This is a genomic window from Stenotrophomonas sp. Steno-C15 (assembly GCF_056393265.1).
On sequence record NZ_JBWJPF010000028.1, the window covers coordinates 1 to 45,537 of the forward strand.

Genomic DNA, 45,537 nt, shown 5'->3' on the forward strand with positions numbered 1-45,537 from the left:
ACCACACGATCCAGCGCGGCAACGGGACGCCGTCCGGCGGATCATCAGGCCGGTCCCGCCGGGATGGCCCGGCGCTACCCGCAGCGGATCAATCAATCAGCGCGCCGGCCAGGTCGGCACGATCCAGCGCGGCAACGGGACGCCGTTCGGCGGATCATCAGGCCGGTAGCGCCGGGCCATGCCCGGCGGGATCCGTGAACCGGATCAATCAATCAGCCAGCCGGCCAGGTCGGCACGATCCAGCTTGCCGCGGCGCTTGCTGTCCAGCGCGGTGAACTCATCGGCCAGTGCAGGATTGGCCTGGGCCTCCGCACGGCTGATGAAGCCATCACCGTCGGTATCCAGCGCGGCAAAGTGGATGCGGTACTGGCCGGTCACGCTGCTGGGTTCAACCGAGCGCACCGTGACCTGGGCCTCCCCTGCGGGCATCGGAATATCGACGCTGCCGGTGACCCGTCCGGCATTCAAGGGCTGCTGGCGGATGGCTCCGCCGGTCGGACCCAGCGGTTGGCTCTGCGCGGGTGTGGGCGGCAGCTGCTGCGCCAGCACGGGTGACGTGGCCAGCAGGACAGCCAGCAGCACGGGCAAACGCGGACGGTACATGACGGACTCCTGGCAGGCGTTGACGGAAGCGTACCCGGGGCATCCTGTGCGGGCGATGACCCTGCCGCGCATCACCGCATCGGCGATGCCAGCACGGTGATCTCTTCGCGGTCGTGATAGAGCTGCTTGGCACGCACTTCCAGCGACGTGCCAGCCTGCTCCTGGAACAGGTCCAGGCACAGCCGGGTCTCGTCCCAGCGCTTCTTCATCGGCAGTTTCAGATTGAAGATGGCATGCCTGCACCAGCCTTCGCGGAACCAGGTGGCCATGCGTTCGGCAACGCGACGCGGTTGCTCGACCATGTCGCACACCATCCAGTCCAGCGGCTGCTCCGGGTGCCAATGGAAGCCATCCGCGCGCAGGTGCTCGACCAGGCCGGTATCCAGTACGTGCTGGCGCAGGGGGCCGTTGTCGATGCTCAGCACCTGCATGTGCTGGCGGGTCAACACCCAGGTCCAGCCGCCCGGTGCCGCCCCCAGATCGGCCGCGCGCATGCCGGGTTTCACCAGTGCCTCGCGTTCTTCCGGCGCCAGCAGCGTCAGCAGGGCTTCGTCCAGCTTCAGCGCCGAACGCGAGGGGGCCTCCGGCAGCAGTTTCAGGCGCGGAATGCCCAGTGCCCACGGTGCGCTGTCGGCGGGGTCGGCCACGCAGATGAAGGCGTGGGTGCCGTCCACGAACACCACGTGCAGGCGTGGCAGCCGTGCATTGGGCTTGTCGCTGAGCTTGCCGGCCTTGCGCAGCGCCGGGCGCAACGCGTTGCCGAACGCACGGGCGAGCCCGGACAGTGGCTTGCCGGCATCCGAATCCGGATGTTCGACCCACAGATCACCAAAGCGTGGCGCATCGGCCAGCACCTCCAGCATCGGCGTGATGCGATCGGCCGGATCCAGCTGCGGCAGTTCAGCCAGCACCACCAGCTTCTGCCGCGCGAAGATCAGGCCGCGCCACGGCAACCGCGGTGCCAACGCGGCCGCTTCGTCGCACATGAACAACACATAGCCGTCGTTGCGCTGGGTACGTGCGTAGCCGGCGAAGCCTGCCTCACCGGCGCGGAACTGCAGTTCGCCGGCCAGCTCCGGCTCGAAGCCCTGCCGGCACAGGCACAGCAGGCCGATGCCGGTTTCAGTAACGGGCGCCATCGCTTTCCCCATAGGCGCGCAGCACGCTGCGTGCGGCGTCGCGGTTCAGGCCCTGCACCACCTCGATGCCACGCTTGTTGAGCTCGCCCACCCAGTCGGCCGGCAGCGGGCCTTCGTCGAACGGGGTCAGTTCCTCTACATCGGCGGCACTGGCGCCGATCAGCAGGCGGTCGATGCCGGCCCACACCGTAGCGCCGTAACACTGGCAGCACGGCTGCGAGCTGGTGGCCAGGGTGACCGGCGACAGCACGGCATTCAGGCGCGGCGTCTGCAGGCGCTGCTGGGCCAGCATGTAGGCCATGTTCTCGGCATGTGCCAACGAGGTGGCATGCGGCATCACCCGGTTCACGCCGGCGGCGATCACCTTGTCGTCCGGACCGAACACCACGGCGCCGAACGGACCGCCGCTGGCGTGCTCGACGTTCTGGCGCGACAGCTCGATGGCCAGCGCGACCTTGGCCTCATCGCCCGGATATCGACGATCCAGGTCGATCTGGTCGTGGATCCAGGCGGGAAGGGTCAGGTGGACTTGCGCATACAGCATCGCAGGGGTGCCTCGTGTGGGATGGGAAAAGTGCGGTTGCTTGGGAAACCGGCGCGCAGTGTAGCCGCACCGGCCTGTACCGGGTGTAGGCGCGTCAGCCGGGTGAGCCGGTGCGGATCACCACGTACTGCTTGCGGAACTCCAGCCCGGCCTGCGGCCAACTGGCGGCATACGCGCGCAGCAATGGCAGGGCAGGGGCGAAGTCGTGGCCATTGACCCGACAATCGGCCTCGCACAGGCCTTCGGCATCGCGCGAGGCGAACAGGCGGATGGCAAGGAACTGGCGCGCTTTCAGCAGCTCATCGAAGGCGTCCATGCTCCTGGTGAACAGGCAGCAGGGGCAGGAACCGTGGTCGTCCTCACTGCACGTGGCGACCTCCACCTCCTGCGCGCGGTAGTGGGCCAGCGGCCCCAGCACGACGGTGCGCTCGTGTTCCTTGCCGTCATCACCTGCTGGATAGGTCAGGCCCATCATCGGCAGGCCCTGCGCGTCGTCGGCGCCCACTGCGGTCTGCAGGGTGGCCAGGTCCACCCGCACCCAGGCCTGGAAGCCGGACAGCAGCGAGGCCGGCTCATCGGCGCCGTTGGCGTGCTGGTACTCGAACAGGCCATCGGCGAACAGGGTGGGGTGCTGCGCCTCGATGACCGTGGAGGTCTGCCAGCCACCGTTGTCGCGCGCGTGTGCTGCCATCGCATGCGGGGTCAGGCGCAGGCCGCTGTCCAGCACCAGCGCGCCGCCGTCGACGCGGCTGGCGATGCCAGCGTCCTGCAGGACCTGCTGCAGCAGCGGGAGGAGGGCGGTGGACGTCGTGGTCATGTCAGGCCTGTGGATGGATCGGGTGGAGCATCCAGGCCGGGCCGGGTGCTAGTGATCGAGTGCTTCGCGTTCTGCGCGATATCGCCGTGCGTCGGATTGCTGCTGCGGATCGTTGCCATGATCACGCAGCCAGGTATCCAGTTCGCGGCGATAGTCCGCGCGGAAATCGGCGTTGTCCGGGCTGAAGTGCAGCTTGCGTGCGGCCACCTCCACCCGCTCGCGCGCGCTGGCACGGGCCTGGGCGATGCCGTGTGGTGATTCGGTGGTGAGGATGACGAAGTTGCGCGGAAAGCCCGGCGTGTACTTCACCACGAACGGCTGGTCCTGAGCCGGGATGCGGATCGCGTTCTCCAGCGGCCACAGCGAAGCGGTGTTGGTGTGGAACACCACCTCCACGTCGCGACCTTCGGCGGTGCGCAACACCGCTTCGTAGCGCCAGATGTACTGTTCGTTGAGCGTGGAATTGGTTTCCTCGGCCTTCACGATCACCGCTTCACCGCGCTCGCCCACCGCATTGAGGAAAGTGGCGTTGAGGAAGCTGCCGAGGAAGATGTTGAGCATCGCCAGCGGAAACACCACGATGGCGTAGACCGGTGAACGCCGCCACCACGAGACCAGCGCGGCCAGCCCCATTGCTGCAAAGAAGGTCAGCAGCGGATGCTGCGAGATGAACCAGAGCAGGGCGGACAGGGCGGTGATCATCGTCGCGGGCGTGCGGGCGCCGTGTCGGCGCCCGCGCAGGTCTTCAGGCCGACCAGGTATCGCGCAGCGTCACGCTGCGGTTGAACACCGGCTTGGCTTCGGTGTGGTCGCGGCGGTCGGCAACGAAGTAGCCGGTGCGCTCGAACTGGAACGACTGCTCCGGCGCGGCGCTGGCCGCGGCCGGCTCGACATAGCCGGTGACGGTGCGGCGCGATTCCGGATTGAGGTAGTCGCGGTAGGTCCTGCCTTCCGACTCGTCGTCCGGGTTCGGCACCGAGAACAGCCGGTCGTACAGGCGGATCTCGGCCGGAACGCCGTGCACGGCGCTGACCCAGTGAATGGTGCCCTTGACCTTGCGGTTGGCCCCTTCCATGCCGGGGCGCGACTCCGGATCCAGCCAGCCGCGCAGCTCGGTGATGGTGCCGTCGGCATCCTTGATCACCTCATCGCAGCGGATGATGCCGGCACCACGCAGGCGCACTTCGCCGCCCGGCACCAAGCGCTTCCAGCCCTTCGGCGGTACTTCGGCGAAGTCCTCGCGGTCGATCCAGACCTCGCGCGCGAACGGCACCTGACGGCTGCCGAAGCTCTCGTCCTTCGGATGGTTGGTGAAGGTGAGCTGTTCTTCATGGCCTTCGGGCAGGTTGGTCAGCACCAGCTTGAGCGGGTCGACCACGGCCATGCGGCGCGGTGCGGCGCCATCGAGGTCTTCGCGCAGCGCGCCTTCCAGCACGCTGAAGTCGATCAGCGAGTTCTGCTTGCTGATGCCCACGCGTTCGGCGAACAGGCGCATTGCCGCCGGGGTGTAGCCGCGGCGACGCAGTCCCTGCAGGGTCGGCATGCGCGGGTCCTCCCAGCCGTCCACCAGCTGCTCGGTGACCAGCGCCATCAGCTTGCGCTTGCTCATCACCGTGTAGTTGATGTTCAGGCGCGAGAATTCGATCTGGCGCGGCTTGGCGGCTTCGCGCGGCAGGCCGGCATCGACCAGCGGCTGGGTCAGTGCGTCGTCATGGGCGAAATCGACGTTGTCCACGCACCAGTCGTAGAGCGGGCGATGGTCCTCGAATTCCAGGGTGCACAGCGAGTGGGTGATGCCCTCGATCGAATCGCCCAGTGCATGCGCGAAGTCGTACATCGGGTAGATCGGCCACGCGTTGCCCGTGTTCTGGTGCTCGACATGCTTGATGCGGTACAGCGCCGGATCGCGCAGGTTGATGTTGCCGCTGGCCATGTCGATCTTCGCGCGCAGGGTGCGCGCACCGTCCGGGAATTCACCGGCACGCATGCGGCGGAACAGGTCGAGGTTCTCCTCGACACTGCGGTCGCGCCACGGCGAGGGACGGCCCGGCTCGGTCAGGGTGCCACGGTAGGCACGCACTTCCTCGGCCGACAGGTCACACACATAGGCCTTGCCCTGCTCGATCAGCTTCTCGGCGGCGAGATAGTAGGCCTGGAAGTAATCGGAGGCGTGGCGCAGTTCGTTCCACTCGAACCCCAGCCAACGGACATCATCCTGGATGGCGGCCACGTACTCCGGGTCTTCCTTGGCCGGATTGGTGTCGTCGAAGCGCAGGTTGCATACGCCGCTGAACTCGCCGGCAATGCCGAAGTTCAGGCAGATCGACTTGGCATGGCCGATGTGCAGGTAGCCGTTCGGCTCCGGCGGAAACCGGGTCTTGATCGCCTGGTGCTTTCCGCTGGCCAGGTCCTCGCGCACGATCTGGCGGATGAAATCGCGCTTTTCGTGGCTGTCGGCGGGGGTCTCGGGGCTGGCGGGGGTGTGCTCGGACATGAGGCTGGGCGAAAAAGGGCAGAAAGACCAACAGTCTAGCGCGTAAGGGGAAGGGCTGCCGGGGTTGCGCCCGCGCTACCGGGCGCAGGGGGCCCGGCCGGCAAGTGCAGCGGGCGCAAGGGGGTAGCGCCGGGCCATGCCCGGCGAGCGCAGCGGCGGCATTCAGCCCCCGGGCGTATGCTGGAGGCCTCTCCCGTGGAGCCGCCCCATGCACATCGTGTACAAGGCCGACAATCTGTTCGACGCCCACCTGGTGAAGCACGCATTGGAAGATGCCGGCATTCCTGCCTTCGTGTTCGGCGAGCAGCTGCTGGGGGGCATGGGCGAGCTGCCGCTGTTTGGTGTACTGAGGGTCGGCATCCCCGACGCCGCGCGGGCCGAGGCTGAAGGCATCGTTGCCGGCCTGGACTTGGGCCACGCCGCCGACGCCCCCATTTCCGATGCAGACGACATTGCCGGCCTTCCGGCGTAGGAGCGCATCATGTTGGGAATCGGACAGGGCATCCTGGGCATCGGCGCCTTCAAGCAGCGCCTGCCGCGCCCGGAAGAGGCGCTGCCAGGGCGTGATCAGCCACTGCCGCTGCACAGCAACCAGCACTTCGTGAACAGTCACCCGCTGAAGGACCGCTTTGCCGGCCTGCAGCAGATCCGTTTCGCGCTTGGCTGCTTCTGGGGAGCCGAGCGCAAATTCTGGTCGGAGCCGGGCGTGTACAGCACGTCGGTCGGCTATGCCGGCGGCGTCACGCCGAATCCCACCTATGAAGAAGTCTGCTCCGGCCTGACCGGCCACACCGAAGTGGTGCAGGTGGTGTTCGATCCGAAGGTGGTGAGCCTGGAACGGTTGCTGCAGCTGTTCTGGGAAAGCCACGACCCGACCCAGGGCATGCGCCAGGGCAACGACACCGGCACCCAGTACCGTTCGGCGATCCATGCCACCGACGAAACGCAGTACGCCGCTGCGCTGGCCAGCCGCGAGGCCTACCAGGCGCAGCTGGACGCGGCCGGCTATGGCCCGATCACCACCGAGATCGTGTTCCCGGCGCCGGAGTACTACTATGGCGAGGACTATCACCAGCAGTACCTGGCGAAGAACCCGAACGGTTACTGCGGGATCGGCGGCACCGGGGTGAGCTGCCCGATCGGGCTGGATGTGGAGGCGCCGCGCTGACGCGCGGTGGTCCGCCTGCGGCGGGCAGAAGCGGAAAGCAACTGCCGAAGCAAAAGCCAGAGCCAAAGCCAAAGCCAAAGCGGCTCTGGGTTGCTGTGAGTAGGGCGGGGCGGTGTGGGTCGGCAGGACACGCCGTGAACCCATCCATGGGGGCTCGATGGCGCCATCCATGGCGCCAACGGTCCTGCCAACCCACACCACCCCACCTCCGACAGTTTCCCGGTGACGGTGGGCAAGAGCGTGGGTTACTGACGAACTGAAGGAAAACAAGAAGGACGCGGCCTTCGCCGCGTCCTTTTTGTTTGATCCTGCGGTGTCTTTTGTAGAGCGGAGCCATGCTCCGCTCCGAGCAAGCGAAGCGCGCGACCGGCTGTTGCTCTTCCTTCTTCCTTCCGTGGCGGGCAGCCACAGGAAACTGTCAGAGGGCGGGCGGGTCGGGTTCGCGGGAGTGTCCGCGGCATGGATGCCGCGGCCAAGCCTCCAGGGACGGATTCACGGCGTCTCCCGCGAACCCGACCCGCCCGACCCAGCGCGGCGGTTGCTTCATGCCTTTCGCGACCGAGCCCCCGCCACGAGGGGCTCAGCCGTTGGCTGGAACCCTTACAGCGCCGCGCGGATCCGCTCGCGCAGCGCTTCCAGATCCTTGGCGAACGCCTCGATACCGGTCGTCAGCTTCTCGGTCGCCATCGGATCGGCCGCCAGATCCGCCGCAAACGTCGCCGCATCGATCGGGGTCACCGCCACGCCGTTACCCTCACCGGGCACCAGCTTGCGCGGCAGCTCGCCGTGATCGGCGTCGAGCTTCTCCAGCAGATCCGGCGAAATGGTCAGGCGGTCGCAGCCGGCCAGCGCCTCGATCTGTGCGGTGGAACGGAACGAGGCGCCCATCACCACGGTCGGCGAACCTCGGCGCTTGAACTCCGCATACACGCTGCGCACGAACTTCACGCCCGGGTCCTCATCGATGTTGGCCGGGGTCTGGCCGTTGGCCACGTACCAGTCAAGGATGCGGCCGACGAACGGCGAGATCAGGAACGCGCCCGCTTCGCTGCAGGCCAGCGCCTGGGTCGGGTTGAAGATCAACGTCAGGTTGCAGTCGATGCCCTCGGCCTGCAGGATCCGCGCCGCTTCCACGCCTTCCCAGGTCGCCGCGATCTTGATCAGGATCTTCTCGCGCGGTACGCCGGCATCGGCGTACATCTGGATGAACTGGCGGGCCTTGGCCACGGTGGCGGCGGTGTCGTACGCCTGGTCAGCATCCACCTCGGTGGACACGCGGCCCGGCACCAGCGTGCTGAGCAGCGCGCCGACGCCGATGGTCAGCCGATCGGCCACCGCATGCACCACGGCCTCGCGGTCGCCGCTCTGCTGACGGCCCCAGGCCAGTTCGCGCTCGATCAGATCGGCATAGACCGGCAGGTCCAGTGCCTTCTTCACCAGGGTCGGGTTGGTGGTGCAGTCCACCGGCTGCAGGCGCTTGATCGCCTCGTAGTCACCGGTATCGGCAACGACCACGGACAGTTCGCGCAGCTGGGACAGTTTGGACGAGGTACTCATTACGGCTCCTGGTACGGGGAATCGGATCGCGCGCAGTGCGCAGCGGAGATCAGGGACGGTCGTTGTGCACTGCGGTCACGCGCAGGCGCAGCTTGCGACCGCCGGGTGCAGTCCAGTCGATGCTCTGGCCGACCGACAGGCCGAGCAGGGCACTGCCGACCGGGGCTAGCACGGAAACCTTGCCTTCATCGACGTTGGCTTCGCGGGGGAAGACCAGGGTCAGGACGTGCTTCTCGCCTGAGACCCCATCTTCGCACTCCACGCGGGAATGCATCATGACGATGCCTTCGGGAATCTGGTCCGGCGCCAGCACGGTGGCCCGGTTGAGTTCTTCGGCAAGCGCGAGCGCGGCAGGCGTCTGGCTCAGCGCAGGGGCTTCGAGCATGGCCTCCAGGCGGTCCATGTCGAAGGTTGAGACAGTGATCGACGGCGGCAGGCCGCTGGCGGTGTTCATGTAAAACTCCTTGGTTGAAAACCATGCAAAAGGCGGCGCCTGCTGGCGCCGCCTGTCTGTATTGTGGGGACAAATGCGACCGGAATCGACTCCCGCCGCTCGGGGGCGGGGACGCGGGGCCGTCAGCCGTTCAGCGCGGGGCCGGAAAGGCTGGCCGGATCGGCGGCCGTGCCATTGGCGGCTTCCAGCGTGAACAGCGCATGCGGCAGGCGCTTGAACTGGCTGGCCAGCTCCATCAGGAAGTCGTTCATCGCCGAGCTGCGGCGCCAGACCATCGCAATACGGCGGCTGGGCCGGCCCTCACCGATGAAATCGAGCAGGCGGATGTTGTTCGAGCGCGGGACGGGGGGCTGCACCGACAGGCTTGGCAGCAATGTGATGCCGACATCGGCGGCGACCATCTGCCGCAATGTTTCCAGGCTGGTGGCGCGGAACTCGGATTTCTCGTTGGCGCCGAACAGCCGGCACACTTCCAGCGCCTGGTCGCGCAGGCAATGGCCGTCTTCCAGCAGCAGCAGCTTCTGCGTGGCCAGTTCCTGCACATCCAGATGGGCGCGCTGCGCGAGCGGATGGCGACCGGAAACGGCCAACAGGAACGGCTCCTCGAACAGGAACTCGGCGTGCAGCTGGTCGTCGATCACCGGCAGTGCCAGCAGCGCGGCATCGAGCTTGCCTTCGCGCAGGCGCTCCAGCAGCACATCGCTCTTCTCTTCGACCAGCAGCAGTTCCAGTTCCGGGAAACGTTCGCGGATGCGCGGGATCACATGCGGCAACAGGTACGGGCCCAGGGTCGGGAAGATTCCCAGGCGCACCGTGCCGGCTTCCGGATCGCGGCTGCGCCGTGCCGCTTCCTTCAGCTGCTCCACCTCGGACACGATCACCCGCGCCCGTGCAGCGGCTTCCTGGCCGGCCGGGGTCAGCATCACCTTGCGGGGGGCCCGCTCGACCAGCGGCAGGCCCAGCTCTTCTTCCAGCTTGCGGATCTGGGTGGACAACGTGGGCTGGCTGACGAAGCACGACGCGGCAGCCCGACCGAAATGCTTGTGGTCGGCCAGGGCTACCAGGTACTTCAGATCGCGTAGATTCATCCTCACATCCCAGGGATAACGGACCGGCTGGCGGCGTGGTCACCCCGCAGCTGACAATGCTCCCGGCAACCCGGGAGCAGTGGATCAGGCAGCTTCGGCAACGGCTCCGCTGCTCTTGCTCACCGACGAGCGGATCAGATGATCGAACGCGCTCAGTGCGGCGGTCGAGCCGGCGCCCATGGCGATGATGATCTGCTTGTAGGGTACCGTCGTGCAATCACCTGCGGCGAACACGCCGGGCACACTGGTCTGGCCACGGTCGTCGATGACGATCTCGCCGCGCGGCGACAGCGCCACGGTGTCCTTCAGCCACTCGGTGTTGGGCAGCAGGCCGATCTGCACGAAGATGCCTTCCAGCTCCACGCGGTGGGCGTCGCCACCGATGCGGTCCTTGTAGACCAGCCCGGTGACCCGGCTGCCATCGCCCAGCACTTCGGTGGTCTGGGCGCTGGTCAGCACGGTGACATTGCCGAGGCTGCGAAGCTTCTTCTGCAGCACCTCATCGGCGCGCAGGCTGGAATCGAATTCCAGCAGGGTTACATGCGACACGATGCCGGCCAGATCGATGGCAGCTTCAACGCCGGAGTTGCCACCACCGATCACCGCCACGCGCTTGCCCTTGAACAGCGGGCCATCGCAGTGCGGGCAGTAGGCCACACCCTTGTTGCGGTACTGCTCTTCGCCCGGCACATTCATCTGCCGCCAGCGCGCACCGGTGGACAGGATCACCGAACGCGACTTCAGCACCGCGCCGTTTTCCAGCTGCACCTGTACCAGCCCATCGTCGCCGGCCGGCACCAGCGCGGTGGCGCGCTGCAGATCCATGATGTCCACGTCGTACTCGCGCACATGCTGCTCCAGCGCGGTGGCGAGCTTCGGGCCTTCGGTCTCCTTGACCGAGATGAAGTTCTCGATGGCCATGGTGTCCAGTACCTGGCCGCCGAAGCGCTCGGCGGCGATGCCGGTGCGGATGCCCTTGCGCGCGGCGTAGATCGCTGCGGCCGCGCCAGCCGGGCCGCCGCCCACCACCAGCACGTCGAAGGCCTGCTTGGCGGCGATCTTCTCTGCGTCGCGCTTGCTGGCGTTGGTATCCAGCTTGGCGACGATCTGTTCGAGCGTCATCCGGCCCTGGTCGAAGACTTCACCGTTGAGATACACGGTCGGCACCGACATGATCTCGCGCTTCTCCACTTCCTCCTGGAACAGCGCGCCGTCGATGGCCACGTGCTGGATGCGCGGATTGAGCACCGCGGCCAGGTTCAGCGCCTGCACCACGTCCGGGCAGTTCTGGCAGGACAGGGAGAAATAGGTCTCGAACCGGTACTCGCCTTCCAGGCTCTGCACCTGCTCGATCAGCTCGGCGGTGGCCTTGGACGGATGACCACCCACCTGCAGCAGCGCCAGCACCAGCGAGGTGAATTCATGGCCCATCGGCAGGCCGGCGAAGGTCAGGTGGATGTCCTGGCCGGGCGTGCCCAGGTCGAACGAAGGCACGCGGCCCTGGCCATCACGCAGCACCTGCAGCGAGATGCTGTCGGACAGGCTTTCCAGGGTCTGCAGCAGTTCCAGCATTTCCCGCGACTTGTCGCCGTCGTCGGCATGCGCGGTGATCTGGATGGGGCGGGTCACGCGCTCCAGATAGGTCTTCAGCTGCGACTGCAGGTTGGCGTCCAACATCGGGTCTTCTCCTGGATTCAGGCAAACAGGGGGCGTGGCACCGCTGTAGAAGGTAGCGGACCAGCAGGGGGTAGGGGTGAACCCAAGACAGCGACCGTGGAAGGGGCTGGCTGGCCGCGACGGGCCGGCGATGGCTGTCTTGGGTTCACCCCCACGCCGGCGATGCCGCCGGCATGGAGATGGGCCTGCCGTGGCGTGGGGCCACGGCGTGCCGGTGCTGCGTTAGATCTTGCCGACCAGGTCCAGCGACGGGGTCAGGGTCTTCTCGCCTTCCTTCCACTTCGCCGGGCACACCTGGTTCGGGTTGGCGGCGGTGAACTGGGCGGCCTTCAGCTTGCGCAGGGTCTCGGAGACGTCGCGGGCGATCTCGTTGGAGTGGATCTCCAGGGTCTTGATCACGCCTTCCGGATTGATGATGAAGGTGCCGCGCAGGGCCAGGCCCTCTTCCGGAATGTGCACGCCGAAGGCGTTGGTCAGCTGGTGGGTCGGGTCGCCGACCAGCGGGAACTGGGCCTTGCCGACGGCCGGCGAGGTTTCGTGCCACACCTTGTGCGAGAAGTGCGTGTCGGTGGTGACGATGTAGACCTCAGCGCCAGCCTTCTTGAACTCGGCGTAGTGGTCGGCGGCGTCTTCGATCTCGGTCGGGCAGTTGAAGGTGAATGCAGCCGGCATGAAGATCAGGACGGACCACTGGCCCTTCAGGCTGGCATCGGAAACCTTGATGAACTCGCCGTTGTGGTAGGCGTTGGCTTCAAACGGCTGGATCTGGGTATTGATGAGGGACATCATTTTTCCTCTGGGTGAAGGGAGTGGGTGAATCGACAGGAGCTAGGTTACCGGCTCAGTTGCGATAAGAACAATCCATTGATTGCATCTATTTGATAGATGGAGCCTATCAAATTGCCATGAGCCCGCACTGAACCTTGCGTCCCTCATCCTGCAACTGCCTGTGTGACAAGGAAAATCGCCAGGGACGCGTGAAGAGGGCTGATAGCCCCTCCTTATGCCCTCGGGCGAAACCTGAACGGATTCCAGCTTTTGTAGAGCCGAGCCCATGCTCGGCTGTTCCAGAAGCAGCCGAGCATGGGCTCGGCTCTACAATTGCGGAATGTCTTCCCCAACCCAACCCTCCCTGCGCCAGGTGGTGGCCGACGCCAGCGCCCGCCTGGGCGGCATCGACGCCCGCCACGAAGCCGAGCTGCTGCTGCTGCATGTGCTGGAGCGTCCACGCAGCTGGCTGTTCGCCCATGCGACCGATCCGCTGCCGGCAACGGCGCAGGCTGCCTTCGAGGCGCTGCTGGCGCGTCGCGCCGCCGGTGAGCCGGTGGCCTACCTGACCGGCCGGCGCGGGTTCTGGACGCTTGATCTGCGGGTCGATGCGGCGACCCTCATCCCGCGTCCGGAAACCGAACTGCTGGTGGAGCTGGCGCTGGAACGCCTGCCATCGGACCGCCCGCTGTCCGTGGCCGACCTCGGCACCGGCAGTGGTGCGATCGCCCTGGCCCTGGCCAGCGAGCGGCCGCTGGCACAGGTGCTGGCCACCGATGCCAGCCCCGGTGCACTGGCCATGGCTGCGCGCAATGCCGCCCACCATGAACTGCGCAACGTGCGTTTCGCTGAAGGTGGACAGGACTGGTACGCACCGCTGCAGGGCGCGCGCTTTGCACTGATTGCCAGCAATCCGCCCTACATCGCCAGCGAAGATCCGCATCTGCAGCAGGGCGACCTGAGGTTCGAGCCGGCCAGCGCGCTGGCGTCCGGCATCGACGGACTGGACGATATCCGCCGCATCGTTGCAGGCGCGCCCGAACACCTGCAGCCGGCGGGCTGGCTGCTGATCGAGCACGGCTGGGACCAGGGCGCGGCGATCCGCACGCTGTTCGATGCGGCCGGTTTCGCCGACGTGCAGACCCAGCAGGACCTTGAGCAGCGTGATCGGGTCACCCTCGGCCGGCGACCGGCCTAGAATGGGGGTTCTCCTGCCCCGGCAGGGCATCACCCTGGAGCTGCAAGCATGCGTACGCTGTACCCCGCCATCACCCCCTATGACGTCGGCACCCTGAAGGTCGACGACCGCCACACGCTGTACTTCGAGCAGTGCGGCAATCCGGATGGCAAGCCGGTGGTGATGCTGCACGGCGGTCCGGGGGGCGGTTGCAGCGACAAGATGCGCCAGTTCCATGACCCGGCGAAGTACCGCATCATCCTGTTCGACCAGCGCGGTGCCGGCCGCTCCACGCCGCATGCGGATCTGGTGGACAACACCACCTGGGACCTGGTGGCCGATATCGAGCGGCTGCGCGAACATCTGAACGTCGACCGCTGGCAGGTGTTCGGAGGCAGCTGGGGGTCAACCCTGGCGCTGGCCTACGCCGAAACCCATCCGCAGCGCGTCACCGAACTGGTTCTGCGCGGCATCTTCATGCTCCGCCGCTGGGAGCTGGAGTGGTTCTACCAGGAAGGCGCCAACCGCCTGTTCCCCGATGCATGGGAGCACTATCTGAAGCCCATTCCGGTGGTTGAACGCCATGACCTGATCTCGGCGTTCCACCGTCGCCTGACCAGTGAAGACGAGGCGACCCGCCTGGAAGCAGCCAAGGCCTGGGCCGTGTGGGAGGGTGCGACCAGCTTCCTGCATGTGGATGACGACTTCATCAACAGCCACGAAGACCCGCATTTCGCGCTGGCCTTTGCCCGTATCGAGAACCACTACTTCGTCAATGGTGGCTTCTTCGAGGTGGAAGACCAGCTGCTGCGCGACGCGCACCGCATCGCCGACATCCCGGGCGTGATCGTGCATGGCCGCTACGACGTGGTGTGCCCGCTCGCCAATGCCTGGGACCTGACCAAGGTGTGGCCGAAGGCGAAGCTGGAAATCACCCCGGCATCGGGCCACTCCGCGTTCGAAGCGGAGAATGTCGACGCGCTGGTGCGCGCCACGGACAGCTTCGCGTAACACGCCGGTAGCGCCGGGCCACGCCCGGCGGCATCGCGATCTGTTGCCGCGGTCTGACTCGCCGGGCATGGCCCGGTGCTACCAGTCCCCTGCAAGCAGCGCGTCGGCCAGCACCTGCAGCTTCGGCGAGTGCTGGCGCGAAGGTGGGTAGATCAAAGAGAGTTCGCGGCTGCGGCCTTCATACGGTTGCAGCACGCGCAGCAGACGGCCGTCGGCCAAGGCGTCGGCCACGGCGAAGTCCATTACCTGCACGATGCCGATGCCGGCGATGGCGGCTTCCACCAACGGGTCGCCGCTGTCGAACACCATCCGCGTCGGTGGCGTGAACTCGCGCAGCTGGCCGTCCTGAAGGAACTGCCAGTCCACCAGGCGGCCACTGCGCAGGTTGCGCACGGCCAGGCAGGCATGCCCCGCCAGTGCGGCCACATCACCCGGTGCACCGCGCCGGGCAAGGTAGTCCGGGCTGGCGACGGTCACCCAGCGCAGCGGTCGCAGGGGCCGGGCGACGATGCGCTGGTCGGCGATGGTGCCGGTACGCAGCGCGGCGTCGAACCCCTCATCGACCAGGTCGACCAGGCGATCGCTTAGCACGGCTTCGACCTGCAGTTGTGAATGGCGCTCCAGCAGCGGCGCCAGCAGGGGCACCAGCACCTTGCGGCCGAACATCGACGGCGCACTGATCTTCAGCGTGCCCGACGGCGTGCAGGGGCGATCGGCAAGCTGCCGTTCCGCGTCCTCCAGTCCGCACAGCAGTGGCGCGACCTGTTCCACAAACTGGCGCCCATCCGGGGTCAATGCCACGTTGCGCGTGTTCCGCTGCAGCAGCTTCACGCCCAGGTCCACCTCGAGTCGGCTGATCGCGCGCGACAGCCCGGATTGGCTCAGGCCGAGCTGGCCGGCAGCGACGGTGAAGCTGCGTGCTTCGGCCACGTGCACCAGCATGCGCACCGCGTTGAGGTCCATCGATGATCCACTCATGCAGAAAATCATGACAGATATGGCGGGTGAGGGGTTTATTGATTTCGCTGCATCAATGAGACTGCGCTCCCCCCTTCAGTCCAGACCACCGATGCCTCCCCTCAAATACCCGCGCTGGGCACTGACCCTGCTGGCCACCGCCCAGCTGATCATCGCCCTGGATGCCACCATCATCTTTGTCGCGCTGCATGACATGGGCCGCGCGCTGCAGATCAACGCGCAGCAGCTGCAATGGGTGGTCAGTGCCTACACCGTGGCCTTCGGCGGCAGCCTGCTGCTGGGCGGGCGTGCCGCCGACCTGATCGGCCGCCGCCGCTTCTACCGCCTGGGCATGCTGTTGTTCGCGGTGGCATCGCTGCTCGGCGCGCTGGCGCCGAATGCGGGCCTGTTGATCATCGCGCGCGCAGCGCAGGGCATCGGTGCCGCGCTGCTGTTCCCGGCAACGCTGGCCCTGATCAACACGCTGTATGAAGAAGGCCCGGCCCGCAACCGCGCGCTGGCGATCTGGAGCATGGCCAGTGCAGTGGGTCTTGCCTTGGGTACGCTGCTCGGTGGCGTACTCACCCAGGCCTTCGGCTGGCCGGCGGTGCTGGCGGTGATCGTGCCGCTGGCCACCGCGTGCGCGCTTGCCGCCGGTGCGTGGCTGCCGCCCGATGCTTCGCGCCCGCAGGGCCGTTCGTTCGATCTGGCCGGCTGCATCACCGTGACCCTGGGTGGCAGCCTGCTGGTGACCACGCTGGTACAGGGCCCCGAATGGGGGTGGGCGGCGCCCGTCACGCTGGGCTGCCTGGTGCTGTCGATACTGATCCTGTTCGCGTTCGTGCAGATCGAGCTGCGCAGCCGCGATCCACTGATGCAGTTCGCGCTGCTGCGCCTGCCGGGCCTTCGTGCCGCCCTCGGCCTGACCTTCGCGTTCATGAGCAGCTACGGTGTGCAGTACTACTTCATGGCGCTGTACTTCCAGGACGGCTACGGCTGGAGTCCGCTGCAGGCCGGCCTGGCATTCCTGCCGGCCACGGCGGTGTGCACCGTGGGCATCCAGCTTGCCGAGTGGACGCTGCAGCGCTGGAGCGCGCGCAGAGTGCTTGTGATCGGCAACCTGGCCGGTGCCGTCGGCATCGCCTGGGTGGCGGCGGCACTGCCGCATGCCTCGAATTTCTGGCCATTGCTGCCGGGCGTGGTGGTGTTGAGCATCGGCCAGGGAATGACCTGGACCGCGATGTGGATCGTGGCGGGTCAGGGCGTGCCGGCGGCGCAGCAGGGCGTGGCGTCGGGCATGGCGGCCACCGCGCAGCAGATCGGCGGTGCGCTGGGCCTGGCGGTACTGGTGATGGTGGCCAACGCCGACGTGGCAGCTGCCGGCTCTCCGGATGCGCTGACCGGGCTGGTGCGTGCGGAGTACGGCGCCGCAGTGTTTGCACTGCTCGGCGTGGTCATCGCGCTGGCCCTGCGCCCGGCGCCGGTCGCCCCGGCGGTCCCCGCCTGCCTGGCCAACGACGCATGATCGGCCTGCAGGATGACCCGGTAGCGCCGGGCCATCCCCGGCGAGGCGCAACGCGACGGTGAATCCTCCAGTGCCGCCGGGCATGGCCCGGCGCTACCGGGCCCGGATGGCGTTACACCGATGCCAGCAGCCGTGGCTGCAACGCGCTGAAGATCCGCGCCAGCCGCTCGGCCCACGCCTGCTGCCCGGCCGCGTCGGCGATCAGGTCCTGACGGATCTCCAGTTCCACGTGCACCAGGCCGCGCCCTTCGCCGTGCACCGGTACCGCGTAGTCGCTGGTACTGCTTACCGAATACGGTTCGTTGTCACCGACCACCAGATCGCCTTCCTCGCGCAGTGCCTGCAGCAGGGCGTGGGCAAAGCGCGTGTCCTGGTGGTAGAGCACGCCGGCATGCCATGGCCGCAGCGTGCCGTTCATGGAGGGAGTGAAGCTGTGCATCATCACCAGCAGGGTCGGGCGGCCGGCTTCGCGGCGCGCATCCAGTTCCGCTTCGATGCGGGCGTGATAGGGCGCGTGGATCGCGTCGATGCGCTGCTGCCGTTGTGCGGCCGACAGGCCGGCGTTGCCCGGTACCACGGTGTGATCGCTTGCTTCCGGAATCAGGGTCGGCGATGCCAGCGGACGGTTGCAGTCGATCAGCAGGCGCGAATAGGTCTGCTCGATGGCCCAGGCATCCAGCCGTTCGGCCAATGCACGCGTGGTGCCGGCGATGCCGATGTCCCAGCCGATATGGCGGTCAAGTTCGCGCTGCGGCAGGCCGAGGCCGGCCAGTGCGCGCGGTACCTGCTGCCCGGCGTGATCGGCCAGCAGCAGGTACGGCGAAGCGCCCTGCGGCCGGTGGATGGTGTAGATCGCCGGGTCGTCAGCGCCCAGCAATGCCGGCAAGGTGTGCAGGTCGGCGTCAGCCACGCGGGCGCCCGTCCAGGTGATGTTCGATCATCCACAGCCCGGCCCAGAGCTTGGCATCGAGCTCGTAGCCTTCGCCCATCTTCTGCACCAGCCACGCGGCAGCCTGCTTGAGCGGGACCTCGTGCACCGTGATGTCCTCGCTGTCATCGCCGCCGCCTTCGCCGATCCGGCGCAGGCCGGTGGCGCGCACGAAGGCGATCTTCTCGCTGCTGGCGCCTGAGGAGGTCGGGCCGATCATCAGCACTTCGGCGTGCTCGGCGGTCCAGCCGGTCTCTTCTTCCAGTTCGCGTACCGCCGAGACTTCGATCGACTCGCCGGCATGGATGTCACCGACCAGCCCGGCCGGCATCTCGATGGTCGATGCCTGCAGGGGCACGCGGAACTGCTCGACGAACAGCACCTTGTCCTCGGGGGTGACGGCGATGATGATCGCCGCCAGGCCACCGGCGTGGGTGCGTTCGCTGTATTCCCAGGTGCCGCGTACCAGCATGCGCTGGTACTTGCCTTCATAGACGACACGCGGGGCTTCGGTATTGCGCTGGCTCATGCGGGCTCGCCGGAATTGGAAAAGGAGGGAGTGGGAAGCGGGTCGGCCATGCCGGCGGCGTTGAACAGCCGGCGGCGGGTCATCGGGCCGAAGCGCAGGGTCTGGCACAGGCCGCCGAGCAGCTCCGGGTCGGCCGTCTGCCGCAGCAGGCCGGGCTGGCAGCCTTCCAGCGGCGCGTCCAGCGCGATGGTGGTCAGCTGTCGCCAGAGCAGGGCATGCTCGCGCTGCTCGCGCAGGCGCACTGCCATCTGCGCTGCGCCGCGCAGGCGCAGGAAGGGCACTTCGTCCAGGCGCTCGTACAGCACATCCAGGCTGCCGAAGTGGGCCAGCAGGACCGCCGCGGACTTGCTGCCGACGCCGCTGATGCCGGGGATGTTGTCCACCGCATCGCCGCACAGTGCCAGGTAGTCGGCGATCTGGTGCGCATGCACGCCATGCCGCGCTTTCACCCCGGCCACGCTCCAGCGCTGGTTGCGCGCATAGTCCCACTGCTCGTCGTGGTCCAGCAGCAGCTGCGACAGGTCCTTGTCGGCGGAAATGATGACACCGCGGTGGCTGCCGCGGTGCACATGCAGGGCGCTGCCGATCAGGTCGTCGGCCTCGTAGTCGTGATGGGCAAGCACGGCCAGACCGAGCGCCGCGCACAGTGCCTTGCAATGCACGAACTGGCGCTTCAGCGCCTCCGGAGCCGGATCGCGGTTGGCCTTGTACGCCGGATACAGGCGATGGCGGAAGCCGCTGTCCAGCGCCTCGTCAAAGGCGATGGCGATGTGCTGCGGACGCTCGCGTTCGAGCAGGTCCAGCAGGAAGCGCGCGAAGCCGTGCACGGCATTGGTCGGCCAGCCCTGCGCATCCTGGAACTGGTCGGGCAGCGAGTGCCAGGCACGGAACACGTAGATGCTGGCGTCGACCAGGTACAGCGCCGGCGCCGGTGCCGGCAAGGTCATGCCGGTGGCGTCCAGTCGCGCAGCAGGGCGGCTGGATCCGGACGCTCGCGCTCGGGCACGTCGGCGCGGGCGGTGCCGATATGGATGAAACCGGCGATGCGCTCGCCGTCGGCCAGCCCCAGATGGGCGTGTACGGCCGGGTCGAACGCCATCCACGCCGTCAGCCACTGGGCGCCGAAGCCCAGCGCCTGTGCGGCCTGCAGCAGGGCGAAGCAGACGCATCCAGCGGTCATCAGCTGCTCCTGCTCGGGCACCTTCGGGTCGGGGCGGGGGCTGGCCACCACCACGATCACCAGCGGCGCATGGCTGAAACGCTGGCGATCCTTCTCGAACACGGCCTCGCCGGCAGTGGGATCGCGCTGGCGGCTGCGCTCGGCCAGGAACGCGCCCAGAGTGTGACGCGCATCGCCGGCAATCTTCAGGAACCGGAACGGCACCCGCTTGCCGTGGTCGGGCACCCGCACCGCCGAGGAGAGCATGCGCAGCAGGGTCTGCGGGTCCGGCCCGGGCTCGCCCAGCTGCCGCGAGGGCACCGAGCGGCGGGCATCGAGGGCAAGCAGGGCGGCGGGGTCGGGCATGGCGTCTGAACCGGTCATCACGGGCATTTGATTATAGTCGCGGTGGTCGATGACGCCGTGGCTGCGGCGTCTGTCCCCTCACTATCAAACTGTGATGAACATCATGCCACTGGCGGCAATCGGACGCCGGCTTCCTCTCGCTTCGCGGGCCTTGCACGGCTTACGATATCCCTCTTGCCGGGCCGTGGGTCACGAGGTTTGAAGTGAGGACTGTTTCACTGTCCGTGAGGGGCGGGCCGGCCTACCATCGACGTATCGGTACATGGGGTGTGCCGGTCGTCGCGATGTCCATGTTGTCTGTCGCACCAGAGAAGGTGGGGAGCCTTCCCGAATGATGAGCGCGCCCACACCGTTGGGAACGTCGGGTCGTGACCCGGCCCAGTTCCAGCTTGCCCGTGACGCCGTCCTGCCCGCGCTGTGCCAGGCCTTCGGGGCGGCACTGGCGCGCTTCGACGACGCCCTGTTCGACCGTGCCGGCAATGCCGGCGCCTCGCAGCTGCTGTTCCTTGATGCGATGCGCGAGCTGCGCCGGCGGCGCGAGGAGATAGCGGCGGCCTTTGCCGGCCATCTGCAACGCGCCTGGGCGGCTCTGGTTGCCGGAGAGCCACTGTCGGCGGATGCGACCCTGTCCGGCCCGGCCGAGGATGGCCTGAGCCTGCTGGCCGAGCACGTGCTCGAATCGCGGCTGGCGGTGCGCAACTTCGCCACGGTGCTGCTGCGTGATTTCAAGCCGGTTCTGGCGCGGCTGGACCGCCGCCTGGGCTGGCTGGCCGGCGATGTGCCGCTGGATGCCGACCTGAACCCGATCAGCCCGGAACACCTGGGCGTGGCCATCCACGAGGCCTTCGCCGGCTGCGAACTGGCGCCGGAAGTCCACCTGGTGCTGATCAAGCTGTGCGAGCGCGACCTGCGCGCGCCGGTCGGCCGGATCTACGACAAGCTGGACGAGCAGCTCGCGGCGGCCGGCGTGATGTCGCAGATGGGCGCGGTGCGCCGCACCCCGGCGGCATCGGGCCCGCGTTCACCGCAGGGGCTGGACGATCTGTTCGAACAGCGCCCGGTGCCGGGGTTCGACAGCGATTTCAGCGATGACGAGCAGGCCGCACCGGCGTGGGCGCAGCGCTTCGCCGCGCGCTGGTCCGAGCGCCGAGGCCACCTTCAGCAGGCCGGTGGGGACGGTCCCGGCGCCGCCGGCAGCGAGGCCTATGGCCAGCAGGGGATGTTGCTGGAAGCGCTGCAGGAACTGCTGCAGCAGACGCGCCACGTGCGTGAGGACGCAACATCGGCCGCGCAGGTGGCCGTGGGCCAGCAGCGCCCGTTGAGCCAGCGCGAGATGATGTCGGTGCTGTCGCTGCTGCAGGCGACCCCCAGTGCCACGCTGCGTGCGGCGATCGGTGAGGATGGTGAGTCGCTCGCGCAGCGCCTGAAGAGCGAGGTGTTGTCCAGCGCCACCCGGCTGGGCGTCGACCCGGGCCAGACCCGCCTGGATCCGCAGGACGAGGACGCGATCGACCTGGTCGGCATGCTGTTCGACGTCATGCTGGATGAACGCGAACTGGAGGGTCGCTCGCGCGAACTGATCGGCCGCCTGGTGGTGCCCTTCGTCAAGGTCGCCATGCTCGACCGCCGCATGTTCGTGCAGAAGACCCATCCGGCGCGCAAGCTGCTCAATTCGTTGGCCGAGGCCTGCGAAGGCAACACCGGCGAGAGCCAGGCCGAGCGCATGCTGATGGCCAAGGTGGAGGAGATCATCGAGCGCCTGGTCGCCGAGTTCAACGAGAACCTGGCCATCTTCCTCACCCTGGAAGAGGAGTTCCGCGACTTCCTGGTGCAGCACCGTCGCCGCGTCGAGATTGCCGAGCGGCGCGCAGCGGAAACGCAGCGCGGCCAGGAAAAGCTGGAAATGGCCCGCACGCGCGCGGCCACCGAGCTGGATCGCCGCATAGGCGATGCCACCCTGCCACCGGCCATCGCCGAGTTCCTGCGCCAGCCGTGGCAGCACCACCTGACCCTGGCGCTGCTGCGCGAGGGCGAAGACGGTGCATCGGTCGCCGAAGCCCTGGCCCTGGGCGATGGCCTGCTGGAGGAAGTGGCCGAAGCGCGCCGGCAGATCATCGGCAAGCCCTGGCTGCAAGCCTGGCAGCCGGTGCTGGCCAAGGTGTTCGCCAGTGTCGGCGTACACGGCGATGCGGCAACCTCGGCCATCGATGCACTGCATGACACCCTGCAGGGCATCGCCGAGTCACGGCCGGAGCTGGAACGTGCGCTGCCGGAGCTGCCGCAGGTTGTCCTGCCCATGCCGCCGGTTGCGGACTCGCCGACGGTCGAACTGGGCAGCCAGGTGGATACCGACGATTTCGACAATGCCGATGCCGATCGCTTCCGCCGGATGGAGATCGGCAGTTGGCTGGACTTCGTCGACAAGGACGGCAAGGTGCAGGCCGGCAAGCTGTCCTGGGTGAGCCCGATTTCTTCCCGGCTGCTGTTCGTCAACCGGCGTGGCGTGCGCTTCTGCGTGGCTTCGCCGGAGGAACTGGCGGTGATGGTGCGGCTGGGCCGCCTGCGTGCGCATGTCGACGATGGCGCCTTCGACAGCGCCATGCAGGGCGTGATCGACCGCCTCGACCCGGGCAACGCCACCCTGCACTGAGCGGGAGCCGCCTGCTAGGATCGGGAAAACTCACCGATCAGCGGGGACCTGCATGGCCGTGGCGTTGCTGGGGATCAAGGAGACCGCGCCGGGCGAACGGCGCGTAGCGTTGACGCCGGAGACCGCGCGCAAGCTCGCCGCACTGGGCGTCACCGTCTGGTACGAAACCGGTGCGGGCGAGGCCGCCGGTTTTCCCGATGCCGCCTATCAGGACGCGGGCGCACGTGCATTCGATGACGGTCGCTGGGGCGAGATCGACATCCTTCTGTGCGTGCAGGCGCCGCCGGCGCAGGTGCTGGCCCGGCTCAAGCCGGGCGCAGCCGTGGTCGGCCTGCTGACGCCGGCCAGCGATCCGACACTGGCGGCGCTGGCCAGCGAGGACCGCCTGCTGCTGTTCCCGCTGCAGCTGTTGCCGCGCACCACCCGTGCGCAGGCGATGGATGTGCTCAGTTCGCAGGCCGGCATGGCGGGCTACAAGGCTGCGCTCATCGCAGCCGAGCGTGCACCGCGCTTCTTCCCGATGCTGACCACCGCGGCCGGTACCGTGCGTCCGGCCAAGGTGCTGGTGATCGGCGCCGGCGTTGCAGGATTGCAGGCGATCGCTACTGCGCGCCGCCTCGGCGCCCAGGTGGAAGGATTCGATGTGCGGCCGGAAACGCGCGAGCAGATCCAGTCGCTGGGCGCACGCTTCCTCGACCTGGGCGTCAGCGCGGCCGGCGAGGGCGGCTACGCGCGGGCGCTGACCGAGGAAGAACGGGCCGAGCAGCAGCGGCGGCTGGCCGACCATCTGCGCAGCGTCGATGTAGTGATCTGTACCGCAGCCGTGCCGGGCCGTCCGGCACCGACCATCGTCACTGCGGCGATGGTGGAAGGCATGGCGGCGGGCAGTGTGATCGTCGATCTGGCGGCCGAGAGCGGCGGCAACTGTGCGCTGACCCAGCCGGGGCAGTGCATCGAACACCAGGGCGTGACCATCGATGGACCGCTGGGCCTGGCCAGCCGGGGTGCGACCCAGGCCAGCGAGATGTATGCGCGCAACCTGCTCAACTTCGTTGCCCTGTTCGTACGCGAAGGGCAGCTGAGCTTCGACTGGGAAGACGAACTGTTGGCAAAGACGCGCTGGCAGGCGTGAATGGCATGGGGTCAGATCCCTTTGCCTCTGCCCAAGGGATCTGACCCCTGTATCCCGAAGGCTTACCGCGGCTTTGCCGGTGGCGGGTTGTCCCGCACCCAGTCGCGACGCTCCTCCGGCGTCATCCGGGACCAGCGATCGCGCAGGGCGTCGCGCTGGGCAGGGGGCAGCTGGCGCATCTGCCCGAACAGTGCGCGTGCCTGTTCACGCTGTTCCGGGCTCATGTGCTCGAACCGGCGCAGGCCACGGCGGGCCTTGTCGCGCTCTTCCGGGCTCATGGACTGCCAGCGCTGGCCATGGGCCAGCATGCGCTGGCGCTGACCGGCATCGGCGCCGTTCCAGCGATCGCGCAGCGGGGCCAGCAGCGCCTCGCGCTGGGCGGGGCTGAGCTGATCCCAGGCGGGCAATGGCGCACCGGGAGCGGGCGGCGCGGGCGCATGGGTCTGCGCCAGCGCCGGTGCTGCAGGCAGCAGCGCCAGGGCGATCAGCAGGGGCAGGGAGAGATGTCGCAGCATGATTCACTCCATCGCCAGGTCGGTGTCGCCCAGCCACAGGTACAGATCGGGATTCTCGTCGTACAGCGCGCTGTTGTCTTCCACTGCGGCAACGGTCGGTACCGGCGCTGGCCGCGCCGGCACGTCCGGACCGGTGAACTGCACGCCGATCCCCAGCGCCACCACCAGCGAGCAGGCGCTGGCCAGCCACCAGCGCCAGCGCCCACGATGGGCTGCATGGGCGCCCTGGCGGGCCTGGCGCAGGCGCGACAGCGTTGCCGGCGACAGCGCCTGCAGAGAATGCGCATGCAGGCGCCGCAAGGCGTCATCGGAGGGCAGGGAGCGGTTCACGGGGGGGTCTCCAGATAATCCTGCAGCGCCTGCCGGGCGCGTGCGAGATGGGTCTTTACCGCGCCTTCGCTGCAGCCCATGGCGCGGGCGGTGGTGGCGCCGTCCAGATCCTGCAGCACGCGCAGGGTGAACGCTTCGCGCTGGCGGGCGGGCAGCGTACGCAGTGCCTGTACCAGCTGCTGGTACTGCTGGTGCTGCTCGTGCGCCTGCGCCGGGGTAGGGCCGGGGTCGGCCCAGTCGATGTCGGCGCCGTCGGCATCTTGGTTGTCGCGCCAGAACGGCAGGCGGAAGCGGCGTCGGCGCTGCAGGTCGATCACCCGCCGGCGCAGGATGCTCCAGAACAGGGGCGCCCATTCGCTGGCGGGCTTGTCGGCATAGTCCAGCATGCGCAGCAGGGCATCCTGCACGGCGTCCAGGGCATCCTCGCGCTGGCGCAGGCCGGCCTCGGCGAAGCGGAACGCGCGCGGGCCGATGCTCGCCAGGAACGCTTCCAGCGACGCCGGCGGGGCATCGGTGTCGGCGGTCGGGGGGACGGGGCTGCTCACCAGCACAGGGTACGGTTCCTTGCTCGGGGTCACCATCGACAACGCGTGAGCGCGGCCCCGGTTGACGAGGATGCGCGCCGGGTTCAGCCCATGGTTATGATGGGCCGACGAAGACAGAGCGGGAGCGTTGCCGATGAGTGACGGGTTCGTGGCGCTGTACATCTTCATGCTGGCCGCCATCGCCGGCCACGTGATCATTTCGCGGGTGCCGGTGATCCTGCACACCCCGCTGATGTCGGGTTCCAATTTCATCCACGGCATCGTGCTGATCGGCGCGATGGTGGTGCTCGGCCACGCACAGACGCCGCTGGAAAAGGCCTTGGGCTTCATCGCCGTGGTGCTCGGTGCCGGTAACGCCGCCGGCGGCTACGTGGTCACCGCGCGCATGCTGGAGATGTTCAGGCCGAGCGCGCCGCGGGCAGGCAAGGACGAACCGAAGGAGCCGCAGGCTTGAACATCAGCACCGTCGAACTGCTCGATTGGCTGGTCAAGGCCAGCTACCTGGTGGCCGCCACGCTGTTCCTGCTCGGCCTGCAGCGGATGGCCTCGCCGCTGACCGCGCGCAGCGGCATCCGCTGGGCCGGGCTGGGCATGCTGCTGGCCACTGCGGCCACCTTCTTCCTGCCCGAGCTGCACAACGTGCCGCTTATCCTGGTCGCGCTGCTGCTGGGTGCCGGCCTGGCCTGGTGGTCGGCCGGCAAGGTCGCGGTCACCGACATGCCGCAGATGGTGGCGCTGTACAACGGCATGGGCGGTGGTTCGGCGGCGGCGATCGGTGCGGTCGAACTGCTGCGCTACGCCTTCCTGGCCCATCGCGATACCACGCACTGGAGCGAACAGGCGCTGGCCGACCTTGCCGCACGCCAGCCTTCCACCACCGTGCTGCTGCTGGCGGTGGTCGGCGCCGCGATCGGCGCGGTGTCGCTGTCCGGCTCCGTGATCGCCTGGGCCAAACTGGATGGCCGCCTCGACAAGCGGGTCACCTGGCCAGGGCAGCAGGCGTTGAACCTGGTGGTGGCGCTGGCGGCGGTGATGCTGGCCATCGTCGCGGCCAGCACGCTCAGCACCTGGGCGATCATCGCCTTCTTCGTGCTGGCACTGGCGCTGGGCGTGCTGATGACGCTGCCGATCGGTGGCGCCGACATGCCGGTGGTGATCTCGCTGTACAACGCATTCACCGGTCTGGCGGTGTCCTTCGAGGGCTACGTGCTGGGCAACGAGGCCTTGATCATCGCCGGCATGATGGTCGGCGCGGCGGGCATCCTGCTGACCCGCCTGATGGCCAAGGCGATGAACCGGCCGATCCGCAACGTGCTGTTCTCCAATTTCGGGGGGGGGGCAGGCGGAGAGGCACAGGCGATCACCGGCGCGCAGAAGCCGATCGAGGCGGCCGATGTGGCGGCAATGATGGCTTTCGCCGAGCGCGTGGTGATCGTGCCCGGTTACGGCATGGCCGTGGCCCAGGCCCAGCACAAGATCTGGGAACTGGCACAGCGGTTGGGGCAGCGCGGGGTCAAGGTGAAGTTCGCCATCCATCCGGTCGCCGGGCGCATGCCCGGGCACATGAACGTGCTGCTGGCCGAGGCCGGTGTGCCGTACGACCTGATCGCCGACATGGACGACATCAATCCCGAGTTCACCAGCACCGATGTGGTGCTGGTGATCGGCGCCAACGACGTGGTCAATCCGGTCGCACGTACCGATCCGGCCAGTCCGATCTACGGCATGCCGGTGCTGGACGTGATCAACGCTCGCAACGTGGTGGTGATCAAGCGCGGTCGCGGGACCGGCTTTGCCGGGATCGAGAATGCGCTGTTCTACGCCGACAACACGCGCATGCTGTACGGGGACGGCGCTGAGGCGGCGGCGTCGCTGGTCAGCGAGCTGAAGGCGCTCGACGGCGGGCATTGAGGCCCGGCTGCATCCGGTGGGTGCGGACCTTGGTCCGCACGCCGCTGCGCTCGCCGGGCATGGCCCGGCGCTACCCACGTCAGGTGCGATCAGCGCGCCAGCCAGGCGCCGACGGCCACGCCGATCGCCAGCCACAGCCATTCCATCGCGCCATTGGCCAGGTTGATCAGCGTCCAGGCCAGATGCGGGCCCATGCGCAGCGAGGCATCCCAGGGGTTGAGCCCCATCGAGCCGCCCATCCAGGCGCTGGCGATGGCCCAGTTCGCCACCGCCGCCACCAGCAGCGTGCCGGCCACCACCAAGGCCACGCGAAGACGGCCGGGACCGAGTGTGCCCAGACGCAGCATGAACACCAGTTCCAGAGCGGTCAGCACTGCCATCCAGCCGACCTGGCGGCCGGTCATCAGGGCCAGCAGCATCCAGGCGAGGGGAGCAACAACCAGGCCCAGCAGCAGCATGAAGGGCCAGAGCCAGGTCACGGTCCTGGCACGCGCGGCATTGGAGGACATCGAAGCTTCCTGAAAGTCACCCACAGGATACTGTGGTTTGCCGCGGTGCACCGGCGGGCGCAGGACGGCTGGGCTAGAATGCCGTCTTGCGTGGCCATGGCCACGGCCCCATATCGGTCCCCATGTATTCCCGTAGCAGCGAACCTGTCCACTTCGAACGCGATTGCGAGGCCGTGATGGTCCCGCAGGGCGACACCGTGACCCTGCCCGCCGGCAGCTATGGGTACATCACCCAGGCGCTGGGCGGCAGCTATTCGGTATTTGTCGAAGGCAACCTGTTCCGCATCGCCGGCAAGGATGGCGACGCCATCGGCAAGGAAGCACCCGCTCCGCTGGAACTGCCGGCCGACGCCACCGACGAACAGGTGGAGCAACTGGTATGGCAGCAGCTTCGCACCTGCTTCGATCCGGAAATTCCGGTGAACATCGTCGAACTGGGCCTCGTCTACGAGGTCGAGATCAAGCATCTGGACGAGGGCCAGCGCGAGATCGACGTGAAGATGACCCTGACCGCGCCCGCGTGCGGCATGGGTGACATCCTGGTCGACGACGTGCGCAGCAAGCTGGAAATGATCCCGACGGTGGCCGAGGCCGACGTCGAGCTGGTGTTCGATCCGCCATGGAACCAGCACATGATGTCCGAGGCGGCCCGTCTCGAGACCGGCATGCTTTGACCCAGGGCCCGCAGTGACGCGGGCCTGGCACTACCCGCAACCAGAACAGGAATCCTCCGGTGTCCCAGTCCATCCCCAGCTTCGCCGTCACCCGTTCGGACCACCCGCGCAGCGCTGAAGAGCGCGCCACGATCCTGGAGAAGCCGGGTTTCGGCCTGCACTTCACCGACCACATGGTGGAAGTGCGGTGGGACAAGGACACCGGCTGGCACAACGCCAACGTGCGTGCCTATGGCCCGTTGCAGCTGGACCCGGCAGCGGCCGTGCTGCATTACGGCCAGGAGATCTTCGAGGGCATCAAGGCCTACCGCCACGCCGACGGCTCGATCTGGACCTTCCGCCCGGATGCCAACGGCCGTCGCCTGCAGCGCTCGGCACAGCGCCTGGCGCTGCCGGAACTGCCGGTGGAGATCTTCGTCGAGTCGCTGAAACAGCTGATCGCCGTGGACAGCGCCTGGGTGCCGTCGGCGGATGAGTCCAGCCTGTACTTCCGCCCGTTCATGATTGGCGACGAGGCCTTCCTCGGCGTGCGTGGCGCGCACAAGGCCGGCTATTACGTCATCGCCAGCCCGGCCGGTCCGTACTTCGCCAAGGGCGTGGCACCGGTGTCGATCTGGCTGTCCACCGAATATGCGCGTGCGGCCAAGGGCGGCACCGGCGCGGCCAAGTGCGGTGGCAATTACGCCGCCTCGCTGCTGCCGCAGCAGAAGGCCCAGGCGCAGGGCTGCTCGCAGGTGCTGTTCCTCGACCCGGTCGAGGGCAAGTACCTGGAGGAACTGGGCGGCATGAACGTCTTCCTGGTCTACAAGGACGGCACCCTGGTCACGCCGCAGCTGTCGGGCAGCATCCTGGAAGGCATCACCCGCGAGAGCATCCTGCAGCTGGCCCGCGACCGCGGCATGAAGGTCGAGGAGCGCAAGGTCAGCATCGACGAGTGGAAGGACGGCGTTGCATCCGGTGCGATCAGCGAGGTGTTCGCCTGCGGCACCGCTGCGGTGGTGACCCCGATCGGCCAGCTCAAGGGCGAAGGCTTCTCGGTGGGCGACCTCAACGCGCCGGCCGGCGAAGTGACCATGTCGCTGCGCAAGGAACTGACCGACATCCAGTACGGCCGCCTCCCGGACCGTCACAACTGGCTGGTCAGGCTGGGCTGATCCTCCCGCCAGGCTGTAGCGCCGGGCCCATGCCCGGCGGCGCTGTTCCCCGAAGGCCCGTCCCCGCGACGGGCCTTCGTCGTTTACGGGGGAGGCCGGCCGCCGATGTCGGCAAAGTCATCGGTGGACAGGACATCTGCCCAGTCAGGTTCGTGCGCGTGGCGCGAAAGTTCCTTCATCTTCACAAACCCTCGACCCGGAAAGTCTCAGATCGAACATTTCATGTTCCTGAAAAGACACTGAAAATATTGTGGTGTCCGGTTTAGGCCATTAGCGTCATCGGCACGGCGGATCGTAAGGGGGATCCGCTGGCTCGCCGGACTCCGAACCTCGCCAACGCAAGCCAGCCCATGGTTCGGGCCGGTGTTTCTGCCGATTCCGGCATTCACACCACTAGAAAGGGAAATACGATGTCCCAGGTAACGCAACCGCGTGTGCGTCGAGTGTGGGTGGTCCTTGGTGCTTCCGTTCTTTCATCGCTGCTGCTGGCCACGCCTGCGCTGGCCGGTGATGTCCAGCTCAGCGGGCTGCAGTCCGCGCCGACGCACCAGCGTTTCATCGTCAAGTATCGCGACGGCAGTGCGCCGGTGGCCAACACCACCGCCCTGGCATCGTCGCTGAAGACAGCGGCTGCGGGCCTTGCCAGCAGCCAGGGCCGCGCGCTGGGCCTGCAGCAGGTCCGCAAGCTGGCCGTCGGCCCGACCCTGGTCAGGACCGATCGTCCGCTGGACCAGGCCGAATCCGAACTGCTGATGCGCAAGCTCGCCGCCGACCCCAACGTCGAATACGTGGAAGTCGACCAGATCATGCGCGCGACGCTGACGCCGAACGACACCCGCTTCAGCGAACAGTGGGGGTTCGGTACGTCCAACGCCTCGATCAACGTGCGCCCGGCCTGGGACAAGGCCACCGGCACCGGCGTGGTCGTCGCGGTGATCGACACCGGCATCACCAACCACCCCGATCTGAACGCCAACATCCTGCCCGGCTATGACTTCATCAGCGACGCGGCAATGGCACGCGACGGCGGTGGCCGCGACAGCAATCCCAACGACGAGGGTGACTGGTACGCCGCCAACGAATGTGGCGCAGGCTACCCGGCCTCCAACTCCAGCTGGCACGGCACCCACGTTGCCGGCACCGTCGCAGCGGTGACCAACAACAGCACCGGCGTGGCGGGTACTGCCTTCAATGCCAAGGTCGTGCCGGTGCGCGTGCTCGGCAAGTGCGGTGGCTACACCTCCGACATCGCCGACGCCATTGTGTGGGCCTCCGGCGGCACTGTCAGCGGCGTGCCGGCCAATGCCAATCCGGCCGAGGTCATCAACCTCTCGCTGGGCGGCGGCGGCAGCTGCTCGACCACCTACCAGAACGCGATCAACGGCGCCGTCGGCCGTGGCACCACGGTGGTGGTGGCCGCAGGCAACAGCAACACCAACGTGTCTTCATCGGTACCGGCCAACTGCCCGAACGTGATCGCGGTGGCGGCCACCACGTCGGCGGGCGCACGTGCCAGCTTCTCCAACTACGGCACGGGCATCGACATCTCCGCGCCGGGCCAGGGCATCCTGTCCACTCTCAACACCGGCACCACCACGCCGGGCAGCGCCAGCTATGCCTCGTACAACGGCACCTCGATGGCAGCACCGCACGTGGCCGGCGTGGTCGCGCTGATGCAGTCGGTCGCACCGAGCCCGCTGAGCCCGGCCCAGGTGGAAAGCATCATCAAGAGCACCGCTCGGCCGCTGCCGGGTGCCTGTTCGGGTGGCTGTGGCGCCGGCATCATCGACGCCGATGCTGCAGTGGCGGCAGCGATCAATGGCGGTGGCAACCCGAACCCGGGCGGCACCGTGCTGCAGAACAATGTACCGGTGAGCGGACTGGGTGCCGCATCGGGCGCTTCGCTGAACTACACCGTCAATGTCCCGTCCGGCAGCAGCCAGCTGCGGGTGACGATCAGCGGCGGCAGCGGTGATGCCGACCTGTACCTCCGGCAGGGCAGCGCGCCGACCGATACCGCCTACACGTGCCGTCCGTACCTGAGCGGCAACAGCGAAACCTGCACGGTCAACAGCCCCGCTGCCGGTACCTGGTACGTACGGGTGAAGGCCTACAGCACCTTCTCGGGCGTGACCCTCAACGCCCAGTACTGAGCCCAAGACCCTCTCCTAGGGCACGCCCTGGCTTCGGCCGGGGCGTTTTCGCATGGGGCCGCGCGGTGGTGCGTGCCGCCGCGTCGTGGTGGGTGCCGACCTTGGTCGGCACTCCGTTCCTCAAACCGATTCGAAGCGGTTTGCGGCAACGTTCTTGCGCACGTGCTGCGGGTCGAAAATCCGCCCGTTCATCGCGATGTAGACGCCGGCCGGCAGCGACTGTACCGCGCCGATCGCGCAGCCGATGTTGAACTCCGCGTCCGAACCGCGGAAACGTGCCGGACTGAGCGCGCCGGTCATCACGATGGTCTTGTCCGCGATCGTCGCCAGCACCTTGCCGGTCTGCACCATCGAATCGGTGCCATGGGTCACCAGCACATGCCGGGTCGGCTGCGCCGCGATGGTGGCCCGGATCAGCTCGCGGTCCTCATCGTTGATGTGCAGCGAGTCCTTGCGCAGGATCGGAATCACGTTGAAGCGGAACGTCACCCCCAGCTCGCGCAGGATCATGCCGATCTGCGGATCGCCGATCTGGTAGTCCGACTTGTCGTCGAAGTAGATCTTGTCGATCGTGCCACCGGTGGTGACGACCAGGAGCTCTTCCATCATGTGCATGCGCGAAACCAGGACAGGTGCAGCGGCGCGGGGCCGGGAACGCAGATGATACGGCCCGGGAGGCGCAGCGTCAGCGTCGCCTGCCGAAGCGTGCGCGCAGGCCCGGCAGGCTGGCGGCGAAGATCACGGTCAGTGCCAGGGCAATCTCGAGCAAGGCCAGCCAGCGCGTTTCCGGGTGGCTCCAGGCGCTCATCACGCCATGGCTGAACCAGCCCAGCGCCAGCACGGAGGCCCAGAACCCTGCCTTGCGCCAGCCCAGGCGCAGGGCGATGGCCAGTGCAAGCGGTGGGGCGGTGAACACCAGCTGGGTGGCCAGCCAGTGCTTGTCGTTGATGAACCAGCCTGCAAACAGCGCGGCCAGACCCATCAGGGCCAGCAGCAGAACCGTACGCGGCGCGGCGTTCATCGGGCCAGCCGCTGCGCGATATCGGCGACGCGACGGCCCAGCGCCCGCGCCAGCACCGCCTCATCATCGGTCGGCTGCGGGTCATCGGCCGCTCCCGCCACATGGCTGGCGCCGTAGGGCGTGCCGCCGCTGGTGGTGTGGCTCAAACCCGGTTCGGTGAACGGAATGCCGACGATCAGGCAGCCGTGATGCAGCAACGGCACCTGCATGGTCAGCAGGGTCGATTCCTGCCCGCCGTGCATTGATGCGGTCGAGGTGAACACGCCGGCGGGCTTGCCCGCAAGCGTGCCATTGACCCATTCAGCACCGAGTCCATCGAGGAAGTGCTTGACCGGCGCGGCCATGTTGCCGAACCGCGTCGGACTGCCCAGCAGCAGCCCCTGGCAGTCGGCCAGATCCTGCACGCTCACGTAGGGGGCGCCATCGTCGGGCACCGGCGGCTGTGCGGTCTGGGTCACGGCCGCCACCGGCGGCACCGTGCGCAGCCGCGCCACCATTCCCGGCACCTCGCCGATTCCCCGCGCGATCTGGCGCGCCAGCCGTGCCACCGAGCCACCGCGGCTGTAGTAAAGCACCAGGATCTCGCCCATCGTGCCCAGGTCTCCTCATCGTGTGGACGCCAGTATGGCTATCCTGCGTGCATTCCGCATCGGGTACCCTTGCGCCGATGGAACCTCTGGATACGCTCAACCTATGGATGGAACGCGCGCGCGATCGTGCGCGTGCCGCCAGCTTCGGCCGCTTCCTGTGGCACCGCTTTCTCGATGACCGCCTGTTCCAGGCGGCCGCCGCACTGGCCTACACCACGGTATTCGCCCTGGTTCCGCTGGCGATCGTGGTGTTCGGCGTGCTTTCGGCCTTCCCGGTCTTCGACCGCTGGAGCGATCAGCTCAGCGACTATGTCTTCTCCAACTTCGTGCCCAATGCCGCACGCGCCGCCGAAGGCTACCTGCGGCAGTTCTCGGCCAGCGCTGGCCAGCTCACCGCGGCCGGCTTCATCGCCCTGGTCGTCTCGCTGCTGATCACCCTCAACAGCGTGGAAGAGACGTTCAACAAGATCTGGCGGGTCGGATCGACCCGGCCCAAGCTGACCCGCTTCCTGGTCTACTGGACCGTGCTGACCCTGGGCGCGATGCTTGCCGCCGCCTCGCTGGCAGTGTCGGCACGGGTACTGGCAATGCCGCTGTTCGGGACCCAGGAGGGGCGCTGGCTGGCCGACCTGTCGCTGCGGCTGGCACCGGTGCTGATCGAATTCGTCTGCATCAGCCTGATGTTCCGGGTCGTGCCGCACCATACGGTGAAATGGCGGCACGCCGTCCCCGGCGCGATCCTGGCGGCGGTGATCCTGGAGCTGGTGAAGTGGGGCATCGGTGCCTACCTGGGCAGTTTCCAGTCCTACCAGAAGCTCTATGGCACGGTCGCGTTCGTGCCGATCCTGCTGCTGTGGATCTATCTGTGCTGGGTGGCGGTGCTGCTTGGCGCATCGCTGGCATCGTCGATGGCGGCGTTCCGCTACCAGCCGGTCGAGCTGCGCCTGCCGCAGGGCTATGAATTCTATGGGCTGCTGCGCCTGCTCGGCCGCTTCCACCAGGCGCGTGCCCGGGGCAGGGGGCTGGCCGATGACGAGATCCTGCGGCTGGAGCCGATGCTGACCGACTCGCTGCTGCAGGACCTGGCCTGCAAACTGGAGGCCATCGGCCTGCTGCGCCGCGACGAGCGGGGTGAATGGCTGCTCGCGCGCGACCTGGACCAGGTCAGTCTGGCCGATCTGTACGAATGCACCCAACTGCGCATCCCGGTGGCGGAGCAGCATCTGCCCTACCGCGAAGACAGCCTGGGCCAGGCCGCGCTGGCGGCGCTGGATGAACTGCGCCTGCCTCTGCGTGAGCGCCTCAAGCGTCGCGTCAGCGATATCTATCCCGATTCCGGAGACACCCCATGACCCGCACGACTCCGCTGCTGCTGGCAGTTCCATTGGCCGTGGCGCTTGCCCTGGCGGCCTGCAAGCCTGCGCAGGACGCGACCCCGGCCAGCAGCCAGCCACCGGCCCAGGCTCCCGCACCGGCGGCACCGCCTGCGGCCGAGGACACGCCGGCCGAGCGTGTCACGGCCGAGTTCCCCACGTTGAAGATGAAGGCCGTCGATGGCAGCGATTACGACCTGGCGGCCCATCGGGGCAAGTGGGTGGTGGTGAATTTCTGGGCCACGTGGTGCGCACCATGCCGCAAGGAGATGCCGGAGTTGTCCGCGCTGCACGCCATGCGCAGCAACATCGAAGTGGTCGGCCTGGCCTATGAGGACATCGAGGTGCCGGAGATGCAGTCGTTCCTGACCAAGCATCCGGTGACCTATCCGATCGTGATCGTCGATCCGTTCGATCCGCCGGCGGACTTCGCTACGCCGCGGGGGCTGCCGCTGACGCATCTGATCGATCCGCAGGGCCGGGTGGCGCACAGCTTCCTAGGCCCGGTTACGGCGGCCGACATCGAGAAGCAGATCGCGGCTGCGAAGTAGTGGGTGTGCCGGCAGGGCCTGCGGCCCTGCACCCGCTACGCGCAACAGCAACAGCAACAGCAGACATACCGTGGGGTGGCGGGGCGGTGTCGGAGTGCGGGGACGCCGCAAGTACGTCCCTGTAGGCTTGGCAGCCGCATCCATGCGGCTGACACCCCGCACTCCGACACCGCCCCACCTCTGACAGATATCTGCAATCTGATAGATCGACGCCATGCGTGGATCTACTGAAGCTCGCAGGAAACTGTCGAAGGCGGGGTGGGTCCGGTTGCGGGGGTGTCCGCGGCATGGATGCCGCGGCCAAGCCCCCATGGATGGGTTTACGGCGTCCCCCGCAACCGGGCCCACCCCGCCATCCCTCAGGAAACCTGCTTCTGCTTCTGCCGTTGCTCGTAGCGGGTGCAGGGCCGCAGGCCCTGCAGACAACCCCTACTCCTCGACCGGGAAGTCCTCGATCGGCTTCAGCACATCGTAGTGCTCGCGATGCAGCTTGCCCTTCAGCTTCGGCAGCTCCGGCAGAGGCGCGTCCACGCGGGTGTCGGGCAACCGGTCCAGCAGGTTGCGTACCAGGGTCAGCCTGCCCAGCCGCTGGTCGTTGAAGTCCACCAGGGTCCACGGCGCGCCTTCGCGATGGGTGGCACGCAGCATGGCCTCCCGTGCTTCGGTATAGGCGCTGTACTTGCTGCGCGATTTCAGGTCGACCGGTGACAGCTTCCAGCCCTTGAGGGGATCGATATGGCGCTCGGCGAAGCGCTTCTCCTGCTGCTCCTGGTCCACGCACAGCCAGTACTTGAACAACAGGATGCCGTCATCCACCAGCAGCTGCTCGAACACCGGGGCCTGGCGCAGGAACTGCTGGTACTCGCTCTCGCTGCAGTAGCCCATGACCCGCTCGACACCTGCGCGGTTGTACCAGCTTCGATCCATCAGCACGATCTCACCCGCCGCCGGAAGGTGCCCGACGTAGCGCTGGAAGTACCACTGTGTCGCCTCGCGGTCGGTCGGCTTGGGCAGCGCCACCACCCGGCATTGGCGCGGATTGAGGTGCTGGCTGATGGCCTGGATCGCGCCGCCCTTGCCGGCGGTGTCGCGGCCTTCGAACAGCACCAGCAGCCGCTGCCCGCTGTGCTGTACCCAGCGGGCCATCGCGGTCAGTTCCAGCTGCAACGGCAGCAGCAGTTCGTCGTAGTCCTTGCGTTTGAGCTTGCCCATCGTCATGCCGCGCGGAAAGGAGGGCCCAGCCTAGCGCAGCGGTTGCTCAGGCGCCGTCGACGCCCTGCCAGCCCTGCTCGTGCGCCAGCTGTTGCAGCAGTGCCGAAAGGTCGTGGGCGAAACCGGCCATGTCGAACACGCCGCTACGCGCGCGGGCCTGTGCCAGTTCGGCGCGCAGTGCGGCCAGCGCTGCCGGATCGTTGCCGAGCGCACGGGCGGTGGCGATGAACGCCGCATCGTCGGCAACGTTCATCCGTGCCAGGCCCAGGTGATGGTTGAGGCTGCCGGCCACGCGCGCGGCGAAGGTCTCGCCCGGGCAGGTGAGTACCGGGCAGCCCGCCCACAGTGCGTCGGAGGCCGTGGTGTGCGCGTTGTACGGGTGTGTATCCAGGAACAGATCGGCCAGTTGATAGCGGGCCAGATACTGTGGATGCGGCAGCTTGGGCATGAACACCAGCCGCGCCGGGTCCAGACCCGCTGCCTGCGCCGCTGCCCGCAGGCGCGCATCGGCCTGGCCGGGGCCGGACAACAGCCATAGAACGCTGCCAGGCACCGCCGCCAGGACGGCGAACGCCCGCCCCATGCTGCGCGGGTTGAGCTTGTAGCTGTTGTTGAAGCAGCAGAACACCACGCCGTGTCCAGGCAGGCCGCACGCGGCGCGATCCGGTGCCGGCTCGAGCGCGCGGGTGTTGTCCGAGGGCTGGAACGCGCGCGGCAGGTACACCACGCGCTCGCTGTGGTGGGGCGCCAACGCCGCTGGCAGGACGAACGCATCGGCGATCACCGCATCCAGCCACGGTGCGCCGGATGTGCCGGGATAGGCCAGCCAGTTGAGTTGCAGCGGGGCAGGGCGCAGCGCCAGCACTTCCGGCGCGCCGCCACCGCCCCAGCCACGCAGGTCGAACAGCAGGTCGATGCCCTGTGCACGGATGGCGGCAGCGATGTCGGCATGGCGGCGCCCCGCCAGATCGTGCAGCCGGGTTGCCGCCTGCAGCCGCTGGCGGATGCGGCTGCCATCGTCCCGGTTCAGTGCGAACAGATGCAGCTGCAGTTCCGGGTGGCGGCCCAGCTGCTCGAACAGGGCAACGGTCAACAACCCGGTCGGATGTGCGCCGAAGCCGTTGGAGAGGAAGCCGATCCGCAGGGCTCCCTGCGTCCGTACCTTCACAGCGGGCATCGGCCGCACCGATGCGGCCACCGCTGCGGCGCGCGTGCGGGCGCAGGCCAGCTGCTCGGCGGCGCTGGCGTCTTCGCTGAGGAAGGCAAAGGGCTCGATCGCGCCCTGCCCGGTCGCGACCGCGCCGCGCACCTGCGCGGCCAGGGCCTCCACGTCCTGCCAGTCGCACAGGCGGCGTTGCCATGCCAGTCGCTGGGCGGCGATATAGGGTTCGTCGGGCATCAGCCCATGTGCACGCCGGTACGCGGCCGCCGCGCCCTCGGGGTCGCCGGCATCTTCCAGGGCATGGCCCAGCCACAGCGCGATGCCGGGATGCTCCGGAGCGCGCGCTGAAGCCTGTCCCAGCAGCGTCGCAGCGTCGGCGTGCGCACCGGCCATCCATGCCACGCGACCCAGTCGGGCCAGTGCTTCGGGATGGTCCGGCCGCAGCTGCAGTGCACGCCGCGCGGCCTGCTCGCCTGCGCCGATGTCGCCGGCTTCCAGTTCCAGATCGGCCAGCATCACCCAGGCGACGAAGTCACCGGGCTGGCGCGCGATCGCCTGCTGCAGTTGTTGCCGCTGCTGCCAGGCCGACATCGACGTCAGCCCGCCGACAGCTGGGCCAGGGCATCCACCTGGTGCTCGTGGCTGAGGCGCTGCAGCAGCGGGTCCAGATCGCCGGCGAGGATGTTGGGCAGGTCATACAGGGTCAGGCCTTCCACACGATGATCGGTGATCCGCCCCTGCGGGAAATTGTAGGTGCGGATGCGCTGGCTGCGATCGCCACTGCCGACCTGCAGGCGACGCGATTCGGCCTGCGCGGCGTCCTGGCGCTGGCGCTCGGCGTCGAGCAGCTGCGCCTTCAGGCGTTTCATCGCCTTGTCGCGGTTCGCGTGCTGGCTGCGTTCGGTCTGGCATTCCACCACCACGCCGGTCGGCACGTGGGTGATGCGGATCGCCGACTCGGTCTTGTTGACGTGCTGGCCACCGGCACCGGATGAGCGGAAGGTGTCGACCTTCAGGTCGGCGGGGTTGATGACGATGTCATCGACTTCGTCCGCTTCCGGAATGATCGCCACGGTGGCCGCCGAGGTGTGGATGCGGCCCTGCGATTCGGTGGCGGGCACGCGCTGCACGCGATGCGTGCCGGATTCGAATTTCAGCCGCGAGAAGGCGCCACGGCCGACCACGCGCGCCACCACTTCCTTGTAGCCGCCGTGCTCGCCGGGGTTGTCGGACTCGATCTCGACTTTCCAGCCCTGGCGCTCGGCATAGCGCGCGTACATGCGGAACAGGTCGCCGGCGAAGATCGCTGCTTCGTCGCCACCGGTACCGGCGCGGACTTCCAGGAACAGATTGCCCTCGTCACGTGGGTCGCGGGGCACCAGCAGCAAGGCCAGCTCCTGCTCCAGTTCCTGCAGGCGCGCCTGGGCCGAGGCGATTTCCTCATCGGCCAGCTCGCGCAGGTCCGGATCGGCGCGCATGCCCTCGGCGGCGGCCAGGTCGGCCTTGGCGCGCGCCTCGTCGGCCAGTGCGGTGGCGACCGGTTCAAGTTGGGCGAATTCGCGCGAAAGGTCGCGGAAACGGGTGTTGTCGGCGACCACGTCGGGTTCGGCGAGCAGGCGTTCCAGTTCTTCGCGGCGCTCGGCCAGCGCTTCCAGCTTACGGCGCAGGGTCGGCGTCATCGGTTCTCACGGGTGGGTGGCGGTAACCCGGCGTGGCCGGGAACAGGCGCTCGGCGGCGCGGGTCAGGTCGGCATCGCCGCTCAGCGCGGCCGCGCGCAAGGCAGCGGTCGGGGGGTGGAGGAGCCGGTTGGTCAGGCCGTGGGCCAGCAGTTCCATGACCTCCTCGGCCGGCTTGCCGTTGGCCAGCTGCTGACGGGCACGTTCGAGCAGCTCGGCACGGGTGGCGTCGCCGAAGGCACGCAGTTGCCGCAGCGGCGCGTGGTGGGCGCCGGCCTGCAGGGTCTCGACGAAGCGCGATACCTGCAGGTCGATGATGGCTTCGGCTTCGGCGGCGGCCTCGCGGCGGCCGCGTCGATTGTCCTCCACCGCGCGTTCCAGATCGTCCACGGTGTACAGGAAGGCATCGTTGAGCGTGCCGACCTCAGCCTCGATGTCGCGTGGCACGGCCAGATCGAACAGCAGCATCGGCTTGTGCCGGCGTGCACGCAGTGCATTGGCCACGGTCTCGCGGTGGATCACCGGTTCGCGTGCGGCGGTGGCCGAGAACACGATGTCGGCCTCGGCCAGATGGCGTTCAAGCTCGGTCAGCGGCAGGGCCACGCCGCCATGACGGCTGGCCAGTTCCTGCGCATGGGCGAGCGTGCGGTTGGCGATCAACAGCCGCCGCACCTTGCCTTCGCTGAGGTGGCGTGCGGCCAGCTCGATGGTTTCCCCCGCACCGACCAGCAGCACGGTGGAATCATCCAGGCGGGCAAAGGCATTCTGCGCCAGGCGCACCGCGGCCGAGGCGACCGACACCGGGTTGGCGCCGACCTGGGTATCGGTGCGCGCACGCTTGGCCACGGAGAACGTCTGCTGGAACAGCCGGTCCAGGCGCTGGCCAAGCAGACCGTGGTCGCGCGCGGTCGACCAGGCATCCTTCACCTGGCCCAGGATCTGCGGTTCACCCAGCACCATCGAGTCCAGGCCCGTCGCGACCCGGAACAGGTGGCGCACGGCGTCGGCATCAGCATGCTGGTACAGGTAGCCCTGCAGGTCGCCGGCCTGGCCGCGCAGCCACTGGTCCAGCGCCTGCGCCGAATCGGCCACCGCGTACAGTTCCGTGCGGTTGCAGGTGGACAGCAGCACCGCCTCGGCAATCTGCGGGGTGTCGCGCAGCGAACCGAGCGCGCGCGGCAAGGCATCGCCGGCGAAGGCCGCGCGCTCGCGCAGTTCCACCGGCGCGGTCTGGTGATTCAGTCCGAGCACCCACAGGGTCATTGTTCAGTTGCTTGCGATAAGCTGCTGGCCATTGGACGACATTTTAAGGCCCCGATGCCGACGATGCCCGCATTGATTCGCATCCCCAGTGTTCTGCTGCTGTCCCTGGCATGCAGCCAGGCCCTGTCGGCGGCGCCCGCCAAGGCCCCGGCGCGGGGCGCCGCCACCGAGGAACTGGCACTGGAGCCGGTGATGGCCGGCGAGTTCGCCCTGCAGGCCGGCAAGCTGGCCGAGGCGGCGCGCTGGTACCTGCAGGCCGCCCAGCGCAGCGACGGCGATGCCGGCCTGGCCGAGCGCGCGACCCGTATTTCCATGCTGGCCAACGACGATGCCAGCGCCGCCCAGGGCCTGGCCCTGTGGCAGCAGCGCGCGCCACGGTCGCTGGCCATGCGCAGCGCGGCCGGTGCGCTGGCGATGCGCCAGGGCGACGTGAAGGCGGCCCGCAGCGAGCTGCAGAGCCTGCTGCAGGACAGCGATGACCGCGGCTGGAAGTTTGCCCTGGCCGCGCTGGTCGGCGGTGGACGCGATCCGGCCGTGCCGGCGCAGGTGCTGGGCGAGCTGGTCGATGCCAACGCCATCCCGCCGAAGATCGAGGCCTGGCAGGAATTCGGTCGCCTGGCGCTGCGGATGGAAAAGCCGGAGCTGGCACGGCGCATGATCGATGAGGTGGTCAAGCGCTTCCCGGAAGAGCCGCGCGTGGCGTTGCTGCGCGCCAGCCAGCTGCAGCAGGCGGGGCAGACCGATCGCGCGCTGGCGCTGCTGCGCGAGGTCGAACCGAAGACCCGCCAGGATCCGGAACTGCGCAACGCGGTGGCCATTGCCTACGACAGCCTGAACCAGCCGGCCGCCGCCGAGCGGGTGCTGGCGGTAGGGCCGCAGGACGTGCAGACCTGGGGAATGCGGGCGTCGCTGCTGGCCAAGCAGGGAGACAAGGCGGCCCTTTCCAACCTGTACAGCGAGCTGTCGCGGCAGGCCGCCAAACCGGACCCGGCGCAGCGCCTGCTGCTGGGCAAGATCGCGGAGTATCTGAAGCGTTATCCGGAAGCGGTGCAGTGGTATCACAGCGTGCCGGGCGGCGATGAACTGAGCGAGGCCCGCCTGCGGGCGGCGAGCGCACAGGCGCTTGCCGGGCGCCAGAGCCTGGCGCTGGACGAGGTACACGCGATCCAGTCCGATGCCGGCGTGGACGACGAGGTGCGCCGCGACGCCTATCTGCTGGAAGCGGAGCTGCGGCAGCGCGCCAGCGACGATGCAGGTGAACTGGATGCGCTGGCCCGCGGTCTGGCCGCTTACCCGGACGAGAATGCACTGCTGTACGCGCGTGCGTTGGCCTGGGAACGCCGTGATGATATTGCCCGTGCCGAGGCCGACCTGCGCAAGATCCTGATCACCGAGCCGGAGAACGTGCCGGCGCTGAATGCGCTGGGCTACACCCTGGCCGATCGCACCGGTCGCTACCAGGAGGCGCTGGAACTGATCGACCGTGCCCGCGTGGCCGAGCCGGACAATGCCGCCATCGTCGACAGTTATGGCTGGGTGCTGTATCGCCTGGGCCGCAACGAAGAGGCGCTGGTGCAGCTGCGTCGTGCGTGGACCCTGGCCAAGGATCCGGAGATCGCCGCACACGTCGGCGAAGTGCTGTGGGTGCTCGGCCGGCATGACGAGGCCCGCCACTTCTTCGAGGAAGCGGCCAGGCTCGACCCCGACAACCGCGCGCTGCAGCGTGCCCGCGAGAAATTCAATCCATGAGTGTTTCCCTGTTCCGGCCGCTGCTGTTGGCAGTGGCGACCGTCGCCATGACTGCCTGTACGTCGCTGGGCACCCAGAAGACACCGGCGCCGGCCGTGGTCGAGACCGTGTCGGCGGAAGCGGCACAGGCCGAAGCCGCGCGGGTGGCGGCGCTGCAGGCGCAGCCGGAGTGGTCCTTCCAGGGCCGGGTAGCGGTCAGCAAGGGCAAGGACGGTGGCAGTGGACGCATCGACTGGCAGCAGGCCGGGCGGCGCTACGTGATCGAGCTCAGTGCACCCGTGACCCGTCAGAGCTGGAAGCTGACCGGCGACAGCCAGCATGGAGGCGGTCGCCTGGAGGGACTGGCCGGCGGCCCGCGTGAAGGCGAGGACGCGCAGCAGCTGCTGCTGGAGGCCACGGGCTGGGAAATCCCGGTCAACTCCCTGCCCGAGTGGGTGCGTGGGCTGGCGGTTGCCGATCCCGCCGGCGCGGGCAAGGTCGAGCGTGATGGCGAAGGCCGCCCGCGCCGCATGCAGCAGATGGGCTGGCAGATCCAGTACCTGGACTGGTACCCCGCCGAGGCCGGGCGCCCGTCCCTGCCGCGCCGGATCGAAGCCAGCAGCGGAGACGCCAAGGTTCGCCTGCTGGTGGACCAGTGGGGGCAGGGCGCGCCATGAGCGCGGGTGCGGAGGATGCGGGCTGGTCCTGGTGGCCGGCCCCGGCCAAGCTGAACCTGTTCCTTCATATCACCGGCCGCCGCGCCGACGGCTATCACGAGCTGCAGACCGTGTTCCGCCTGCTGGATTGGGGGGACCGCATCGGCCTGCGCCTGCGTGAAGACGGCCAGGTACGTCGGCAGGGTGAGGGATTGCCGGGTGTGGACGAGGCCGACGATTTGGCCGTACGTGCCGCTCGCATGCTGAAAGAGGTCGCCAAAATCGACCAAGGTGTCGACATCATCGTCGAAAAGCATATTTCGGCCGGCGGTGGGTTCGGCGGTGGGTCATCCGACGCTGCCACCGTGCTGGTGGCGCTGAACCGGCTCTGGAACGCCGCTCTGGACGAGGACGCGTTGGCCGCGCTGGGCCTGCGCCTGGGCGCGGATGTGCCGGTGTTCGTGCGTGGCCGTAACGCCTGGGCCGAAGGTGTGGGAGAGCGGCTGCAGCCGATCACCCTGGCACCGGCCTGGTATGTGGTGGTCGAGCCCGGCGTTCATGTTCCGACCCCGGTCCTGTTCGCAGCCCCGGATTTGACGCGCGACAGCCCAGTGGCGAAAATAGACGACTTCGCTTCCGGGGCCTTGGTCGGGAACGCGTTCGAACCGGTGCTGCGCCGCCGCGAGCCTGCCGTCGAGGCAGCACTTGCCGCGTTGAGCGACATCGGTACCGCGCGACTGACCGGTTCTGGAAGTGGTTGTTTCGTCGAATTCGCATCGCAGACTGCCGCACAGCAGGGGCGGGCGAAGTTGCCGAAGGAGTTGCGGGCCAGGGTGGCTGCGGGCGTTGCGCGTTCGCCGCTGCTGGATGCACTCGAGCAACACTGATTTCAAATGCAGGGGCGTCGCCAAGAGGCCCAAGGCACCAGGTTTTGATCCTGGCATTCGTAGGTTCGAATCCTACCGCCCCTGCCAATGCGGCTGTGTCCGCGCCTTCAGCGCATCATCCGCGCGGGACGTGGAAACAACCGCGGTGTTGTCAGCAGCAAGGGTCCGGCGTGGTCCTTGCCGCCACCGGATCCCCGCCACTCGTCCCCGCCCGAGACAATCATGATGCAAGAGTCCCCGAACCTGCTGGTCTTTTCCGGCAACGCCAACAAACGTCTGGCGCAGAACATCTGCAAGGAACTGGGGGTTCGCCCGGGCAAGGCGCTGGTCTCGCATTTCTCCGATGGAGAAGTGCAGGTGGAGATCGAAGAGAACGTCCGCAAGCAGGACGTGTTCGTGATCCAGCCGACCTGCGCGCCGAGTGCGGAAAACCTGATGGAACTGCTGGTGCTGATCGACGCGCTCAAGCGCGCATCGGTGAACAGCGTGACCGCCGTGGTGCCATACTTCGGTTACTCGCGCCAGGATCGCCGCATGCGTTCCTCGCGTGTGCCGATCACCGCCAAGCTGGCGGCGAAGATGTTCAGCACCGCTGGCGCTGATCGCGTGCTGACGGTCGACCTGCACGCCGACCAGATCCAGGGCTTCTTTGATATTCCGGTCGACAACGTTTATGCCTCCCCGCTGCTGCTGGCCGACATCTGGCGCGCCTACGGCACGGAAAACCTGATCGTGGTGTCGCCGGACGTGGGCGGCGTGGTCCGCGCCCGTGCCGTGGCCAAGCGCCTGGATGATGCCGACCTGGCGATCATCGACAAGCGCCGTCCGCGTGCCAACGTCTCCACCGTGATGAACATCATCGGTGACGTCGAAGGCAAGACCTGCGTGATGGTCGATGACATCGTCGACACCGCCGGCACCCTGTGCGCCGCTGCCGCTGCCCTGAAGGCGCGCGGTGCGCTCAAGGTCGCCGCCTACTGCACCCACGCGGTGCTGTCGGGCCCGGCGGTGGACAACATCACCAATTCCCAGCTCGACGAGCTGGTGGTGACCGATACCATCCCGCTGAAGGACGCAGCGCGGGTGTGCAGCAAGATCCGCCAGCTGAGCGTGGCGGAGATGCTGGCCGAAACGATGCGCCGCATCGCCTTCGGCGAGTCGGTCAGCTCGCTGTACGTGGACTGAGTTTTTCGTCCGTGCCGGCAACGGCAAGGACTTCCCCGGATGCTTCTGGTCGCGGAAGCATCTTCAATCGCCAAGCCGCAGGGCAAGGCAACAACCTGAGTAGTCGAAAATGTCGAAGACCCATGAAATCAAGGTCACCAAGCGTGAACTGCAGCGTAAGGGTGCGAGCCGCCGCCTGCGTCACGCCGGTGTGATCCCGGCCATCGTGTACGGCGGCAACGCCGAGCCGGTCGCCATCAGCCTGGACCACAACGAAATCTGGCTGGCCCAGCAGAACGAGTGGTTCTATGCCTCGATCCTGGACCTGAACCTGGACGGCCAGGTGCAGAAGGTCCTGCTGCGTGACATGCAGCGCCATCCGTACAAGCAGCTGATCATGCACCTGGACTTCCAGCGCGTGAACGAGAACGAAGCCCTGACCGCTTCGGTCCCGCTGCACTTCATCAACGAAGACACCTCGCCGGCTGGCAAGGCTGCCGACGTCGTGGTCACCCACGAACTGAAGGAAGTGACCATCAGCTGCCTGCCGAAGGACCTGCCGGAGTCGATCGAAGTCGACCTGGCCGACCTGGCTGCTGGCGACGTGGTGTACCTGTCCAACATCAAGCTGCCGAAGGGCGTGGAAATCCCGGCCCTGGCGCTGGGCAAGGACCACGACGACGCGATCGTCACCGCCAAGCACGGCAAGGAAGACGCTG

46 protein-coding genes and 1 tRNA gene are annotated in these 45,537 nt (G+C 67.8%); 20 read left to right on the forward strand and 27 right to left on the reverse strand.

Annotated features, from left to right (window positions below; all coding sequences use genetic code 11):
* Window positions 1–204: 204 nt before the first annotated feature.
* The 6 genes from AC06FB_RS16655 to AC06FB_RS16680 all read right to left on the reverse strand — a co-directional run bounded on the left by AC06FB_RS16655 (window position 205) and on the right by AC06FB_RS16680 (window position 5,597).
* On the reverse strand, window positions 205–603 hold the full coding sequence (locus tag AC06FB_RS16655; protein WP_053519666.1) for an EF-hand domain-containing protein: 399 nt from the start codon (window positions 601–603) through the stop codon (window positions 205–207).
* A gap of 71 nt (window positions 604–674) precedes the next feature.
* On the reverse strand, window positions 675–1,742 hold the full coding sequence (rlmM, locus tag AC06FB_RS16660) for a 23S rRNA (cytidine(2498)-2'-O)-methyltransferase RlmM (protein WP_065176234.1): 1,068 nt from the start codon (window positions 1,740–1,742) through the stop codon (window positions 675–677).
* Entirely contained in the window at window positions 1,726–2,286 is a 561-nt protein-coding gene (locus AC06FB_RS16665) for a nucleoside deaminase (RefSeq protein ID WP_065176235.1), read from the reverse strand. Before AC06FB_RS16665 ends, rlmM begins: the two co-directional genes overlap by 17 nt.
* A gap of 94 nt (window positions 2,287–2,380) precedes the next feature.
* A complete protein-coding gene (locus AC06FB_RS16670; protein WP_478053907.1) occupies window positions 2,381–3,103 on the reverse strand; it encodes a DUF6348 family protein in 723 nt (240 codons plus the stop codon).
* A gap of 48 nt (window positions 3,104–3,151) precedes the next feature.
* A complete protein-coding gene (locus AC06FB_RS16675) occupies window positions 3,152–3,805 on the reverse strand; it encodes a hypothetical protein (RefSeq protein ID WP_346480689.1) in 654 nt (217 codons plus the stop codon).
* A gap of 43 nt (window positions 3,806–3,848) precedes the next feature.
* A complete protein-coding gene (locus AC06FB_RS16680) occupies window positions 3,849–5,597 on the reverse strand; it encodes a glutamine--tRNA ligase/YqeY domain fusion protein (RefSeq protein ID WP_478053908.1) in 1,749 nt (582 codons plus the stop codon).
* Between the two features lie 208 nt (window positions 5,598–5,805).
* On the opposite strand from AC06FB_RS16680, the gene AC06FB_RS16685 reads away from it, so the two are divergent.
* Complete coding sequence (locus tag AC06FB_RS16685) at window positions 5,806–6,069, forward strand: putative signal transducing protein (protein ID WP_053519109.1); 264 nt, start codon at window positions 5,806–5,808, stop codon at window positions 6,067–6,069.
* Between the two features lie 30 nt (window positions 6,070–6,099).
* Window positions 6,100–6,765, forward strand: a complete 666-nt coding sequence (gene msrA / locus AC06FB_RS16690) for a peptide-methionine (S)-S-oxide reductase MsrA (protein ID WP_478053917.1) — start codon at window positions 6,100–6,102, stop codon at window positions 6,763–6,765.
* A gap of 600 nt (window positions 6,766–7,365) precedes the next feature.
* Here msrA and AC06FB_RS16695 read toward each other — a convergent pair.
* The 5 genes from AC06FB_RS16695 to ahpC all read right to left on the reverse strand — a co-directional run bounded on the left by AC06FB_RS16695 (window position 7,366) and on the right by ahpC (window position 12,327).
* Window positions 7,366–8,322 (reverse strand): transaldolase, encoded by a 957-nt coding sequence (locus AC06FB_RS16695; RefSeq protein ID WP_065175981.1) that lies wholly within the window; start codon window positions 8,320–8,322, stop codon window positions 7,366–7,368.
* Between the two features lie 49 nt (window positions 8,323–8,371).
* Entirely contained in the window at window positions 8,372–8,776 is a 405-nt protein-coding gene (rnk, locus tag AC06FB_RS16700) for a nucleoside diphosphate kinase regulator (RefSeq protein ID WP_053519113.1), read from the reverse strand.
* 122 nt (window positions 8,777–8,898) lie between these two features.
* Complete coding sequence (locus AC06FB_RS16705; RefSeq protein WP_065175982.1) at window positions 8,899–9,864, reverse strand: LysR substrate-binding domain-containing protein; 966 nt, start codon at window positions 9,862–9,864, stop codon at window positions 8,899–8,901.
* Window positions 9,865–9,948: 84 nt separating this feature from the next.
* Complete coding sequence (gene ahpF / locus AC06FB_RS16710; protein ID WP_053519116.1) at window positions 9,949–11,541, reverse strand: alkyl hydroperoxide reductase subunit F; 1,593 nt, start codon at window positions 11,539–11,541, stop codon at window positions 9,949–9,951.
* 222 nt (window positions 11,542–11,763) lie between these two features.
* Window positions 11,764–12,327 carry an alkyl hydroperoxide reductase subunit C gene (gene ahpC, locus AC06FB_RS16715; protein WP_005408159.1) on the reverse strand — a complete coding sequence of 188 codons (564 nt, stop codon included), beginning with the start codon at window positions 12,325–12,327 and terminating at the stop codon, window positions 11,764–11,766.
* 322 nt (window positions 12,328–12,649) lie between these two features.
* Between ahpC and prmC the strand changes: the two genes are divergently transcribed.
* Window positions 12,650–13,507 carry a peptide chain release factor N(5)-glutamine methyltransferase gene (prmC, locus tag AC06FB_RS16720; protein ID WP_065182850.1) on the forward strand — a complete coding sequence of 286 codons (858 nt, stop codon included), beginning with the start codon at window positions 12,650–12,652 and terminating at the stop codon, window positions 13,505–13,507.
* 48 nt (window positions 13,508–13,555) lie between these two features.
* The gene (gene pip, locus AC06FB_RS16725) at window positions 13,556–14,497 is read left to right on the forward strand and encodes a prolyl aminopeptidase (RefSeq protein ID WP_065175985.1); all 942 of its coding nucleotides are present in this window, start codon (window positions 13,556–13,558) and stop codon (window positions 14,495–14,497) included.
* Window positions 14,498–14,575: 78 nt separating this feature from the next.
* Here pip and AC06FB_RS16730 read toward each other — a convergent pair whose 3' ends face one another.
* The gene (locus AC06FB_RS16730; protein ID WP_346475615.1) at window positions 14,576–15,460 is read right to left on the reverse strand and encodes a LysR family transcriptional regulator; all 885 of its coding nucleotides are present in this window, start codon (window positions 15,458–15,460) and stop codon (window positions 14,576–14,578) included.
* A 106-nt stretch (window positions 15,461–15,566) separates the two neighbouring features.
* On the opposite strand from AC06FB_RS16730, the gene AC06FB_RS16735 reads away from it, so the two are divergent.
* On the forward strand, window positions 15,567–16,979 hold the full coding sequence (locus AC06FB_RS16735; protein ID WP_193396236.1) for an MFS transporter: 1,413 nt from the start codon (window positions 15,567–15,569) through the stop codon (window positions 16,977–16,979).
* Window positions 16,980–17,091: 112 nt separating this feature from the next.
* On the opposite strand, the gene AC06FB_RS16740 is transcribed toward AC06FB_RS16735, so the two are convergent.
* Genes AC06FB_RS16740 through AC06FB_RS16755 form a run of 4 tightly spaced genes read right to left on the reverse strand, consistent with a single transcriptional unit; the run spans window position 17,092 to window position 19,961 of the window.
* Window positions 17,092–17,889 carry an N-formylglutamate amidohydrolase gene (locus AC06FB_RS16740; protein WP_065182853.1) on the reverse strand — a complete coding sequence of 266 codons (798 nt, stop codon included), beginning with the start codon at window positions 17,887–17,889 and terminating at the stop codon, window positions 17,092–17,094.
* The gene (locus AC06FB_RS16745) at window positions 17,882–18,436 is read right to left on the reverse strand and encodes an NUDIX hydrolase (RefSeq protein WP_053519128.1); all 555 of its coding nucleotides are present in this window, start codon (window positions 18,434–18,436) and stop codon (window positions 17,882–17,884) included. Before AC06FB_RS16745 ends, AC06FB_RS16740 begins: the two co-directional genes overlap by 8 nt.
* Window positions 18,433–19,383, reverse strand: a complete 951-nt coding sequence (locus AC06FB_RS16750; protein ID WP_065175990.1) for a 5'-3' exonuclease — start codon at window positions 19,381–19,383, stop codon at window positions 18,433–18,435. Before AC06FB_RS16750 ends, AC06FB_RS16745 begins: the two co-directional genes overlap by 4 nt.
* Window positions 19,380–19,961: a nitroreductase family protein gene (locus AC06FB_RS16755; protein WP_065176012.1), complete on the reverse strand. Its 582-nt coding sequence runs from the start codon at window positions 19,959–19,961 to the stop codon at window positions 19,380–19,382. Before AC06FB_RS16755 ends, AC06FB_RS16750 begins: the two co-directional genes overlap by 4 nt.
* A 331-nt stretch (window positions 19,962–20,292) precedes the next feature.
* Here AC06FB_RS16755 and AC06FB_RS16760 point away from each other — a divergent pair, with 331 nt between their 5' ends.
* Both AC06FB_RS16760 and AC06FB_RS16765 read left to right on the forward strand, forming a co-directional pair.
* Window positions 20,293–22,611 carry a DUF1631 domain-containing protein gene (locus tag AC06FB_RS16760; protein WP_478053909.1) on the forward strand — a complete coding sequence of 773 codons (2,319 nt, stop codon included), beginning with the start codon at window positions 20,293–20,295 and terminating at the stop codon, window positions 22,609–22,611.
* A gap of 52 nt (window positions 22,612–22,663) precedes the next feature.
* Complete coding sequence (locus tag AC06FB_RS16765) at window positions 22,664–23,743, forward strand: NAD(P) transhydrogenase subunit alpha (protein WP_111186078.1); 1,080 nt, start codon at window positions 22,664–22,666, stop codon at window positions 23,741–23,743.
* A 62-nt stretch (window positions 23,744–23,805) separates the two neighbouring features.
* On the opposite strand, the gene AC06FB_RS16770 is transcribed toward AC06FB_RS16765, so the two are convergent.
* Genes AC06FB_RS16770 through AC06FB_RS16780 form a run of 3 tightly spaced genes read right to left on the reverse strand, consistent with a single transcriptional unit; the run spans window position 23,806 to window position 25,169 of the window.
* On the reverse strand, window positions 23,806–24,258 hold the full coding sequence (locus AC06FB_RS16770) for a DUF3106 domain-containing protein (protein WP_478053910.1): 453 nt from the start codon (window positions 24,256–24,258) through the stop codon (window positions 23,806–23,808).
* A 3-nt stretch (window positions 24,259–24,261) separates the two neighbouring features.
* Entirely contained in the window at window positions 24,262–24,588 is a 327-nt protein-coding gene (locus AC06FB_RS16775) for a hypothetical protein (RefSeq protein WP_478053911.1), read from the reverse strand.
* Complete coding sequence (locus AC06FB_RS16780) at window positions 24,585–25,169, reverse strand: RNA polymerase sigma factor (RefSeq protein ID WP_478053912.1); 585 nt, start codon at window positions 25,167–25,169, stop codon at window positions 24,585–24,587. Before AC06FB_RS16780 ends, AC06FB_RS16775 begins: the two co-directional genes overlap by 4 nt.
* 97 nt (window positions 25,170–25,266) lie before the next feature.
* On the opposite strand from AC06FB_RS16780, the gene AC06FB_RS16785 reads away from it, so the two are divergent.
* Together AC06FB_RS16785 and AC06FB_RS16790 are read left to right on the forward strand one after the other, a co-directional pair.
* Window positions 25,267–25,587, forward strand: coding sequence for an NAD(P) transhydrogenase subunit alpha part 2 (locus tag AC06FB_RS16785; protein ID WP_053519142.1), 321 nt, complete (start codon window positions 25,267–25,269; stop codon window positions 25,585–25,587).
* Complete coding sequence (locus AC06FB_RS16790; protein ID WP_478053913.1) at window positions 25,584–27,044, forward strand: NAD(P)(+) transhydrogenase (Re/Si-specific) subunit beta; 1,461 nt, start codon at window positions 25,584–25,586, stop codon at window positions 27,042–27,044. The genes AC06FB_RS16785 and AC06FB_RS16790 overlap by 4 nt, the downstream gene beginning before the upstream one ends.
* Before the next feature lie 89 nt (window positions 27,045–27,133).
* Here AC06FB_RS16790 and AC06FB_RS16795 read toward each other — a convergent pair whose 3' ends face one another.
* Window positions 27,134–27,553, reverse strand: a complete 420-nt coding sequence (locus AC06FB_RS16795; RefSeq protein WP_053519146.1) for a hypothetical protein — start codon at window positions 27,551–27,553, stop codon at window positions 27,134–27,136.
* Window positions 27,554–27,675: 122 nt separating this feature from the next.
* On the opposite strand from AC06FB_RS16795, the gene sufT reads away from it, so the two are divergent.
* The 3 genes from sufT (at window position 27,676) to AC06FB_RS16810 (ending at window position 31,534) form a co-directional block, all read left to right on the forward strand.
* A complete protein-coding gene (sufT, locus tag AC06FB_RS16800; RefSeq protein WP_004144911.1) occupies window positions 27,676–28,227 on the forward strand; it encodes a putative Fe-S cluster assembly protein SufT in 552 nt (183 codons plus the stop codon).
* 59 nt (window positions 28,228–28,286) lie between these two features.
* On the forward strand, window positions 28,287–29,381 hold the full coding sequence (locus AC06FB_RS16805) for a branched-chain amino acid aminotransferase (RefSeq protein WP_053519148.1): 1,095 nt from the start codon (window positions 28,287–28,289) through the stop codon (window positions 29,379–29,381).
* 410 nt (window positions 29,382–29,791) lie between these two features.
* On the forward strand, window positions 29,792–31,534 hold the full coding sequence (locus tag AC06FB_RS16810) for a S8 family peptidase (protein ID WP_193396239.1): 1,743 nt from the start codon (window positions 29,792–29,794) through the stop codon (window positions 31,532–31,534).
* Between the two features lie 120 nt (window positions 31,535–31,654).
* Here AC06FB_RS16810 and AC06FB_RS16815 read toward each other — a convergent pair whose 3' ends face one another.
* From AC06FB_RS16815 to wrbA, 3 genes are all read right to left on the reverse strand, one after another.
* Window positions 31,655–32,140 (reverse strand): asparaginase domain-containing protein, encoded by a 486-nt coding sequence (locus AC06FB_RS16815; RefSeq protein ID WP_053519164.1) that lies wholly within the window; start codon window positions 32,138–32,140, stop codon window positions 31,655–31,657.
* Between the two features lie 79 nt (window positions 32,141–32,219).
* On the reverse strand, window positions 32,220–32,555 hold the full coding sequence (locus AC06FB_RS16820) for a DUF2069 domain-containing protein (protein ID WP_065175995.1): 336 nt from the start codon (window positions 32,553–32,555) through the stop codon (window positions 32,220–32,222).
* Complete coding sequence (gene wrbA / locus AC06FB_RS16825) at window positions 32,552–33,145, reverse strand: NAD(P)H:quinone oxidoreductase (protein ID WP_053519154.1); 594 nt, start codon at window positions 33,143–33,145, stop codon at window positions 32,552–32,554. The genes AC06FB_RS16820 and wrbA overlap by 4 nt, the downstream gene beginning before the upstream one ends.
* Window positions 33,146–33,222: 77 nt before the next feature.
* On the opposite strand from wrbA, the gene AC06FB_RS16830 reads away from it, so the two are divergent.
* Both AC06FB_RS16830 and AC06FB_RS16835 read left to right on the forward strand, forming a co-directional pair.
* Window positions 33,223–34,497 carry a YihY family inner membrane protein gene (locus AC06FB_RS16830; RefSeq protein ID WP_053519156.1) on the forward strand — a complete coding sequence of 425 codons (1,275 nt, stop codon included), beginning with the start codon at window positions 33,223–33,225 and terminating at the stop codon, window positions 34,495–34,497.
* Window positions 34,494–35,069, forward strand: coding sequence for a TlpA family protein disulfide reductase (locus tag AC06FB_RS16835; protein ID WP_253119338.1), 576 nt, complete (start codon window positions 34,494–34,496; stop codon window positions 35,067–35,069). Before AC06FB_RS16830 ends, AC06FB_RS16835 begins: the two co-directional genes overlap by 4 nt.
* A 429-nt stretch (window positions 35,070–35,498) precedes the next feature.
* Here the strand turns inward: AC06FB_RS16835 and ppk2 are convergent, their stop codons facing one another.
* From ppk2 to hemA, 4 genes are read right to left on the reverse strand one after another with little or no spacing between them, the layout of a single operon-like run.
* Window positions 35,499–36,281: a polyphosphate kinase 2 gene (gene ppk2 / locus AC06FB_RS16840; protein WP_053520281.1), complete on the reverse strand. Its 783-nt coding sequence runs from the start codon at window positions 36,279–36,281 to the stop codon at window positions 35,499–35,501.
* 46 nt (window positions 36,282–36,327) lie between these two features.
* On the reverse strand, window positions 36,328–38,034 hold the full coding sequence (locus AC06FB_RS16845; protein WP_478053914.1) for an O-linked N-acetylglucosamine transferase, SPINDLY family protein: 1,707 nt from the start codon (window positions 38,032–38,034) through the stop codon (window positions 36,328–36,330).
* Between the two features lie 5 nt (window positions 38,035–38,039).
* A complete protein-coding gene (gene prfA / locus AC06FB_RS16850; protein ID WP_053520283.1) occupies window positions 38,040–39,122 on the reverse strand; it encodes a peptide chain release factor 1 in 1,083 nt (360 codons plus the stop codon).
* On the reverse strand, window positions 39,100–40,383 hold the full coding sequence (gene hemA, locus AC06FB_RS16855; RefSeq protein WP_180875738.1) for a glutamyl-tRNA reductase: 1,284 nt from the start codon (window positions 40,381–40,383) through the stop codon (window positions 39,100–39,102). Before hemA ends, prfA begins: the two co-directional genes overlap by 23 nt.
* 63 nt (window positions 40,384–40,446) lie before the next feature.
* Here hemA and AC06FB_RS16860 point away from each other — a divergent pair, with 63 nt between their 5' ends.
* The 6 genes from AC06FB_RS16860 to AC06FB_RS16885 form a co-directional block, all read left to right on the forward strand.
* Complete coding sequence (locus AC06FB_RS16860; RefSeq protein WP_478053915.1) at window positions 40,447–42,132, forward strand: tetratricopeptide repeat protein; 1,686 nt, start codon at window positions 40,447–40,449, stop codon at window positions 42,130–42,132.
* Window positions 42,129–42,788 carry a lipoprotein insertase outer membrane protein LolB gene (gene lolB, locus AC06FB_RS16865; RefSeq protein WP_065182863.1) on the forward strand — a complete coding sequence of 220 codons (660 nt, stop codon included), beginning with the start codon at window positions 42,129–42,131 and terminating at the stop codon, window positions 42,786–42,788. The genes AC06FB_RS16860 and lolB overlap by 4 nt, the downstream gene beginning before the upstream one ends.
* On the forward strand, window positions 42,785–43,654 hold the full coding sequence (gene ispE / locus AC06FB_RS16870) for a 4-(cytidine 5'-diphospho)-2-C-methyl-D-erythritol kinase (RefSeq protein WP_478053916.1): 870 nt from the start codon (window positions 42,785–42,787) through the stop codon (window positions 43,652–43,654). The genes lolB and ispE overlap by 4 nt, the downstream gene beginning before the upstream one ends.
* Before the next feature lie 10 nt (window positions 43,655–43,664).
* Window positions 43,665–43,741 (forward strand) — tRNA-Gln (locus AC06FB_RS16875).
* Window positions 43,742–43,879: 138 nt separating this feature from the next.
* Window positions 43,880–44,839 carry a ribose-phosphate diphosphokinase gene (locus AC06FB_RS16880; RefSeq protein WP_053520289.1) on the forward strand — a complete coding sequence of 320 codons (960 nt, stop codon included), beginning with the start codon at window positions 43,880–43,882 and terminating at the stop codon, window positions 44,837–44,839.
* A gap of 109 nt (window positions 44,840–44,948) precedes the next feature.
* Window positions 44,949–45,537: 50S ribosomal protein L25/general stress protein Ctc (locus AC06FB_RS16885; protein WP_279935862.1), on the forward strand; the 589-nt coding region annotated here is incomplete at its 3' end.

Coding starts and splice junctions, on each gene's coding strand:
- AC06FB_RS16655 (WP_053519666.1), bottom strand. CDS start 603: ATGTACCGTCCGCGTTTGCCCGTGCTGCTGGCTGTCCTGCTGGCCACG.
- rlmM (WP_065176234.1), bottom strand. CDS start 1,742: ATGGCGCCCGTTACTGAAACCGGCATCGGCCTGCTGTGCCTGTGCCGG.
- AC06FB_RS16665 (WP_065176235.1), bottom strand. CDS start 2,286: ATGCTGTATGCGCAAGTCCACCTGACCCTTCCCGCCTGGATCCACGAC.
- AC06FB_RS16670 (WP_478053907.1), bottom strand. CDS start 3,103: ATGACCACGACGTCCACCGCCCTCCTCCCGCTGCTGCAGCAGGTCCTG.
- AC06FB_RS16675 (WP_346480689.1), bottom strand. CDS start 3,805: ATGATCACCGCCCTGTCCGCCCTGCTCTGGTTCATCTCGCAGCATCCG.
- AC06FB_RS16680 (WP_478053908.1), bottom strand. CDS start 5,597: ATGTCCGAGCACACCCCCGCCAGCCCCGAGACCCCCGCCGACAGCCAC.
- AC06FB_RS16685 (WP_053519109.1), top strand. CDS start 5,806: ATGCACATCGTGTACAAGGCCGACAATCTGTTCGACGCCCACCTGGTG.
- AC06FB_RS16695 (WP_065175981.1), bottom strand. CDS start 8,322: ATGAGTACCTCGTCCAAACTGTCCCAGCTGCGCGAACTGTCCGTGGTC.
- rnk (WP_053519113.1), bottom strand. CDS start 8,776: ATGAACACCGCCAGCGGCCTGCCGCCGTCGATCACTGTCTCAACCTTC.
- AC06FB_RS16705 (WP_065175982.1), bottom strand. CDS start 9,864: ATGAATCTACGCGATCTGAAGTACCTGGTAGCCCTGGCCGACCACAAG.
- ahpF (WP_053519116.1), bottom strand. CDS start 11,541: ATGTTGGACGCCAACCTGCAGTCGCAGCTGAAGACCTATCTGGAGCGC.
- ahpC (WP_005408159.1), bottom strand. CDS start 12,327: ATGTCCCTCATCAATACCCAGATCCAGCCGTTTGAAGCCAACGCCTAC.
- prmC (WP_065182850.1), top strand. CDS start 12,650: ATGTCTTCCCCAACCCAACCCTCCCTGCGCCAGGTGGTGGCCGACGCC.
- pip (WP_065175985.1), top strand. CDS start 13,556: ATGCGTACGCTGTACCCCGCCATCACCCCCTATGACGTCGGCACCCTG.
- AC06FB_RS16730 (WP_346475615.1), bottom strand. CDS start 15,460: ATGGACCTCAACGCGGTGCGCATGCTGGTGCACGTGGCCGAAGCACGC.
- AC06FB_RS16735 (WP_193396236.1), top strand. CDS start 15,567: ATGCCTCCCCTCAAATACCCGCGCTGGGCACTGACCCTGCTGGCCACC.
- AC06FB_RS16745 (WP_053519128.1), bottom strand. CDS start 18,436: ATGAGCCAGCGCAATACCGAAGCCCCGCGTGTCGTCTATGAAGGCAAG.
- AC06FB_RS16750 (WP_065175990.1), bottom strand. CDS start 19,383: ATGACCTTGCCGGCACCGGCGCCGGCGCTGTACCTGGTCGACGCCAGC.
- AC06FB_RS16755 (WP_065176012.1), bottom strand. CDS start 19,961: ATGCCCGACCCCGCCGCCCTGCTTGCCCTCGATGCCCGCCGCTCGGTG.
- AC06FB_RS16760 (WP_478053909.1), top strand. CDS start 20,293: ATGATGAGCGCGCCCACACCGTTGGGAACGTCGGGTCGTGACCCGGCC.
- AC06FB_RS16765 (WP_111186078.1), top strand. CDS start 22,664: ATGGCCGTGGCGTTGCTGGGGATCAAGGAGACCGCGCCGGGCGAACGG.
- AC06FB_RS16770 (WP_478053910.1), bottom strand. CDS start 24,258: ATGCTGCGACATCTCTCCCTGCCCCTGCTGATCGCCCTGGCGCTGCTG.
- AC06FB_RS16780 (WP_478053912.1), bottom strand. CDS start 25,169: ATGGTGACCCCGAGCAAGGAACCGTACCCTGTGCTGGTGAGCAGCCCC.
- AC06FB_RS16785 (WP_053519142.1), top strand. CDS start 25,267: ATGAGTGACGGGTTCGTGGCGCTGTACATCTTCATGCTGGCCGCCATC.
- AC06FB_RS16795 (WP_053519146.1), bottom strand. CDS start 27,553: ATGTCCTCCAATGCCGCGCGTGCCAGGACCGTGACCTGGCTCTGGCCC.
- sufT (WP_004144911.1), top strand. CDS start 27,676: ATGTATTCCCGTAGCAGCGAACCTGTCCACTTCGAACGCGATTGCGAG.
- AC06FB_RS16810 (WP_193396239.1), top strand. CDS start 29,792: ATGTCCCAGGTAACGCAACCGCGTGTGCGTCGAGTGTGGGTGGTCCTT.
- AC06FB_RS16815 (WP_053519164.1), bottom strand. CDS start 32,140: ATGGAAGAGCTCCTGGTCGTCACCACCGGTGGCACGATCGACAAGATC.
- AC06FB_RS16820 (WP_065175995.1), bottom strand. CDS start 32,555: ATGAACGCCGCGCCGCGTACGGTTCTGCTGCTGGCCCTGATGGGTCTG.
- wrbA (WP_053519154.1), bottom strand. CDS start 33,145: ATGGGCGAGATCCTGGTGCTTTACTACAGCCGCGGTGGCTCGGTGGCA.
- AC06FB_RS16830 (WP_053519156.1), top strand. CDS start 33,223: ATGGAACCTCTGGATACGCTCAACCTATGGATGGAACGCGCGCGCGAT.
- AC06FB_RS16835 (WP_253119338.1), top strand. CDS start 34,494: ATGACCCGCACGACTCCGCTGCTGCTGGCAGTTCCATTGGCCGTGGCG.
- ppk2 (WP_053520281.1), bottom strand. CDS start 36,281: ATGGGCAAGCTCAAACGCAAGGACTACGACGAACTGCTGCTGCCGTTG.
- AC06FB_RS16845 (WP_478053914.1), bottom strand. CDS start 38,034: ATGTCGGCCTGGCAGCAGCGGCAACAACTGCAGCAGGCGATCGCGCGC.
- prfA (WP_053520283.1), bottom strand. CDS start 39,122: ATGACGCCGACCCTGCGCCGTAAGCTGGAAGCGCTGGCCGAGCGCCGC.
- hemA (WP_180875738.1), bottom strand. CDS start 40,383: ATGACCCTGTGGGTGCTCGGACTGAATCACCAGACCGCGCCGGTGGAA.
- AC06FB_RS16860 (WP_478053915.1), top strand. CDS start 40,447: ATGCCCGCATTGATTCGCATCCCCAGTGTTCTGCTGCTGTCCCTGGCA.
- lolB (WP_065182863.1), top strand. CDS start 42,129: ATGAGTGTTTCCCTGTTCCGGCCGCTGCTGTTGGCAGTGGCGACCGTC.
- ispE (WP_478053916.1), top strand. CDS start 42,785: ATGAGCGCGGGTGCGGAGGATGCGGGCTGGTCCTGGTGGCCGGCCCCG.
- AC06FB_RS16880 (WP_053520289.1), top strand. CDS start 43,880: ATGCAAGAGTCCCCGAACCTGCTGGTCTTTTCCGGCAACGCCAACAAA.